The following is a 57,671-nucleotide window of genomic DNA, read 5'->3' on the forward strand; positions in this document are numbered from 1 at the left end:
AGAAATGCGTTTACGTAAAGAGCCAATAGGTCGCCCAAGACAATTATATACAGGTGAAACATATAGACCTTTTAAATCAATTGAAAAAAGGTAATTGTAACCGTATAAACATTATTAAAAAGCTTCATAAATTTTATGAGGCTTTTTTGTATTTTCGAAGCTCATGAAACTAAATATACAAAACGAAACATCTCGACTAAGGGCAGTAGTTTTAGGAACTGCAGAAAGCAATGGACCTATACCTACAATTGATGAAGCCTATGATCCAAAATCTATTGAGCATATAAAGGCTGGTACTTATCCAAAGGATAGTGATATGGTTAAAGAAATGGAGGCTGTTGCAGAAGTTTTTAAAAAGTACGATGTTACTGTTTATAGACCAAAATCTATTAAAGATTATAATCAGATATTCTCACGAGATATTGCTTTTGTTATTGAAGACAAACTCATTAAAGCCAATATCTTACCAGATAGAGAAGGGGAGTATCAAGCCATTCAACATGTTATAGATCAAATAGATAAAAATAAAGTAATTATTCTCCCAGAAGAATGTCATGTAGAAGGTGGTGATGTAATGCCGTGGAATGATTATATTTTTATTGGCACATATTCTGGTGAAGATTATCCAGATTATATTACGGCGCGTACCAATATGGATGCGGTTATTGCTATACAAGAGTTGTTTCCTCATAAAACTGTTAAAGCTTTTGAATTACGAAAGTCTAATACAGATCCTAAAGAAAATGCTTTACACTTAGACTGCTGTTTTCAGCCCATTGGAAAAGATAAAGCTATAATTCACAAAAACGGATTTTTAGTTGAAAGTGAATACCAATGGCTTGTTGATTTCTTTGATAAAGAGAACATTTTTGAAATTACAAAAGAAGAAATGTATAATATGAATAGTAATGTATTTTCTATCTCGGAAGACGTTATAATTTCTGAACAAAACTTCACAAGATTAAACACTTGGTTACGAGAAAATGGCTTCACAGTAGAAGAAGTACCTTATGCAGAAATAGCAAAACAAGAAGGGCTGTTGCGCTGTTCAACAATGCCTTTGATTAGGGATTAAATCCTTTACTTCCGATACAAAAAGTAATTATTAACAAGATTTATATACTCTTGTTTGGCCTCGTCTTCGCTAATATTTTGTATTTGGAATAGCGCATTAGTTTTAAAGGCATTAATAATTGGTTTTCGACTACTTGGACGATCATAATTATTGGTTGCTTTTTTATAATATGCGTATAAACGAAGCAAGAAATCGGCAGGAAACGGCTCTGTATGGTCATTTACACGATCTACAGCAGCTTTAAATTCTATATCTAATTCTTCATTCATTTCATCTCTGCAATGATGCTTTCACCACCACGAACTTTCTGATTAAGTTCTACTTTTATATCTGCATCTAAAGGTAAAAATAAATCAACTCTAGAGCCAAATTTTATAAATCCTGAATCTGTACCTTGTTGAGCGGTTGTATTGGGTTTTGCATAATTAACTATACGTTTTGCAAGTGCTCCTGCAATTTGTCTATATAACACTTTTCCAAAGCTTTCATTTTCAACCACGACAGTGGTGCGTTCATTCTCTTCACTGGCTTTTGGATGCCAAGCTACCAAATATTTTCCAGGATGATATTTACTATAGGTTATGTTTCCACTAATTGGGTAACGTGTAACATGCACATTTATTGGTGACATAAATACCGAAATCTGAATACGCTTATCTTTAAAAACTTCGTTTTCAAAAACCTCTTCAATAACAACTACTTTTCCATCTACAGGTGATAAAGCTTGTTTTTGGTTGGCATGTGTGTGACGTTTTGGATTTCTAAAAAATTGTAGGATTAAGATAAAGAATATCAAAACTGCAATCATTAGACCTTTTCTTAGCCATTCGTTAGTAACAAATTCATCAATTAAAAAAAATGAACCAACCACTATAACTAGAGTAATAAATATAATTTTATGACCTTCTTTATGAAACATAACTGATAATTCTTAGAAATAAATAAATAAATGGTGATGCAAAGATAATACTATCTAACCTATCTAAAAGGCCTCCATGTCCTGGCATTATAACACCACTATCTTTTACACCAGCTTGGCGTTTAAATTTTGACTCAATTAAATCTCCTAGAGTTCCTAATACACTGATAATTATCGCTAAAATTAGCCAATTAGTAAATTCTAATGTTTCGGTATATGTCGCTATAAAATAACTCGATAGGCACGCAAAAAACAATCCACCAAGAAAGCCTTCTACTGTTTTTTTAGGAGATACACTTGGAAATAATTTCTGTCTCCCAAAATTTTTACCAACTAAGTACGCTGCACTATCATTAACCCAAACTAAAATAAAGCTACCTAAAAGTAATAAGGGAGTAAAATTGTTTTTATAGTTAGCAATAAGAAGCATAAATATAAAACCACTAGTTAAGTAGAAGGTAGTAGTAATAAAACGTTTTGATTGAAAGAGCGGAATCTTATTTTCGGCAAATAAATCTTTAATAAGGATAAGGTTCACAAAGATCGAAATAACTAATAAAATTTGAATGGCTTCGTCATGACCTGCTATATTATTTCTATGAATGCAGAAATACCAAAAAGTACCATAAAGTAGTGCAAATATAATATACTGAAAAATAGATTTAAGCTTTATTAAATTGCTAAACTCTATTAGACTCAATATGCCGAAGATAGCGAACAATAAGATTGATGTCTCTTGTAGATATAATGAACCAACGAGTAACAAAACATAAATAACGCCAGAAATGGCTCTTATGGATAACTCTTTCATTATAAGTCTTCTAATAAAAGTAGATATAGGTTTTTAGAACTGCTTCCATAGGTTAAAAAATCCTTATCGTCATCAGTTTTAAAATGTTTTATGGTAGTAATATTTGTTGGTATTGAAGCTTTACTTTTTTCTTTAATTCCTTTGAGACCTTCACCAATAGTTTCTACAAATTGGCTTGTTGTAGCATAAATGATAAAATGATCTGGTAATTCAATCAATTTTTTTTCTGCAATCTGATTAGATGAAATTAATAAAGAACCATCATCAGAAATTAAATATTCGCAAGTAGATAAAAAATAAGCGCTTTCGGTAACTTTTTTAGTGCTTTTGAGATTAAAATCTTTAAATAATTCCGTTAAACGATCATCAATAAGAAAAACCTTATCGTCATGCCACTTATTTTCGTCAAGTATAGAATTTAAGCTGTCTTTTACCTCCTCCATATTTTCGCAATAGAGAAATTTTCCTCCATTAGCCTTAAAATTTATGGTAAAACGTTCATCAGCAGGCAACTTAACTTCTGGCATATATTTGCCACGCTCTTGATTTGGTATGTGTTCTTCAGTCTGATCAGATTTTTTTCCGAAGAATTTACGAAATAAGCTCATTCAATAGTTACTATTAATCCTAACTTTGCGATTTTCTCAAATATAAAAAAACTTAAATTAACATTTAGTTAATTTAAGTTTTTTATATGATTGCACTTGGTGTTACTCCTCTTCTTCTGTTTTAACTTCAGAAACAGCCTCCTTGTTATCATAAGGACGTTTACCAAATATTTTTTCGAGGTTATCTTTAAAAATAACTTCCTTATCTAACAATACTTCTGCTAACTCTGTAAGCTTATCCTTATGCTGCTCTAAGAGTTTTACAGCGCGTTCGTATTGCTCTTCTATGATGTCAGATATCTCTTTGTCAATAAGTTCTGCAGTTTGTTCACTATAAGGTTTTGTGAATCCATATTCTGATTGTCCTGAAGAATCGTAATAAGTTAAGTTACCAACTTTATCACTAAGACCATAAATAGTTACCATGGCTCTAGCTTGTTTTGTTACTTTCTCTAAGTCGCTTAATGCACCTGTAGAAATTTTATCAAAAATTACTTTTTCTGCAGCTCTACCACCTAATGCAGCACACATTTCGTCTAGCATTTGTTCTGGTCTAACAATTAATCTTTCTTCTGGTAAATACCAAGCAGCACCAAGAGAACGTCCTCTAGGAACAATAGTTACTTTTACAAGTGGAGCAGCATGCTCTAACATCCAACTTACGGTTGCATGACCAGCTTCATGGAAAGCAACAGCTCGCTTTTCTTCTGGTGTTATAATCTTATTTTTCTTTTCTAAACCACCGATAATTCTATCTACAGCATCAAGGAAATCTTGCTTATTAACTGCTTTTTTACCTTTTCTTGCAGCAATTAAAGCAGCTTCGTTACAAACGTTAGCTATATCTGCACCAGAAAAACCAGGTGTTTGTTTAGCTAAGAAGTCTATATCTAGAGTTTCTTCTTTTTTAAGTGGACGTAGGTGTACTTCAAAAATTTCTTTACGTTCTCTAACGTCTGGAAGATCTACATAAATCTGTCTATCAAAACGACCAGCTCGCATTAGTGCGCTATCTAAAACATCAGCTCTGTTAGTTGCTGCTAATACAATAACGTTTGTATTAGTACCAAAACCATCCATTTCTGTTAATAATTGGTTTAAGGTGTTTTCACGCTCGTCATTAGAACCAGAGAAATTATTTTTACCTCTTGCTCTACCTATAGCATCAATTTCATCAATAAATATAATTGAAGGAGATTTTTCTTTAGCTTGTTTAAAAAGATCTCTTACACGAGATGCACCTACACCAACAAACATTTCAACAAAATCCGAACCAGATAATGAGAAAAACGGCACTTTAGCTTCACCTGCAACAGCTTTTGCTAATAATGTTTTACCTGTACCTGGAGGTCCTACAAGTAATGCTCCTTTTGGAATTTTACCACCTAAGGCAGTATATTTTTCTGGGAATTTTAAGAAATCAACAATCTCTTGTACTTCTTCTTTAGCACCTTCTAAGCCAGCAACATCTTTAAAAGAAGTCTTAGTATCAGATTTTTCATCGAAGAGTTTCGCTTTAGATTTTCCGATATTAAAAATCTGTCCACCAGCTCCACCACCTCCACCAGAAGACATACGTCGCATTATAAATATCCAAATACCAATAATTAATACAAAAGGTAGAAGTGTAATTAACAAATCGCCCCAAACATTCTGTTCAGTATCAAAACCAACTTCTGTTGTTAAGTTGTTTTCAGCTTTTATTCTATTTATTTCTTCCTGAAATAGTTTTAGGTCACCAAACTCAAATTTATAATTTGGTATAGGTGAAACCGAAGGTAGAATAGTTTTTGGTTTTGAATTTTTATGAACCTCTAGTTTTTGCGCTGCATCAGTTAAATAAACACGTGCAATACGGTTGTTTATAATCTCTACTTTATCAACCTCCCCATTTCTTAAATAGTTAAAAAACTCTGTTGGTGTTGTCTTGCTACCCGAAGAATCTCCAAAACCACCAGAAAATAGCTGAATAGCCAAAAATACAGCGATAATAATTCCGTAAATCCAATACGGACTTACCTTAGGTTTCTTGTTTAAATTTTTATTGTCTTTTGCCATCTTGCTGCCGCAAACGCGGTAATCTTTTTTTTAGTAACTCGTTTCTATTTGGGTGGTTTTAGCGTCTCCCCAAAGACTTTCAATATCGTAGTATTCTCTAATTTGTTTTTGAAAAACATGAACTACCACATTAACATAATCCATTAATACCCATTCTGCATTATCAGTTCCCTCAATATGCCATGGTTTATCTTTTAAGGTTTTGCTAACTTGTTTTTGTATGGAATTGACGATTGCGTTAACTTGTGTATTAGAAGTACCTTCACAAACAATAAAATAATCACAAACCGTATTTTCTATTTCTCTTAAATCTAAAATTGTAATCTCTTTTCCTTTAACCTCTTCTATACCTCCAATAATAGTTGTAATGAGTTGGTCTGCATTGGTTTTTTCTTTCGTCATTAAATTGAATTAAATTTATGCAAAGTTATTATTTTTTTAGTTCTTGTAACTCCTAATTGTCATAAGAAAACTATAAAATAAAATTGTTTACTAAATGTATATAATCAAACTTAATGCCATTGACTCTACAAATACCTACTTAAAAAGTTTGGCATTGGTTGCTTTACCTAAAGATTATACGGTTGTTATGGCAGAATCACAGACTGAAGGTAGAGGCCAAATGGGTAGTTTATGGCGAGCTGAAGCAGGTAAAAACCTCACAGTAAGTGTATTTAAGAAGGTGTCTTATCTTAAGATTGAACAACAATTTTATATTAGTATGGCGGTTTCTTTGGCAATTTGTAAAGCTTTAAAAACATTAAAAATACCGAAATTACACATTAAATGGCCTAACGACATTTTGTCAGCAGACAAGAAATTATGTGGGATTTTAATTGAAAATGTCATAAAAAACAACAAAATGCAAGGCACCATTATTGGTTTTGGACTCAATGTAAATCAGAAAAATTATAATGAATTGCCACAAGCATCTTCTCTAAGTTTACTAACAGGTGTTCTATATAATAAGGATGAAATATTATCTGATATTTTGAATCAATTTCAGTATTATTTTAAAATGTTAGAAGCTAAAAAATTCAACGAAATTAAATTTGAATACGAAACCCTTCTTTTTAGAAAAGAAAAACCATCAACATTTAAAACAAAAGATAATACTACTTTTTCTGGTATCATTAAAGGTGTTACAGAAAACGGAATGTTAAACGTTTGGACTGAAGATGAAATTATAAAAACTTTCGATCTAAAAGAAGTTAGCTTACTATATTAAATAGCTGTTGTCATATTTGTAGCTAAAGTTTCGATAAATTTGCTGATAGGCCCTTTTATCATCATTGCCATCATTGCATTAAATTCGCCATTAAAACTTAACTTTACTTCACTTTTATCAGCTTCTATTTCATTAATATCTGCAGTTAAAGAAAAGTCTAATTTTCCACCAGCTGCGCCTAAAACTATTTTACTGTTTGGAGTTGCTTCTTTTTTCTTTAAAACAATTTCTGGCATGCCTTTTAGCGCAAAAAGAAATTTATCGTTTTCTAAAACTTCAAACTTGCTAATGTTTTCTGGCATTAAGCTTTCAAAATTTTTAACATCAGATAAAAAGTTGAATGTATCTTCTGCTGATTTATCTATAGTAACTTGTGGTGATTGTAAATTCATGTTTAATAATGTTAAGTTGTTTATTTGTTTATGCGTTAAGTTGATGTCGTTTATATTTTAATGGATTTAAACGAATCAACAACTAAACGACTCAACGATAATATATCAATTAGCGTTCCATTCGCTTGGATTGGCATTCCATTGTGCTAAAATGTCTTGCTGTTGTTCAGTTATATAATTAGTGTCTAAGGCTTGTTCTAATAAGTTTTCGTAATTGCCAAGCGTATATAATTCAATATTAGCTTCTTCAAAATTCTTCTTAGCTACATCAAAACCATAAGAGAAAATTGCAACCATACCTTTTACATTAACTTCAGCTTCTTTTAAGGCCTTAACAGCGTTAAGACTACTTTTTCCGGTACTTATTAAGTCTTCTACAACAATTACATTTTGGCCTTTTTCTATATAACCTTCTACTTGGTTTTGGCGACCATGTTTTTTAGCCTCTGGTCTTACGTATACAAATGGCAGATTTAAATAGTCTGCAACTAATGCACCAACACCAATAGCACCTGTAGCAACACCTGCTATAACATCTGGTTTTCCATAAAGCTTTTCTATATGGTTAGCCATCGTTTCTCTAATATAATTTCTAATTAGAGGGTATGACAATACAATTCTGTTATCACAGTATATTGGTGATTTCCAGCCAGAAGCCCAAGTAAATGGGTTTTCGGGTTCTAATTTAATTGCATTTATTTGCAATAAAACTTCGGCTGTTTTTTTTGCGGTTTCTTTATTAAAAATCATGATGCAAAAATAATGAATTTTGAAGGTTACAAAATTTTAAATGAAATTAATTTTCATTTCAAATACTTTCTCATAAAAAATAATATTTTTACAAAAGTAATGTTGTAACAGACCCTATCCATGCACACTATTTATGTAGGTGATAAACCTATAATATTAACAACTAAAACAGATAAAGAAGGGGATTTTAAATCCTACCTTTTAAAGTCTGCTAATATTGGTAAGATAATTAAGGCTTTAAATACAACAGATTTAAAATCTGTACATTTAATTCACAAAAATCCTGATAAGCTTTTACCAAAATTTCTAAAATTATTACCTAATGTTATTGCAGGTGGTGGTAAGGCTTACAATGCTAAAAATGAAATTCTTTTTATTTATCGTAATGATAAATGGGATCTGCCAAAAGGTAAAGCAGAACGTAAAGAAAGTATTGAGCAAACTGCCATACGAGAAGTGGAAGAGGAGACAGGTGTTACAGGTCTTAAAATTGTTAAGCCATTACCAATAACCTACCATATTTTTAAGCGTAATGGAAAGCACAAAATTAAAGTAACCTATTGGTTTGAAATGAAAACCGATTTTGAAGGTAAACTTTACCCTCAAGAAAACGAAGGTATCACTAAAGTAGAATGGTTAGACGCTAAGGCTTCTCAAAAAGCTTTAGAGAATAGTTATGCTAATATTAGGGTTTTGGTTTAGATTCGTTAACGTTGTTGTGTACGGTTATTAATTTCTTTTTCGTTACTGTGTCGTTCAAAATGTCCTTCGTGATTATCAATTCCGTATTTTCATATTTACTATTTTCATAAATAGATTCCGATGCTTTTTTTATCGTATCATTTATTTTTAAGTATAGTATTTCAGATTTTATTTTTTCGTTACTATCATAAGTAGAAATTGTAATTCTAAATGGCTCTTTGAATTCATAAGTTGATTCAATCATTTTTCCATTTAGGTATTTCATTTTTCGTTTTTGCAAAGTGTCATTGTCAAATATCAAATATCCGAGTACAGGTTTCCCTTTTTTATTATATTCTGTATAGTCCAGAGAATTAATAGAATCTGTTTTAGATGTTATGAATAAACTTTCTTTTTTTCCATCACTATCATATTTGTAATCATAATTCATAGAGATTGTGTCATTTGGACTTTCAGAAGCTATACTTATCATTTGAGCGTTGACAATTTCATTGTCTTTATTAACAAAGGTTTGAAAGATTGATTTATATTCTTCATTTATTTTAGTTTCTCGATAAAATAAATCTTCATCATTCCGGAAATAACTTTGTTGTATTGGCTGTCCATCTACTTTAGGTAAATATTCTATTAATGTGTAAAGGATTTTTTCATTTTTATCTGTTTTAGTTTTGACAATTGAAATTGTATCAATAATGTTTTCGTTATCATCGATTGAAACTTCAAATGTGGTTTTGCTAAATTTCAATTTGTCTATTTTCTTAATAAGAGCTTTGTTATCAATCAAAAGGTCAGATTGACAAGTTTGAATTGTGATTATTAGTACTAATAATAGTAGACTTTTTCTCAAAGTTTGTTGGTTTGGATTAATTGTACACAACTTTAGTGATATAAGTCCGTTTTAATGACTTATATCAGCTGGTAACGCACTTAGTTCAAAGTTTTAGCAAAATCAAACCTAGTTAATACGATACACAGGATACTGCAAATGCGCCTTCTCATAATTACCGCTTTGTTTATGTAACCAATCTAATTGTGCGTACCAATTATTAGCAAAGTCCTCGTCGTAACTAATTTTTACATTGTACTCTATTTGTAATTTAGGATTTGCTTTTAACAATTGTTGTGCTTTGTCTTCCCACACATATGGTGAAAATCCTTCTTTTTGTTGTAAAATAGTATCGAAAAAATTCCAGTTAAAGAAAGAGTCTGGTGCAGTTGGTTCCAGTGTTTCTAATAAGTAGCGTATAGCATTTTGGTCTGTATTTACAATATAATCGCCCGCTCTAAATGTTACTTTTTCTATAGAGGATTTTACTTTGGTTTTGTAATGTGCGTAATGACCTTCGTAAGCACTTCGTGTGGTTTGGTAATCAGCAATTTTGTAAGATTCAACACTTAGTACAGTGTCTTTTTTAATTTGAGTGAATTCTACATGGTTTAACTTTAATAATTCTATCACATTATGCCATCCTTGTGGAATAACATATGATTTCGGCACTGTTACGGAATCTGTAGGTTTAAAGTAATTTTGGTAAGTAACGTCTTTTGTAAATGGTTTTGTGGTGTCGTATTTTAAACGTTGCGCACCAGTTAAATCGCTCGGAATCATTACGCCTTCATAACCTTTAAATTTTAAAGTAGAGGATTGCGTTGTGTCAATAGCCCAAGTTAAAGGGTATGTCTTTCCGATAGTCCATGTTTTAGCTTGTTCTTGTCTTAACTGAGAGATTTTATCACCTTGCTCTTCAGTGATTTCAATCATACTTTTCATTAATTCATAAGTGCCTTCTACGCGTTGTTTGTATGGCTTCAGCATATGCGTTTCTACCATCATACCAAGTGTATTAAACAACGTGGTATAACCTGTAGAATATCTAGGAGAGTCCATAAACTGAGAAAAACCAGATTCTGGTGTGCGATTAAAAACGTTAACATAAGGTGTAATATCCCAAGATTTAGCTTCTAGTTTTTGCTCTAACATTGGCATCATTTCGGTATGAATAAAGTTACCAAGTTTACCACCAAGTTTGTTGTGTTGTGTAAACAAGTGCGTTAATGTATATTGGTAATCTGCACCATTACTAACATGGTTATCTATAAAAACATCAGGTTGTACTAAATGAAATAGTTTTGCAAAAGTTCTTGCGTTTTTAGTATCTGCTTTTATAAAGTCTCGGTTTAAGTCATAATTTCGAGCATTACCTCTAAAACCATATTCTTTTGGGCCATTTTGGTTGGTGCGTGTTCCAGAATTTCTATTTAAACTTCCTCCTACATTGTAAATAGGAATGGTGACTAAAACCGTTTGCTTAGGTGCGTCAATTTTTCCTTGTACTATATCTCTATAGAGCATCATAGTAGCATCTATACCATCAGATTCGCCAGGATGAATACCATTGTTTATTAATAATATTCTGTTATCTTTTCTTAGCTCTTCAAAATCATTTCCAGAAGCAGCCATGTTTAAAGTAACAAGATGCAGAGGTTTTCCAGAATCCGTTTCGCCTATTTCTTGTATAGTGATTTCAGAATATGTATCTGCTAAGTCTCTATAGTATTGAATGGTTTCTTTATAAGTAGCTGTTTCTAAACCTTCGCTTTTTTCAAATGTAGTCGTAAAATCTATATTTACTTTATCTTTACTTGTATTTGAATTAGAGTTGGATTTATCTGAACAACTCATTATTGTAAAAATAAGAAGCAAAAGTAACTGGTGGTTTTTCATAATTTATAATTTTAGTTAAAATTACTTATATTTATTAATATGAAAATACTAAAACTTCGTTTTGGGGAAATTTTAGTTCTAAATAAGAACCTAGCCGAAGTTATTATTAATGAGGGTATCGTTATGGATATGGGTATGGTTAACGAGTACCACAGTTTTCTTCTCGAAAATTTTGAAGCACCTTTTTCATTATTAGTCAATAAAAAATATGCTTACACCTACACATTTGAAGCCCAACGCGAAATCGCTAATTTACCCGAAATTAAATCCATGGCAGTTGTAACTCACAGGTATTTAACACATATGGCTACTGACTTTTTGATAAATATAAACAGTGATAATAACTGGAAAATAAAATTGTTTAGGCTAAGAGAAGAAGCACTAGATTGGTTAGAAAAAGAGATGTAAATACATAGTAGTTTTCAGTTGAAAAAATAATAACTTTACACCCAATTAAGTCACTTTATTTTATTTAAATGCAACAAACTACAGATACTATATTGATGATTCGTCCTGTAAATTTCAGAATGAATGAACAAACTGCGGTTAATAACTATTTTCAAGAAGATTTAGATATTAAAAATGCTGAAATCAATGCCAAAGCACAAGAAGAGTTTGATGCTTTTGTAGATAAGTTAAGGGCTGTTGGTATTAATGTAATCGTTGAACAGGATGATAAATTAATGGATACGCCAGATTCTATTTTTCCTAATAATTGGGTGAGTTTTCATAGCAATGGTGATGTGGCGAAATATCCAATGTTTGCAGAAAATAGAAGACGCGAACGTAGAGACGAAGTTTTTATTCGATTAGAAGATGAAGGTTTTAGAATAGAGAACATCATAGATTATACGTCTGCGGAACACGAAGGTATTTTCTTAGAAGGAACCGGAAGTATTTTAATGGATCGTGTTAACGGAAAAGCCTACTGTGCTTTGTCACCAAGAGCAGATGAAGATTTGTTTATTGAGTTTTGCGAGGATTTTGAATATACTCCAGTGATTTTTACAGCCAACCAAACCGTTAACGGCAAACGAATGCCAATTTACCACACTAATGTAATGATGTGTTTAGCCGAAAACTTTGCTGTAATTTGTTTAGATTCTATCGACGATAAAAAAGAGCGTAAAAACGTTGTTAAACATTTAAAGCAAGATGGTAAAGAAATTATTTCTATAACTGAAGCACAGATGCATCAATTTGCTGGTAATATGTTACAATTAAGAGGAGATAATAATCAGCGTTATCTAGTGATGAGTGAGGCGGCTCATAAAAGTTTAACGCCTTCGCAGATTGCCAATATAGAGAAACATTGTCCTATTCTTTCTAGTTCTTTAGATACCATAGAAACTTGTGGTGGAGGTAGTGCTCGTTGTATGATGGCTGAAGTATTTCTTCCTAGAATATAGGTGTTTATAGATTCATTCTCAATTCTTTTTAATCTAACTTATTAAATATATAGGCGCCTTTTTCTGCTCCCCAAACATAGTTGCCATCTGCATCAAATCCACGATCCCAAGACATAATTTTATCTTCTAAAATTTCAACTTCACTTCGTGCAAAAGATGCGCCTCGCATGGTACTTACGCAAGTGTCATCTCCTGTTTTACCTATAAAGTGATTTGGAGCTATGCGTTTTAAAATAACTTCGCAACCTTCTTTAAGTGCAATATCATTTATACTAATGGAGTCAAAAGCTTTTGGTGTTTTCCACATGCCAATCCAAAGTGAATCTACATTTAGGTTATAAACTGCAGAACTAAATGTACTGTCAGTCGCCCTTTTAATCTCATAAATTCGTTGGCGATAAGGTTTATTTTGCATACTAGTTAATGCTTGTTCTACATATAAGAAATTGCCTTTGTCTTCCCAAATTGGGTACATATGTAGTGAAATATTGTAGTAAGACGAATCGACTTGCGATTGTATGTCGGAATTAAAAGAACCTTGCATTAAGCCAAATAATTCTTTGAGCTCGGTATCTTCTTCTAGTTCTTGTTTCGTTTCGTTTTTACAACTAGTAATAGAAATAATTAAAATTAAAAAGGGAAGAAAACGTTTCATTTATCTATATTTTTAAAAGCTAAATATAGATAAAATAAACTAGGATTGTGTTGCAGCTTTTGGAAGTTCTATAAAGAATTTACTACCAACGTTTTGAGTACTTTCTACCCAAATTCTACCTTCATTTAATTCAACTAAATCTTTAGCGATAGTTAATCCTAAACCAGTGCCTTTTTCATTTTTAGTACCAACTGTTGTAAAGTTTTTATTGGCATTAAAGAGTTTGTCTATGTTTTCTCTAGAAATTCCTACACCAGTATCTTCTACACAGATTAAGGCTTTACCGTTAACATCTTGGTTAGATACTGTAATAACATCTCCCGTTCTACTAAATTTAACAGCATTTGTTATTAAATTCTGAATCACAATTTCTACCATACTCTTATCTGCATACACAAAATCACGTTGAGATTCATCTATAAGTACAATGCGTTTATCTTCTACTTTTTGTTCTACTAATGCTATTTTATTATGAAATACATCTTGTATGTTAAACAACTCTGGTTTTGGCTCTAAATTTTGCATTTGAGATTTAGACCAATTTAGTAAATTGAATAAAAGTGAAGATGCGTTATTGGCATTTTCACTTAATTCAGGGATTAACTCATAAAACTCATCTTTAGAAATACTATCTTCTTTTAATAAATCTAAAAATGCTTTTATAGAAGAAATAGAATCTTTTAAATCGTGAGAAACAATAGAAAACAATTTATCTTTTACTTGATTAACTTCTTCTAGATGATGTGTTTGTTCTAAGATTGCCTCATTTCTAATTTGCTCTTGTGCCAGTTTTTCTTTTGCCTTAACTAACTCATCTTTGTGCGACTTTGTTTTAACAAGATTATAAATTAACAACGATAACAAAATAGCTAAAGCGGCTATACATCCATATAATATGTAAGGGTTAGTGAGCCAAGTGCTATTTTGTGTTGCATTATTATCAGTGTTATTTATTTCCTTTTCAATAGCATCATTATTGTCTATAGTAATTGGATCAACATCTGTTGGAAATACAGGTTGATCTATTATAGAAAGTGAGTCTTTTAAACTATGGTATTTATTTTTCCAAAAAAATGCATTTTCAAAATAACCACGAGTAGAGTCTAAAGCAACATGGAGTTTATAATTTTCTAAAAGCTCAGTCTTATTGTCAATTTTTTGAGCAATTTTATAAGCTTCATCTAACTGAATTGAAGCTAATTTTACCTTTTTCTTCTGCAAGTTTAAATTTCCTATAGCGTTTAAAGCTCTAAGAAGTCCTTCATTATTGCCTTGCTTTCTGTTGTATTTTAAACCTTCAACTAAATACTCTGAAGCTTTATCGTACTCTTTAAAACGTAAATATTCACTACCAAGTTTTGGTAATATTTCACCTCGTAGGTCTTTATCATTTTCTGGGTTAAGGAGCTGTAATACATTCTCGTAATATTCAATACTTTTTCGATGTTCCTTAGATATAGAATAGAGTTCTGCAATGTTTTTTGTTGAAGCAATTATACCAAGTCTGTCATTTACTTGCTTACGTACTTCTAGTGCTTTATAATTAAATTCAATAGCCTTGTCAATTTGATTTGTCTTTCTATAGGCTTCTGCTAGATTATTATAAGCAGTGCTCAACTCTTCTCTTAAACCCTGTTTTTCAAAAATGGCAATGGCAGATAAGGAATTTTGTAAACCAACAGCATAATTTCCACGCTTAATTTCTATTAGGCCAATGCTGTTACTTACTTTAGCAACACCAAGTGTATCACTATTTTGTAGGTAATATTGTTTAGACTTGTTATAGTTGTCTATGGCGTTAAAATAATCATTACGGTGTGTGTATATTAAAGCTCTATAGTAACTGCTTTCTGCAAGTCCTTTAGTATAATTTAATTCTCTAGATAGCTTAGAAGTTTCATTAACGTAGAGTAAGGCCTTATCATATTCTTTTATAGAGTAGAGTTCGTTAATAAGCATTAACGATGTATCCACCTTTGTAGAATCTGGGTCTTGATAAGCTATTTGTACCGTTAGCTCATCTATTTTTTCATTTTGCGAAAAAATAAAAAGCGATACAAGACAAGCAGCTAATGTAAGCAACTGCTTCATCTTCTTATAGCGTTAAGACTAATTGCGATGTTTTGGTGCGTAAAACTTTTATAGAGGGATATCAAAAGTAAGTCAACACTAAACAATAACAACTGGGTTAATGTTTGATAATTAAGCCTCATTAATGTTTGGGACATTGATTAATAGCCTTCCAAAAATGCCATTAAGTGTACAAATATGCTAATAATTGGGTTTTAATGCTAATATATTAGATGAAGTGACAGATGAAATTCAAAAAAAAAATGCTGTATCGACTAACGGCACAAATCATAGGAAAACTACACAATCATCGATGAAATGCACTAATTGATTAACTGCCTGAAAAACAGCTTAATGTGATTATAATAATATTAACAATTTAAAAAAAGATGAAATTATCAATGTTAAATTAAGATAATTCAAAAGCTTAATAAAGTAATAAAACTGCTATCTTTGCAAGCGTTTTAAAATCAAAAAAACAGAAGCAAGGAATGAATCTTCAAGATACTTTAGAATTACATGTAAAAGCAGCTATTAAAACGTTGTTTCAAACGGAATTAGAATCAGTAGAATTTCAAGCAACTCGCAAAGAGTTTGCTGGAGATATTACTGTGGTTGTTTTTCCTATGCTTAGAGTAGTTAAAGGAAATCCTGCTGTAATAGGTGAACAAATAGGTCAATATTTACAGGATAATGTGGATTTGGTAAAAGGTTTTAATGTGGTTAAAGGCTTTTTGAATGTAGAAATTAGTGAAAGTTATTATCTAAATTTCTTTAAATCTATAAAAGATAAAACGAATTATGGTTTTTCAGAATTAAAAGATGATAAAGCTATAATGGTAGAATATTCTTCACCAAACACTAATAAACCTTTGCATTTAGGACATGTTAGAAATGTACTTTTAGGTTATAGTGTATCTGAAATATTAAAAGCATCTGGAAAGAAAGTTTATAAAACCCAGATTATTAACGACAGAGGAATTCATATTTGTAAGAGTATGCTGGCTTGGCAACGTTTTGGAAATAGTGAAACTCCAGAATCTACTGATTTAAAAGGAGACAAGCTAGTCGGGAATTATTATGTAAAATTTGATAAGGCTTATAAAGCTGAAATTTCAGAATTAGTTTCGAAAGGGCAATCTGAAGAAGAGGCAAAAAAAAATGCACCAATTTTATTAGAAGCTCAAGAAATGCTCAGAAAATGGGAGGCAGGTGATGAAGAAGTTGTTGCACTCTGGAAAAAAATGAATGGTTGGGTTTATGAAGGTTTTGAAGAAACTTATAAAAATATTGGTGTTGATTTTGATAAATATTATTACGAAAGTGAGACCTATTTATTAGGGAAAGAATTTATTGCAGAAGGATTAAAGACTGGAGTTTTTGAACAAGATCCTGATGGTTCAGTATGGTGCGACTTAACCGAAGATGGCTTAGATAGAAAAATTGTTTTGCGTAGTGATGGTACTGCGGTTTATATGACGCAAGATATTGGTACGGCTATACAGCGTATAAAAGATTACCCAGATGTTGGAGGTATGGTTTACACTGTGGGTAATGAGCAAGATTATCATTTTAAAGTGTTATTCTTAATTTTAAAGAAACTAGGATTCGATTGGGCGAAAAATTTATTTCATTTAAGTTACGGAATGGTAGATTTACCAAGCGGAAAAATGAAGAGTAGAGAAGGAACTGTTGTAGATGCAGATGATTTAATCCAAGAAATGGCTGATACAGCAGAAGAAATTTCTAAAGAATTAGGTAAACTAGAAGATTACTCTGAGGATGAAAAGAAAGCACTTTATAAAATGATAGGTTTGGGTGCTTTAAAGTATTATATCTTAAAGGTTGATCCTAAAAAACGAATTTTGTTCGACCCAAAAGAGTCTATCGATTTTCAGGGTAACACAGGACCTTTCATTCAATATACTTATGCCAGAATTCAATCTATTTTAAGAAAGGCTACTTCAACTTCGCTTAGTGACCAATTTCATAATGATATTAAGCTTCATGAAAAAGAAAAACAACTCATTAAGCAGTTAGAGTTATTTCCAGAAGTAATACAAAATGCTGCATCACAGCATAGTCCAGCATTAATCGCAAACTTCACTTACGATTTAGTAAAGGATTTTAATTCTTTCTATCAAAATGTATCTATTCTTGGTGCAGATATTGATGAAGAAAAAAGCTTTAGAGTTACATTATCTCAATCTGTTAGCCAAACCATAAAAAATGCATTTGGTGTCTTAGGGATTGAAGTGCCGGAGCGTATGTAGTTTTCTTGCTAAGCCAAAAAAATAATATTACATTGTGTCAACTCAAAAAAAAGCACTTTGGATATTATTCGCTATATATTATTTACTCAAGTATTTGTTGCTTTTTTTGTAGCTGGCGGTGTGTTTTTTAAAATACGGAACCTAAGGAGTACTACTTTGTCATTACTAATAGCGCTAGTAGGGTTTCATATTTTGTTATTTCTTTACGGTTCTGGTTCACTTTCTCTATTATATCCTAAGTTTAGAAGCTGGTTTTATTATGAGGTTGCCATGCTTTTTGGCCCGTTATTATTTGTACATCTGCAATGTCTAGTTTTTAATAAAAAGCGTTTAAAGTTAATAGATACATTACATCTACTGCCAATCATTATTTTTTGGTTTGGTTATGGAGATGTCCTTTTAATGGAAGGTAAAGTCCGTAATGAGTATATCTATGAAAACTTCATAAATAGAACAATGCCTTGGAATTATTTTTTGGCTTTTCAAATGGTAATATATGCTATTGGATGTTCTGTATTTCTTTATCTAAAAAGATTTGAATTTCGAAATAAGCACCGACAATATGCTTTGTTGTTGGTAGTAGCTTATATGTTTTCTGCAATTTTAATTTCGTATTTAACCCACTATGCGGACGGTTGGCGGGACTTTGCCTCGTATTACTTAATTCTAACACTTTTAATTTTTGGTGTAGCTTATTTGTTATTTAAATACCCAGATTTTTTTAAACAAATACGTAAAAAGTATTTCAGTTCTAATTTAGATAAAACGGATATGCTGCGCATTCGTACAAAAATAGAAACAGCTTTTGCAAAAGATGCTTTGTTTTTAGATAGAAGTTTAAGTATTTCGAGTTTAGGCAAGATTTTAGATGAAAAGCCGCATCATGTGTCACAAACATTTTCAGAATTTATAGCCGAAAGTTTTAACGATTATGTAAATAAACATAGAATACAAAAAGCAAAAAAGTACTTACATGATACTAAGTATAGTAATTATAAAATTGAAGCCATTGCACTAGAAAGTGGATTTAATAATAAGGTAACATTTTATAAAGCCTTTACAAAGTTTACTGGTTTAACACCTTCAGCATTCAGAAAACAAAAGCAGTGAATTATAATTATTCTTAACGTTTTAACATTCTTAAAAGCAGGCGCTTGGTTGCTTTTTCGTATCTTAGTAAGGGTTAGGTTGTATAATTAAATTCACTGTTATGAAAAAAACACATTTTTTAAAACTTTATGCTAGCACATTTATTATGATGTTGTTAGCCGTATTTTCATTACATGCTCAGGTAGATTTTATGGAGTATAATGGAAAAGTAATTGACGGTAAGTCTAAAAAAACATTAGAGGCAGTAAGTCTTAATGTTAATGAGACTAATATAAGCACTATAACAAATTCTGAAGGAGAGTTTACACTTAAAGTGCCAAAAAAATATTTAGATTCTAAGGTGGTAATCTCCATTTTAGGTTACAATACACGTGTACTACCTTTGTCAGAACTTTCTAAAAAAGACAACAAAATAATGCTATACGAAGCTATTACAGAGTTGTCCGCTGTTAGCGTTTCTGCCTATAAAAATGCTGAGAGTTTGGTGAAAAAGGTATTTAATGATAAGAACAAAAATATACAAGACGAATCTGTGTATATGACGGCCTTTTATCGTGAAACTATTAAGCGACGTAATAGAAATGTTTCGTTAACTGAGGCGGTTGTGAATATATTAAAACAGCCTAATGCTTCTTTTCAACGCGATGCAATTCAATTAGGTAAAGCTAGAAAAAGTACAGATTACAGACGTTTAGATACGGTTTCTGTAAAACTTCAAGGAGGTCCATTCTCAGCTATTTATTTAGATGTTATGAAATACCCTGAATATATTTTTACGGATGAAACTATTTCAAGTTATAATTTCTCTTTTGATGAGCCTACAACTATAAATAATAGAAGCGTATTTGTGGTAAGTTTTACTCCAAAGAACAATAGCTTAAGTATTAATTATAATGGAAAACTTTATATTGATGTTAATACTTTGGCATTAGTAAGTGCTAATTATGCTCTAGATGTAAGTGATATAAACAAATCCAAAAATCTCTTAGTAAGAAAAAAACCAAGTGATGTCATTGTTTATCCTTTAGAAGCAAATTATAAAGTAGACTATAAGGCAAAAGGGAATAAATGGTATTATAGCTATTCTAATTTAAGCCTAAAGTTTAAAGTGAATAAAAAACGGGAAATCTTTAATAAAGTCTATACTTTATCTAGTGAAATGGCTGTGACTGATTGGGAGGTAAATACTGCAGATGTAAGAATTAAAAATAAAGATAGATTAAGACCAACAGTTATTATTACTGATGCTATCTCAGGATTTTCTGACCCTAACTTTTGGGGTGAATATAATTTAATTGAACCAGATAAATCTATACAAACAGCCATAGATAAGATTAGAAAAAATATTGAGAAACAAAAAGGAAAAGCAAAAACGGTAAATGGAATTCCGTAGTTAACTAACAAATTTATTTTATGTAAACCCTGAAACTTTTTTCAGGGTTTTCTAATTAAATCGCCCTTTACAATTTAAAGCTTGTTTAATGTGAGCTAGATGATGGTTACTGTGCCAAGCGTATACTCCAATCGTTTCTTCTAAAGAGAAACGTTTACCATGTTCTGGGTGAATAAACTCACGCTTTAATTCGTCTTCATTAAGGTGATTAAGTAGTAAACTGAGTTTTTTGTGTACTCCTGTTAGAATAGATAATGCTGCATCTATAGGTTCGTTATAATCAATTAATTGAGCAAAACGGTCTTCAAAATAAGGTTTTATTGTTGGAGTTTCTTCTGTTAGAGCTAACTTAAATCTAATAATACTGTTTATATGGCTATCAGCACAATGATGAACCACTTGTTTAATAGTCCAACCATCTGGTCTGTATTTATAATTAAGTGCCTCTTCACTAAGATTTTTTGTAATAGAAATTATAGATTGTGGTAATGCCTCTATGGATGCTATCCACTCATTAATATGTTCTTTACTTATAACTTTTGGTTTTTCAAACTCACCAATAGGAAACTTCAATTTATATAAGTCTTGCTCTGTCATGCTTTAATTAATTTGTAAACCTTAAAATTAAACAATATAAATATCATTAGAAGTTTAATCTAAAGCTAAAATTAGGCGTGAATTTTAAAGAACGGTTATTAATTTCTATTACTGAATCATCAGAATCTAATGTGTAAAAACGATTTATAATGTTGGTTTGATTAAAGATATTCCAGATAGAAGCACCAACCTCTGCTTTTATACCTTTTGAAAGATTAAAATTATAAATAGCAGAAATATCTGTTCTAAAATAATCAGGTAGTCGAGAGCTATTTGGGGATTGATATTCAATATTAGAATTGCTATTATTTTGAAGCTCAATAGGCTTTGTATATGGTCTGCCAGAATGCCAATTAATACCAAAGCCAATTTTTAAATTGTTTAGACTATACGTTAATGAAGTATTAATAACATGTCTTAAATCTAAGGTGTTAGCAAATGATTTTCCGTTGTTTAAATCTTCAAATTGGTAATCGTTTTTACTGTAAGAGTAGCTTAACCATGTGCTAAAATCATTATATCGTTTATTAATAAGAAAGTCTATTCCTTTTACGGTATAAAAACCAATATCGTTAGTAAATTGAAATTGATTTTGAAATCCTTGACTACGAGCTGTAATATTATTAACTCCTTTGTAATATCCTTCAAAAGATACTAGCAAGTCGTTTTCATTGTAGCTTAAGCCAACTGAGATTTGTTCGCTTGTTATTAAGGGGACATCATTGTTATTGGCAAGCTGCCACCTTCGTTTTTCAATACCAAAAAAATCTTGCTGTAAATCTATAATTTGAGTAATGGATTGACTTTTTAATTCTCCTAAAACCTCTAATCTAAAATAATCGAGAAACCTATAATTAATATTAAATCGAGGTTCAATAATAACTTCTGCTAACTTTCCAAAATAACTAATTCTAGATCCTGCCCGAATATAGGTGTCTCGAGATGGTGAATGCCATTCAATCTCACCAAACAAGGCATGAGTTCTAATAATCTCTTTTTTTAAACTTGTAAAGTTAGGGTTGGTAACATCTTCAAGATTAGTTACTCCAACTTCATTAAATTGATAACCACCATTATATTTAAGATACTTGCTAATCGTTTTAGAAATATCTATTCGCAAACCATAATCTTCAACCTTATTTTCTTGGGTTAAACGTTGCGCGTTTGTAATATCATTATTCTCTGCATCTAAATCGTAGTTAGAATAATATGCTTCTATTGAAGTGCTAATATTATCTTTCCATAACTTTGAGTAATTGGTACTTGCACCATAACTTATTTGATTTAATGCACTTTTCGTTTTCTGAAAATTATTTTCAGAAGTTGTAAATTCTTGGTTATAGTCTAAGTTATTATATATGTTTAGCACATTAACTCTAAGTTTTGAGCTCTCATTGATATTATATAAGAATTTGGCGTTAAAATCGTAAAACAAAAAGCGTTCGTCTAATGCTAAAAGTGTATTGATATCATTGGTAATGTTTAATTCAGAATCTCTAAAAATTCGATCAAAATAAGCATCATAGGTTACAGATGCAGCGATATCAGTAAATGAACGCCTCGCAGATAATTGTAATTCTGTTTTGTCTGCTAATGGTATTTTTGCAAACCCATCAATACTTAATAAATTTCCGCCAATACCAGCATTAAATTGATGATTAATATCATCGGTGTTTTTAATAGAAATAGTGCTAGAAACTCCATTACCTAATTTAGCACTTGTACCATTCTTTGAGACAATAATTTCTTCAGTTAAATACGGATTAAAGGCCGAAATTAAACCAAAAAAATGACCAGATTGATACATTCTTATGCCTTCATATAAAATAAGGTTTTGGTCATTAGTACCACCTCTAACATTAATATTAGAAATACGCTCATCTACACTGAGAATACCAGGTAGATTTTGTACAATTTGTAGAACATCTGGTTCAATTAAACCAGGTAAAATATTAAATGATTTGGCGTCTACCTCTATGGTACCGTTACTGGTTTTAGCAATACCTTTAGTAAGATAATTGGTGACGATCACCTCGTCTAAACGCTGTATATTCTCATTAAACTCCTTATCTTTTTTTGGAGTAATAGCGATAAATCGTTTGCTTAAAATTTCAAAATTTAGTTGGGTTACTAGTGTTAATTGTTTAAGAGCTTGTTCTAAGGAAAGTTCTGGGTATAATGGACTAATTTTAATGTCCTTAAGGGTATTAGGTTCAAATGAAAACTTTACGTTATAACGTTTTTCTAGCTGTAAAAGAATTTTAGCAATTGGCTGTTTTTCTTCTTGATTCTGGCTGTAAGCAAGAGTACAAAAAGAAATAATTAAAAAATAGAAAACTACACGTTGTAATAGTTTATTCACGTTTTAGTACGATAGATTTACCTGTTTTGCTGTAGCTTAAATTTAAAGGTATTGTTATAGACTGCAATGCTAAATCTAAATTTTTGTGAGTAAAACTTCCAGTGAATAAACGTGAGGTATCAATAGTACTAGCATTAATCTTAAAATTGTAATGATTTTCAAACTCTGAAATAACGTATTTTAAAGGTATACTCTTAAAGCTACTTTCACCACGCAACCAATTAGGTTGCGCAGTGTTTTCTTTTTCATTTGCAAGTAGTTTCCCATCTATAATTTGAAAGGTGTATCCAGGTTTTAAATTCACAGTTTTGTTATTGTATGTTACACCAACCAACCCTTCATAACATGTAACCTTAAAATAAGATCCACGTTGTTTTACATTAAATTGTGTACCTAAAACACTTACAACACCATCTGTGGTAATAACATCAAACTTTTGTCCTTTTGCGACTTTAAAAAAAGCTTCACCATTTAGTTGAACTTCTCGGTTTTTGTTCCAATGACTTTCATTAAAAGTTAATGTAGAATTAGCATTTAAATCTACCGTTGAAGCATCTGGTAATTCTATAGTAGTCCGTTGCGCTATGCTTGTACCAACTTCAGTATTTAACGTTGTAGTGAAATAATAAACACTTAAACCAATGGCAAATATTGCCGCAATTTTAAGCAACGGTTTTAACCACTGTTTTGGTTTTAAAGTGTTAGATTTTAATTTTGGTTTTAAAGTTTTGTAAGTGTTATCAATAGAAAAATCGGGAGCTTTAAAATCTTTTAAAGCCTTATCCATCTGGATTAATTCATTATAATCCTCGAGCTGCTCAAAAGTCTTTTGCTCTTCTGCGCTTAGGTCATTATCTAACCATTTTTTTATGAGTTCTTCTTTTTTCATGATGTTATTCATATATATAACAGCGTCACTTTAAAATCTCCTACCTATGCTATAATTCCAAATTTCTAGTTTTAGTTTTTGTCATTTGAAATTGAAAATAGAAACTATGCTTTTTAAGCTTTTCAAAGTTCATCAATATCTTTTCTTAATTTTTTTAAAGCTCCATAAATACGTTTTTCAACCGCTTTTGTCGAAATGCCTAAAAGATCTGCAATTTCTTTAAAGCGTTTACCTTCAACTCTATTGAGTAGAAAAGCAGTTCTCTGAGCTTCGGTTAAATTACTCAGTGCTTTTTGTAATTTTTGGTGATATTCTTTTTCTTGTAAAACAAACTCTGGTGTTTCATTTGTAGAATACTTTTGAGGGCGTTTACTATATTTTAATACTACTTTTTGGTGTGCAATGGCATTTAGCATTAAATTATTTGCTGTGGTAAACAAATAGCTTTTAGCTTTAGACGGTTCTATTTTACCACAATTTTGCCATAACTTAATAAAGGCTTCTTGCACTTTGTCTTGCGGATTTAAATGCTCACCAAATTTGTAATACAAAAAATCATGAAGATTCTTTGAATGTTTTTTATATAAACGCTCAAATAATAATTCTTCGCAAATATTATTTTTTAAAGGTTGGCTCATAATGGTATTGCGTGCACAAATTATAAATAATTTTTTAAAGGATACGGTAGGTGTTTTTTAATGTTAACTGTTTTATAATAAATTAACAAAAGTGCTAGTGCTATGAAGTTCAACATCAATCATCTGTTTCTTTTTATCCTTTTTGCCCTTTTTAGTTTTACTGCTTGCCAAGATGAGGCAACAGAAGTAGATAATCCTTCGGAACAAGAAGTTATCGTAGCAAATTCTGATTTAACATCTCTAATGAGCAGAACTGTGGCCAATTTTGGAGCAGCTGACAATATTTTAGATGGTTCTAGTTGTTTTTCGGTAGAATTACCTGTTACTATTATAGTTAGTGATATTACTATTATTATTGAGACTGAAGAAGATTTAGATCTATTAGAAGATTTATATGATGATTTTGAAGGTGATGATAATTTTTTAGATTTTATATTTCCAATTACAATAATATTCAATGATTATTCAGAATTAGTTATTCAAAATGAAGATGAACTCGGAAATTTTATCAATGATTGTGAGAATGACGATGACATTATAGAATGTGTGGATTTTGTTTATCCTGTTTCATTTTCGGTGTTTAATTCAGAATTTAATTTAATAGATTCTGTGATAATTGAAAATGATGAAGCATTATATAGTTTTTTAGATGATTTAGAAGACGACGACAATGCACTTATTGTTAGTCTTAATTTTCCAGTTACTTTAGAATATGCCAATGGAGATACTATTGAAGTTAATACTAACCAAGAATTAGCCGACGCTATTGAAGTTGCAGGTGAGGATTGCGATGATGAAGATGATGATTGTATAGGCGAAGAGTTGGCAATAAATTTAGTTGAATGTCCTTGGGAAGTATATTTATATACAAATGATGATTTAGAGAATTTAGATGGACCATTTACGTTTACTTTTAATGAAAATGGTAATGTGCTTATTGAAGGTGTTCTACAAGACTCTTATTCAACTACATGGCAACTTACAGAAACAGATAATGGTTTAGAGCTTAATATAGCTTCCTTCTATTATTACGAGCAGCAATTTGGCAATTGGTTAGTTGTTGAATGTGATGATGACGATTTAAAATTTGAACATCTTACAGTTGATGGAACAGGTTTATTTTTCGATCGAGATTGCGAAGATGATTTAGATTGTTCTTTAACTGATATTAGTTCAATTTTACAAGAATGCCCTTGGGATTTTACTAATGGAACTGGCAATTTTAGTAACAATCAAATGATTTTTCATGAAGACGGTATTCTTCAAATTACAGAAGGAATTACAGGCGTTGCTATTGGTGGATATTATAATTTATCTGCCACAGATAATGGAGTTGTAATTAATTTTTCAGAATTAACGGCCTTTCAAGATACGCTTCATGGAGATTGGTTAATTATAGAATGTGATGATGATAGATTAGAACTTGTAAAAGGCAATCAGAATTTGGTTTTAGAACAAGATTGTATAGGTGATGATGATGTTTTTAATTGCTTTGGCGATTTCGAAATTGTAGAATGCAATCAGCCAAATAATGTTCCTGTTTTTAATCTAAGTGCCAATACGATTGGTTTAATAGATTGTGAATATGCGTTTACACCGTCATTTCATACAACTATTGCGGATGCTGAGAGTCATACAAATGCTATTGCAGATACAGAAGCCTATGCAAGTTTAGTTACGGAAGTGTATTTAAGAATAGAAGCAGAGAGTGGCAATTTTGAAATCTTTACAATTTTCTTAAATTCAATAGAATGTAATTATTTTGAGTGTTTTGAAAATAGAGTAATAGAAGTATGTGACGATGATGGTTTTAATGATGGTGTTATAACTTTTAATTTAAATGCTATATATGATTGCCCAGAAGATAATATAGTTTATACCTTTCATGATACCATAGTAGATGCTGAGGTTTCAAATAATGCTTTACCATCAACTTATACAAATCTTAGTAATCCGCAAACCATATATGTAAGAGTTGAGTTGGCTGGAGATCCTAATATATATGAGATTTTTGAAGTAGTACTTATAGTTGAAGATTGTTCTAACGAAACCTGTACAGAAGAAGATGTTGATGCATTTTTAACCAACTGTATATGGAATGCTGTAAACTACAACGGAAGTGATAATTTAATGAATTGGAATTTTAGTTTTAATTCTAACAATCAAATAGTAATTATTTACACAGATACTGATACTATAGACGCAGGTTGGACAACATCTCAATCTAACGATGGTGTCATTGTTACCTTCTCTAATGTTGCTGGTCCAAATATCCAAGCCATAACAGGCGAATGGCTAGTCTTAGAGTGTGAAGAACATCGATTAGAACTACACAGAGGAGACGATATTTTAGTTTTAGAAAGAAATTGTGATTAAAAATAAACCCGCTATAAGTTAGTAATTTTAGTAAGTTTAAGTTGATGAAAAGAGTTGTCTTCCGCGAGGCAACTCTTTCCTTTTGTAAAATTCTTAAATTTAAGAGTATAGAATTATATATATCCCATTCGTTTATCTCTTGTAAATTCTTAAATTTGCAACTTCTAAAAGAGATAAAGATTATGTTCAATAATTTAAGTGATAAGTTAGATAAAGCGTTACACGTATTAAAAGGTCATGGTAGTATTACAGAAGTAAATGTTGCCGAAACTTTAAAAGAAGTAAGACGAGCGCTTTTAGATGCCGATGTTAACTTTAAAATCGCTAAAGAGTTTACCAATAGAGTTAAGGAAAAAGCCTTAGGGCAAAATGTATTAACGACCCTTCAACCAGGACAGTTAATGGTTAAAATCGTTAAAGACGAATTAACCGAACTAATGGGTGGAGATGCAGAAGGGATTAACCTCTCTGGCACACCAAGTGTTATTTTAATGTCTGGTTTACAAGGTTCTGGTAAGACAACATTTTCTGGTAAACTTGCTAATTATCTAAAAAGTAAAAAGACTAAAAAGCCATTATTAGTTGCCTGTGATGTGTATCGTCCTGCTGCGATAGATCAGTTACATGTTGTAGGAGATCAAATTGGTGTTGAGGTTTTTAGTGATAGAGGAAATAATGATCCTGTAGCCATTTCTCAAGCAGGTATTGCTCATGCAAAAGCGAATGGACATAATGTGGTGATTATAGATACTGCTGGTCGTTTAGCTGTGGATGAAGAAATGATGAATGAAATTTCTAATATTCACAAAGCTATTCAACCACAAGAAACATTGTTTGTTGTAGATTCTATGACAGGTCAGGATGCTGTAAATACAGCAAAGGCCTTTAATGATATTTTAAATTTTGATGGTGTTATCCTTACCAAATTAGATGGTGATACAAGAGGTGGTGCAGCCATTTCTATTAAGTCTGTAGTCAATAAACCGATTAAGTTTATTGGTACAGGTGAGAAGATGGAAGCTATTGATGTTTTCTATCCTTCTCGTATGGCAGATCGTATTCTTGGAATGGGTGATGTTGTTTCTTTAGTGGAACGTGCTCAAGAGCAGTTTGATGAAGAGGAAGCTAGAAAACTTCAGAAAAAGATTGCCAAAAACCAGTTTGGGTTTGATGATTTCTTAAAACAGATTCAGCAAATCAAAAAAATGGGTAATATGAAAGATCTTATCGGAATGATACCAGGAGCTGGTAAAATGATGAAAGGTATTGATATCGATGATGATGCTTTTAAAGGTATTGAAGCTATAATCCATTCTATGACTCCAGAAGAACGTGCTAATCCTTCTGTTATAAACTCTAGTCGTAAAAAGCGAATTGGTAAAGGTTCTGGTACTTCGGTACAAGAAGTCAATCAATTATTAAAGCAATTTACGCAGATGAGTAAAATGATGAAGATGATGCAAGGTGGAGGCGGTAAACGGATGATGCAAGCCATGAAGAATATGCCAAGATAGTAGGCAATAAAAAGTATTCAGTAAGTAGTCACTTCGAGCGTAGTCGAGAAGTTTTAATAAATATATTTTCAATCAGCTTTCGCTTTTGCGTTATAGCGAGAAAACAAAACAAAATGACCATACTAGACGGAAAAAAAACCAGTAACGACATTAAACAAGAGATTAAAGCTGAAGTTGATAAAATGAAAGCTAACGGTGAAAAGGTACCACACCTTGCGGCTGTTATTGTTGGTAATGATGGAGCTAGTTTAACATATGTTGGTAGTAAAGTTAGAGCTTGTGAGCGTGTTGGTTTTGAATCTACAATGGTGCGTTTACCTAACACCACAAGTGAGATAGAATTGTTAGATGCTATTGAAGATTTAAATAACAATGACGATATTGATGGTTTCATCATTCAGTTGCCATTACCACCTCAGATTAATACGCAGAAAGTATTAATGGCTGTAGATCCAGATAAAGATGTGGATGGATTTCATCCTATGAATTTTGGAAAAATGGCATTAGATATGTCAACTTTTATTCCTGCAACACCATTTGGTATTTTAGAACTTTTAGATCGTTATGGAGTAGAAACAAAAGGAAAACACACGGTTGTAATTGGTCGTTCTCATATTGTTGGTCGTCCAATGAGTATTTTAATGGGTCGTAAAGGTTTCCCAGGAAATTCTACGGTAACATTAACACATAGTCATACAAAAAATATTAATCAAATAACATCGCAAGCTGATATCATTATTTCAGCACTTGGTATTCCAGAGTTCTTAAAAGCAGAAATGGTGAAAGATGATGTTATTATAATTGATGTAGGTATTACGCGTGTACCAGATGAATCTGAAAAAGGGTACTATATCACTGGCGATGTGGATTTTAAAAACGTAAGTAAAAAAGCCAGTTTTATTACACCAGTTCCTGGTGGAGTAGGACCAATGACTATTGCAATGTTATTAAAAAATACGTTGTTAGCTAGAGAGCAACATAGAAAGTATAATAGATAATTCTCAAGAATGAGTTATTCTTTGCAACTTACTATCTTACAGAACTCAGTAACGATAGGAAGTTTGCAACATATCTTACCAATTATTTTTGCATTTGGTTTTGCAGTAGTTTTTATTAAATATGCTAATGGAAACTTGTTAGAAATTCAAAAACAAAAAGCAATTCATTATTTCGCATGGTTTGTATCACTTACTGTAATTGGTTTTCATGGATACAGAATGGCTTTTGATAATTATAATTTTAAAACCGATTTGCCATTTTATCTCTGTAGTTTAATGGCGCTTCTTATTCCTGTTTTTACTCACTTTCGAAAATATTTAATGTTTGAGATTTTAGTGTTTTGGATTGTAGGTGGCACATTACAAGCAGTTATAACACCAGATATTACAGATGGTTTTCCAAGCTTTGACTATTTTAGATATTGGATTGCACATTTAGGTTTACTTGTTATAATATTTTACTTTGTTTTTGTGTTTAAAATGAAACCAAAATTTAAAAGTGTTTTTAAAGCTTTTTTGGCACTTCAGGTATATGTGTTGCTCATGATGGCGCTAAACTACTTTTTAGATGCCAATTATTTTTACCTAAACCAAAAGCCTAAATCGGCTTCACTATTAGATTATTTTGGGGATTGGCCTTATTATATTTTGGTAGGGCAATTAATTATAATACCACTCTTTTTATTGATTTATTTACCGTTTCATCTTTCAAATAGGGGAAAGGAATCACTTAGCAAATAATTGACTTATATCTTTAAAGGCTTTAAACTCTAAAGCATTATCAGAAGGGTCTTTAAAAAACATAGTCGCTTGTTCTCCAACTTGTCCTTCAAAACGTATATAAGGTTCTATAATAAATGCAATACCTTTTGTTTTTAATAGTTTGGCAAATTCTTGAAAAGTATCCCAAGGTAAAACCACTCCAAAATGTGGAACAGGTACCGCTTTACCATCAACCGCATTTGTATGTGTGTCTGTTTCTGTTTTTTCCTTGTAATGGATAACTAATTGATGACCGAAAAAGTTGTAGTCCACCCAATGATCACTACTTCTGCCTTCTTCTAAATTTAAAATGTTGGTGTAAAAATCACGACATTCTGCTAAATTATTTACAGGAATTGCTAAATGAAATGGTGAGAGTTTAGTCATGTTTTAAAAGAAATAAATTATGAATAAAAATAAGAATTACCCACTAACATTATTCCATATATCTAAATATATTTTCCATTCTCCCTTTATTTTTTTCCAGATGATAATGTATTTGCCTTGCCAAGAGACTTCCTTTTTATCATTTGTTAAGGTTGTACCTTCATAATAGCCAAAATCGTAGGCGATATCATTTTCTATTTTTATTTCAGTAGGTGTTACTTTATGATGCAATATTTTCACTCCTTCAGGAATTGCCCAGTAAGACAATAATTCTGTTTTACCAGCCATTATTTTTCTGTTATTCGGAAATATTTTACCATCATCAGTGTACATTTCAACCAAGGCCTCTATATTTTCATCCATATACGCCTTTGAAAATTTAGATATATTTTTATGAATTTCTTCTAAATCTGAAAAGTTCTTAGTTTCTCGTTTACAATCTATTTTCCACGTGGCAAAAGTTGTAGTTTCAGATTTATCTGTCCATTCACCAACCCATTTATAACCTAAATCGCTAATATCATAAAACGTTAATCTAAAATAACCTTCAGTTCCGTTAGGTGCCTTTTGATTGCGATATAAAACAATCTTACCATCTTCTGTTTTGCTACCTTCCCATGTTGGTAATTTAGTTGAAGGAGCTCCAGAAGCATAATAATGTACATACCATTTGCTACTATCTGCTATAAATTGTCTAATGCTTCCAGAATGTTTTCCGTCTGCTTTTATGGTTTCGTCTTGTACAGCCATACCATTCATTATATATTTCCATTCCCACGTCATATCCACAGGATCTGCCCAAGTTTGATCAGCTTTTCTAGAGACAGATTTACAGTTACATTTTCCTATTAAAGCTTCGTAATCTTTAATTTGTTCAGAAGCTTCAGGATTTGGCAAACCATAAGGATTTGTATCTGATGCTACATATTGATTTTGCGAAAAACTAGAAATAGTGAATAGTAATAGGAGAGCTAATAGAGGTTTCATGTTGAGTTGATTTTACCTAAAAATAAAAAGGAATAACTCTACATAGTTGTTAATTAGGATTTTATTAACGTCTGTTTTTTCTCGATGTTGGCTGTTTTGCTTCATAGGTTTTTTTCGACTCACTTATTAATTCACTTAAGGTTTTAAATTCTTCTTTTGTGAGTTCTCTATATTTTCCTAATGGCATATCTAGCTTTATATTCATAATACGAACACGTTTTAGAGTTTGTACCTCGTACGTTAGATATTCGCACATACGACGAATTTGCCGATTTAAGCCTTGGGTCAAAATGATACTAAACGTAAATTTGTCAATTTTTTTAACTTCACATTTTTTAGTGCGCTTTCCTAATTCTTCGATATAAATACCACCAGCCATACGCTCAATAAATGTTTGAGAAATGGGTTTATCTACAGTGACAATATATTCTTTTTCGTGATTATTACTAGCTCTAAGAATTTTGTTTACGATATCTCCATCATCAGTTAAAAGAATCAAACCTTCACTTGGTTTGTCTAATCGACCAATAGGAAATATTCGTTTTGGGTAATTAATAAAGTCAATAATATTATCTTTCTCTACGCGCGTATCTGTGGTACAAACTATGCCTACAGGTTTATTAAAAGCTAAGTAAACAAAATCTTCTTTACGACCTCCAATAACTTCACCATCAACTTTTACCACATCATCTGGCGCAACTTTAGTTCCCATTTCTGGGACGACGTTGTTTATAGTTACTCTACCAGCATCGATAAGGCGATCGGCTTCGCGACGCGAGCAATAACCAGCTTCACTGAGGTATTTGTTAAGACGAGTTAGATTTTCTGACATGGTGTAAAAGTACAATAAAGATTAAAGAATTGTAAAATTAAAAATGATTGAACTAAAAGAATAACTGAAAGAATTCTGTAAATTCATAGGCAGCTATAATCGATAATATAGAAATCTGACTTTTATACTTTTTAAAATTAATAAGAGAAATGATAAAGAGTACTAATGGTATGAGCATTACTGCTCTAATTTCTGAAGCGAAAGGCCAATATTGGATTTTAAAAATAAATGAAGCCAAAGCAAAAAAACTTATAGAAGCTGGTACTAATTTTTTTAAATAAAGAGAATAAATAAAATAGGTTAAGACGAAAATACCAAAGGAAATAAATGAAAAGTCAAAAAATAAATCTCTATCAAAAAATGAAGAAATAAAGCTCAAAACAATGCCCAAAAATAGAACTTTTAATAATTTTGATTCTAATTTTTGAAATGAGAATATCCCAAAAAATATTGCAAGAATTATTATGATTTTAATTATGATCGAATCAATCATTTATAAAATCAATAATCTTTGGTGTTAAAGATTCGTCTTTTAACCCATGTCCAAAACCAGTAGTGGTTATCAATTCAGAATTACTATAACGATTAGCAATAAGCTGTGCATCTTCATAAGGAATAATTCTATCTTTTTTATCATGAATGATTAAGCCTTTTGCTTTAATTGATTCTGTAAAATTAGCCGCAGAAAAATATGCAACAGGTTTTCCAAAACGTTCATAAACGATTTTGTCTAACCCATTTGAAATTCGTTTGTTATAACCCATCATGGTTTTGTATCTAGAAAATACACCAGTAAAGTGAGCAGGCGCACCAAGTAAAATCATTTGTTTAACAGAAGTTAATTGATGATTGTGCATACAAAAAACGCTTGCCATACCACCAACCGAATGACCGATTAAAACCTGAGGTTTAAATTTTTTAGCAACAAGATTTATACATTCGGAATATAAAACGGCATTGAATTGTTTTCCACTAGAGCGACCATGAGCAGGCGCGTCTAAAGCGATAATATTATAATCTTGTGCTTTTAAATCTTCTAAAATATAATCCCATCGAGATGTATTGCTTTCCCAACCATGTGCTAGTAAAATAGTTTTGCCTTTGCCAGTCCAACGATAAGTAGCAATATTTACAGTATCGAACTTTAGTTCTTCAAACAAGGCAGAACTAATAACTTTTTTTTGATGTTCAGAATAACGTCCTTTTCTAGGTGAAGCAAATAAATTCACTGCTTTTTTTGAGGCATATTTAGATGAAATATAACTTGTAGCATTAAGTGCATTTCCTATAGATTTAATCACAAAACTACTCATATTATTTGTCTTCTCTATTTACGGCATCAATAGAAAAAGCTGGCAAGCAGATTGCTAAATATTCACAAGGTTCCGTAAAAGGATTAGAATATTGAAGCCTTGTATTTTTTTCTACTTTAATAGATTGGCCAGCATTTAAAACTACTGTTTCACCATCTATTATAAATTGTTTTTTTCCTTTAATAATAAATGTATATTCATCAAATTCTGGAGTTTGAAATGGTTCAGACCAACCAGCAGGTGCAACCATATGAGCAATACTAATTTCAGAATTACCATCTGTGGCGTTACCAAAGTGTTCTTTTATAATTTTACCATCATCCGTAGGAACTACAAATGGTGAATTTTGAATTTTAAATTTTTTTTTGTCTGACATTTTTATTTATTGTCTAATTAGTAATCTGAAACTTTTCTGCCTTCGCAGTTATACTTCCGAGAAGTAAGAAAGTAAATACTTGTAATCCGAAGCTTTAGCGAAGGATTACCAATGAATCATAAAGAATTTAATCTTAGCTTTTTCTGGAATTTGAATAGGGTCAATGGTCATATTCATATCAAAACGTAAACTTGCCGGTAATTCTTTTTTATCAATTGTAAAAGAAGCATTTATTTCGTTTACAGAAATCACAATTGCATTTATAAGATTGTCGATTTTCGAAATTTTATACGTTTCATTAATATCTTTAAATGTGCTTAATGTGGAGATGTTTTTTTTAGTTTTATAACGCTGGTCAATAATGCGAACACTAGAGATTATTGATGTAGAATCTAAAGCCTCTTTAGGTGATAAATCTAATAATTTCTTGCCGTTCTTTTCATACACTTCGATAGTATTAACTGAACCTGCAAATTCATCTCCTGCAATATATCTTACAACAGAATCATTGCTAAATATAGCATCTAAGTCTTTAACTTGAGTAGAATCTGTAAGTAAGCCAATATTATTTTTTTCTATTAAAAAAGGATCTGGAGCTGCATCTTTAGCACAGCTTGCTAATAATAGTGCACATATTAGAATTGCACAAAATGATTGTTTCATATTTTAGATTTAGGGTTTAAATTATTTAAGCATTTTAGTTAAAATTCCCAAGACACTCCTTATAACCGTTGGGCTAGAAAGTACCTTGACAATAGGATTTTGTCTTGTGCTTCGTCTTCTGCTAGTGCTAGATTTTCTTTTGGTCTCAGCTTTTTTTAACGCTTCTTGTTCTTCTTTAGCTTTTTGTTTAGCTTCTTCAGCTTCAGCTTGTTTTATTTTTGTATTAAGCATTTCATAAGCACTTTCCCTGTCAACTTCTTCATTATATTTTTTTGCAAGTTTTGATTGTGCTAATAAACTTCCTAATTCTGCTTCTGTTAAAATATCCATTCTACTCATTGGAGCTCGCATCATAGTGGCAGCCAACGGAGTCGGTTTTCCTTTTTCGTCTAAGGCAGAAACTAATGCCTCGCCAATTCCTAATGAGGTTAAAACTTCAGCTGTATCATAATATTCTGTGTCAGGATAGTTTTGCGCGGTTAATTTAATTGCTTTTCTGTCTTTAGCAGTAAACGCACGCAATGCGTGTTGTACTTTTAAACCTAACTGACCTAAAACTGCTTCTGGTACATCAGTTGGGTTTTGAGTTACAAAATATAAGCCAACACCTTTACTACGAATTAACTTAACAATACTTTCAATCTGATTTAAAAGCGCATCTGAAGCTTCATTAAAAATTAAATGTGCTTCATCAATAAACATAATTAACTCTGGTCTTCCACTATCTCCTTGTTCTGGAAAAGTAGAGTAAATTTCAGCCAATAAACTCAACATAAATGTTGAAAATAACTTTGGCTTATCTTGTATATCTGTTAATCTAATGATGTTAATGTAACCTTTACCGTTTTCATCAATACGCAATAAATCTTGAGTATCAAAAGAGGTTTCACCAAAGAATAAATCTCCACCTTGTTGTTCAATTTCAATTAGTTTTCTTAGGATTGCACCTGTTGAAGCTGTTGAGATTCTGCCATAAGATTCTTCAAACTCCTTTTTGCCTTCACCAGTAGCATATTGAAGAATTTTTTTGAAATCTTTAAGGTCTAAAAGCGGTAATTTATTGTCATCACAATATTTGAATATTACAGAAATTATTCCTGCTTGAGTTTCTGTTACATCTAATATTCTAGAGATTAATACAGGTCCAAATTCACTAATAGTTGCTCTTAGTCTTACTCCATCTTGCTCAGAAAGCGTCATTACTTCTACAGGAAAGGATTTAGCATCAAAAGGTAAACCTATTTTTTCGTGGCGTTCGTCAATTTTAGGATGTCCAGGACTTGGCTTTGCTAATCCACTTAAATCTCCTTTAATATCCATTAATAATACTGGAACTCCTTTTTCAGAAAGGTTTTCAGCTAAAACTTGAAGTGTTTTAGTTTTTCCGGTACCAGTAGCACCAGCAATTAAGCCATGCCTATTCATGGTTTTTAATGGTACATTTACGAAAGCATTTTTTATGGTTTCACCATTTAACATCGCTGAGCCCAAAGTGATATAATCACCTTTAAAAGTGTTGCCTTCAGTGATGTCTTTAAAGAAAGTGTCAGAATTCATAATCAATTAGAAAATTTGCATAAAAATAATGTAATTTTAATCAAGTTTAAAACGCATTCCTATGAAGTATTCACTTTTAGTTATTTGGCTTTTTGTTTTAGTGAGTTTACAATCTTGTAAAGAGTCTAATTCTGAAATCATTTTTCATAAATCCCACGAGCCAAGTCGTGCCAATACACCTTTTAGTGACGCTGTAGAAACAGAGGATTTACTGTTCTTAACAGGTCAAATTGGAAAAAATCATAGTACAGGAAAGTTGGCAGAAGGAGGAATTAAAACCGAAACCAAACAAGTTATAGAAAATATCAAAGCAGTATTAGAGCACCACAAACTATCTTTAGACAATGTTGTGAAGTGTACCGTAATCTTAAAAGATATAAACGATTTTAAAGATTTCAATTCTGTTTATACTACTTATTTTAAAAAGAAACCTGCACGCACTACATTTGCCGCATCTGGTTTGGCAGGAGGTGCAAGTATAGAGATCGATGTCATTGCAGCTAAGTAGTTTTGTTCAATAAACCTAATTAATCGAAATTACTGAGTACTGAATACTGCTTACTGACTACTAATTAATATCTTTGCCAGCTATGACAAGAAGAGAAAAACAAGCACTTATAGATAAAGGCCATTTATTACCTTTAATGGAAGAGTTTTACACCATTCAAGGAGAAGGTTTTCATAAAGGAACTGCAGCATATTTTGTTAGAATTGGTGGTTGTGATGTTGGTTGTCATTGGTGCGATGTAAAAGAAAGTTGGTTACCAGAGTTACACCCAGCAACAGAAACTACTAAAATTGTTGAAAATGCTGTAAAGTACAGTGATATTATTGTAGTTACAGGTGGTGAGCCATTAACTTGGGATATGGGACCTTTAACCGAACAATTGAAAGCAAAAGGTGTGCAAACACATATTGAAACTTCTGGTGCGTATAAACTAACTGGTGAATGGGATTGGATATGTTTATCTCCAAAAAAAATGAAATTACCAACACAAGAAGTTTATGAAAAAGCCCATGAGCTTAAATGTATCATTTACAATAAGGATGATTTTAAATTTGCTGAAGAGCAAGCTTCAAAGGTGAATAAAGATTGTATTCTTTATTTACAACCAGAGTGGAGTAAGCGTGATAAAATGATGCCACAAATTGTAGATTTTGTGATGGCAAATCCAAAATGGAAAGTATCCTTACAGACACATAAATACTTGAATATTCCTTAAATACAATATTTTGTAAAAATTAATAATAAAAAAATTCCGAGAACAATATTTGTAATCGGAATTTTTCAATTTTCTAGCTTCTAGCTTCTAGCTTCTAGCTTCTAGCTTCTAGCTTCTAGCTTCTAGCTTCTAGCTTCTAGCTTCTAGCTTCTATTCTTATTTTGTAAATGGTACAGCAACTCTAACAGTTCCCCATCCTAAGTGCATATGTACACCATTATCAGATTTTTCAAAGGCAATAGAAAAAGCTTCTAAAGACTCTTTACCTTCAGTTACTGGTACATCTAATCTTGCAACATCATTTTTTTCGTTGTAGAAATAACTTCCCCAAACATTTAAGTCTGAACTAATAATTGCTGTCCATTCTCCTTCTCCAGGAATTAAATAGAATGTATACGTTCCAGCTTTTACTTTAGTGCCACCAAGCATCATATCTGTATATAATGTTATTTCAGCAGCTTCATTAGCTCCTGTTCTCCATACTTTTCCTGCTGGTGCTAGCTCATCTACAGAACGTCCTTTTAGTTGTGGGCGGCTATATGTTATTTTTACGAGCTTGTTAGCGTCTTTATAATCATCTGGGTAAGAGGCTGCGTCCATAGGACTTTTATCCAAACCTTTAAATTTTTGAGCGTTTGCATCAAACGATAAAAGCATTAAAAATGCAAATGCAATGGTTGTAATTAGTCGTGTAGTTTTCATAATAAATAAAATGATTTTGTTTGTTTTAAAATTAGATGTTAATAACCGATTAGGTCGTAAAAAAACCTTAAAGTTTACAGATTAAAAGTTAAATTGAATAAATATCAGTTTCTAATTTCAAATATATATTAATTAGAGTAAATAAGTTTTAATATGAAACTACTTATTCTGTTTATGTTTGTTATATGAAACTTTAACTTCATATTTGTCCCATAATTAATAATAAAATAAAAAGTTATGTGCGGAATAGTATGTGCGTTTGATATAAAACAGAAATCAGAAGACTTAAGACCTCAAGTCTTAGAGATGGCAAAAGCAATTCGTCATCGTGGACCAGATTGGAGCGGAATATATAGTGATGATAAAGCAATTATGGCGCACGAGCGTTTGGCAATTGTAGATCCGGCTTCTGGTAAGCAACCATTGTTTAGTCCAGATCAAAAATTAGTTTTGGCAGCAAATGGTGAAATATATAACCATAGAGAATTACGTAAACAATTTCCAGATTATAACTTTCAGACAGAAAGTGATTGTGAAGTGATTTTAGCATTGTACCAAGAAAAAGGTGTTGATTTTGTAGATGAAATGAATGGTATTTTTGGGTTTGCAATTTACGATACAGAAAAGGATGAATACTTTATTGCAAGAGATCATATGGGTATTATTCCATTATATATTGGTTGGGATAAAAACGGAACATTCTATGTCGCTTCAGAACTAAAAGCTTTGGAAGGCACATGTACAAAAATTGAATTGTTTCCTCCAGGACACTACATGTCTAGTAAAGATGGTGAATTTGTAAAGTGGTATAAACGCGATTGGACAGAATATGATGCTGTAAAAGAAAACGAAACAAGTATCGCAGAAGTTAAACAAGCTTTAGAAGATGCTGTACATAGACAATTAATGAGTGATGTGCCTTATGGTGTATTATTGTCTGGTGGATTAGATTCTTCAGTTACTTCTGCCATAGCAAAAAAATACTCTGAAAGAAGAGTAGAAGCAGACGACAAAGAAAAAGCTTGGTGGCCACAATTACACTCGTTCTCAGTAGGATTAGAAGGTTCACCAGATTTAGCAGCAGCTAAAAAGGTAGCAGACTATATTGGTACAGTGCATCACGAAATTAAGTTTACCATCCAAGAAGGTTTAGATGCAATAAAGGATGTAATTTATAATATTGAAACTTACGATATTACAACGATTCGTTCGTCTACACCAATGTATTTAATGGCAAGAGTTATTAAATCTATGGGAATTAAAATGGTGTTGTCTGGAGAAGGCGCTGATGAAATTTTTGGTGGTTATTTATACTTTCATAAAGCACCAAATGCCCAAGAATTTCATGAAGAAACGGTTCGTAAATTAGATAAATTACATATGTACGATTGCTTAAGAGCTAACAAAAGTTTAGCAGCTTGGGGAATTGAAGGTCGTGTGCCATTTTTAGATAAGGAATTTATGGATGTTGCTATGCGTATTAACCCAAAGGATAAAATGATTAACGGAGAGCGTATGGAAAAATGGGTAGTGCGTAAAGCATTTGAAGATTACATACCAGAAAGTGTAGCTTGGAGGCAAAAAGAACAGTTTAGTGATGGTGTTGGTTACAGCTGGATTGATACATTAAAAGAATTAGTAGAAGCAGAAGTATCTGATGAGCAAATGGAAAATGCAAAGTTCCGTTTTCCAATTAATACACCTCTAAATAAAGAAGAGTATTATTACAGAACTATTTTTGAAGGTCATTTTCCAAGTGATGCAGCAGCATTAAGTGTTCCGCAAGAAGCAAGTGTAGCTTGTAGTACAGCAACTGCCTTAGAATGGGATGAAGCGTTTAAAAATATGAATGATCCATCTGGTAGAGCCATTGCTAATGTGCATGATGAGGCATATTAAAATATTTATTTTTTCTTTGATTATTAGCAATAAAGACCAATCGTACGATTGGTCTTTGTTTTTTTAGTAACTTGACTGGTAATACTATTTTTTAGCTTATAACACATATAAATACTGAAGATGTCAGTTAGGTGACATTTAAATGGCGTGTAAAAAACAATCATAACATCATAGATTTGTATCAACTAAAATTGCAAATTAATGAAGCAGTCACTAAAAGAAAATTTGTTATATCACAGAAAGCTAAAAGGCTATACGCAAGATGAGCTTTCTGAATTAACTTCGGTTGGAGTAAGAACTATTCAGCGTATTGAAAAAGGTGAAGTACAACCACATTTACAAACTGTAAAATTATTAGCTGTAGGTTTAGGTGTTGAGGTTAATGATTTAATTGTACTCGATAATCCTAAAGAAGAAACAATAAAGCGCAAATGGATGCTTTTGTTACATGCATCACCTTTCTTTGGTTTAGTTATTCCTTTTGCAAATGTGCTTTTTCCGTTGTTTACATGGATCAGTAAAGCTGAAGATAATAAGATATATGATAATCATGGACGTAAGGTTATTAATTTTCATTCTACGCTAAACTTAATGTTATTAATATCATTACTGTTGTATTTTCCCTTTCCAGGATTCAACTTTTTTATCACAGGTGCTGTTTTTCTATTCGGAATTGTTTTTAGTCTAAAAAACACTATTTCTGCTCTAGATTCTGGTGCTTGCTATTATCCACTTACAATTCCTTTTTTAAAGATTAAGTAGCTCAATCAATTTTAAATATTAATTATAATGATAGGATTATTCGTAATAATAATAATCTCGTGGGTGCTCTTGCGCTTCATTGAGAAAAAAAATATTGAAGTTTTAGGGATTATTCCATACCCAAAAAGGATACTTCAATTTTTTATCGGTCTGGTATTTATGCTGCTGTTAAACTTGGTTTTAATTTATTTTGAAAGCCTAATTCTAAATGTTGAATGGCAAGAACAAAATAGTATTAATTGTAATTTGATTTTTAATTCGTTTGTATATCACTTTAAGTCAGCTCTAACGGAAGACTTAGTTTTTAGAGGCGCATTATTGTATATTCTTATTAGTACAATTGGATCAAAAAAAGCGATTTTGATTTCGGCAGTTTTTTTTGGTATCTACCATGTGTTCTCTTATGGTATAACTGGAGATAGGATTATTCCGATTTTATACGTTACGCTAATAACAGGTTTTACAGGATATGTTTGGGCATATACGTTTTATAAAACAAAATCAATAATGCTCGCTTTAGGTTTTCATTTAGGATACAACTTTTTGATGACTTTATTTTATGAATCAAATCCTTATGGCCAATTAATTTTTATGGAATTGAATAAAGAAAGTCTAATGGATTGGAATTGGCTTTTTTATAGTCTTATTAAAGGGTTGTTACCATCCATTTTAACCTTAATATTTGTAAAAAATATTGTAAAATCAAATAGTACAATTTTTAAGAACGAATAACAAAGTGTTTTAAAAAAAGAGGTGATTTTATTTAATACTAAAAGCTTGTTCAAACACAAAATTTTAGTTCTAAGCCATTTTATTCATATTTGGTTTTTACGAGGATAAAAGAAACACCAAAAATCTAATTTAAGCCACTTTTTAGCTGTTTTAAGCCATTTTCAAGTAATTAACAAATGTTGATAATTATTGACTATAGTCTAAGAAAAGCTTTTAAAAAGCCTCTTTAATTCGTATATTTGTTAGTATTCAAAAATGATACAAATGTGTCATTTTTTTATGCCATAAATCGAACTAAATATATTCAAAATAATGAGCGAAAAAAAAGAAAGCTTTAACGAACATGGTTATTCGGCTGATAGTATTCAGGCTTTAGAAGGTATGGAGCATGTACGTATGCGTCCTTCAATGTATATTGGTGATGTTGGTGTGAGAGGTTTACATCATTTAGTATATGAGGTAGTAGATAACTCTATCGATGAAGCACTAGCTGGACATTGCGACAACATAACCGTAACAATTAATGAAGATAACTCTATAACAACCGAAGATGATGGTCGTGGTATCCCAGTTGGACTTCATAAAAAAGAAGGTGTTTCTGCATTACAAGTTGTAATGACAAAAATTGGTGCTGGTGGTAAATTTGATAAAGACTCGTATAAAGTTTCTGGTGGACTTCACGGAGTAGGTGTAAGTTGTGTTAATGCACTTTCAGAACATCTAAAAGCTACAGTTTTTAGAGAAGGAAAAATATGGGAACAAGAATATGAACGCGGAAAAGCATTGTATCCTGTTAAAACTATTGGAGATACTGATAAACGAGGTACAACAGTAACTTTTAAGCCAGACCCAACGATTTTTACGCAAACATTAGAATATAGCTATGATACCTTAGCAAGTCGTTTACGTGAATTAGCTTATTTAAATAAAGGAATTACGGTTCATTTAATTGATAGACGTCATAAAAAAGAAGATGGTTCTTTTGAAGGTGAAACATTTCATTCGGAAGAAGGTCTAAAAGAATTTATTAAGTTTTTAGACGGCAATAGAGAGCCTTTAATGAAAGATGTTATTGCCTTTGAAGGAGAAAAGAATGGCGTGCCTGTTGAGGTGGCTATGGTATATAATACGTCTTATGCTGAAAACTTACACTCTTATGTAAATAACATTAATACGCACGAAGGTGGAACGCATTTATCTGGATTTAGACGTGGACTAACGCATACCTTAAAAAAGTATGCGGACGAATCTGGTATGTTAGATAAATTGAAATTTGATATCGCTGGTGATGATTTCCGAGAAGGTTTAACTGCTATTGTTTCGGTAAAAGTTCAAGAACCACAATTTGAAGGACAGACTAAAACAAAATTAGGTAACCGTGAAGTTTCTGCATCTGTATCGCAAGCGGTTTCAGAAATGCTAACAGATTATTTGGAAGAACATCCAGATGATGCTAAGACTATTGTACAAAAAGTAATCTTGGCTGCACAAGCACGTCATGCAGCTCAGAAAGCTCGTGAAATGGTGCAACGTAAAACGGTAATGAGTATTGGTGGTTTACCTGGTAAATTATCGGATTGTTCTGAACAAGATCCTGCAAAATGTGAAGTATTCCTTGTTGAGGGTGATTCTGCAGGTGGAACTGCAAAGCAAGGTCGAGACAGAGCGTTTCAAGCTATTTTGCCATTAAGAGGTAAAATTCTTAATGTTGAAAAAGCGATGACGCACAAGGTTTTTGAAAACGAAGAAATCAAAAACATATTTACTGCACTTGGTGTAACTATTGGAACAGAAGAGGATAGTAAAGCGCTAAACCTTTCTAAATTAAGATATCATAAGGTAGTGATTATGTGTGATGCCGATATTGATGGTAGCCACATTGCAACTCTAATATTAACCTTCTTCTTTAGATATATGAAAGAGTTGGTTGAAAATGGACATATATACATTGCAACTCCACCATTATATTTAGTGAAGAAAGGTGCTAAAAAACAATATGCATGGTCAGATAAGGAACGTGACGAAATTATTGAAGAGTTTGGTGAAAGTGCTAAAATTCAGCGTTATAAAGGTCTAGGTGAGATGAATGCAGAGCAACTTTGGGATACTACAATGAATCCTGAATTTAGAACAATGCGTTTAGTGCAAATAGATAATGGAGTGGAAGCGGATAGAGTTTTCTCAATGTTAATGGGAGACGAAGTACCACCACGTAGAGAGTTTATCGAGAAAAATGCAATTTATGCTAATATCGATGCTTAAGCGTTAATAGTAAAATTAAAAAAGCCGCATAAATATTATGCGGCTTTTTTGTTTTTGACTTTTTCAGAATTTAAAAATCAAATCCTAAAGAAAATTGCCATACTCTATTCTTTGGACTTCCTTCATCATATATGTCTCCTAAGCCTAAATGGTATCTTACACCTAAACTTATGCCAGAGTTAGTTTTAAAACCACCTCCAAAATTAACTCCGTAGTCAAAACTATTAGGATCAAATTCTTGCTCAATATCAAAGAGATCAAAACCACTATCAAATTCTTCCTTATGTGAAATTGCTAACCCAACTTGCGGGCCAACTTCTAAGAAAAAATTATCATCTGGATACATTTTAAACATCAAGGGTAAATTAATATAATCGAGTTTCTGGGTAAAAGTTCCACCATTACCTTTTATCTCATAGCCTTGCTGAGAATATAAAACTTCTAATTGTAAGGAGATACTTTCAGTTAAAAAAGATTCACCATAAAAGCCTACATGAAATCCATGTCGTTGACCAGTTTCACCGTCTCCATCAAAACTAACAGCAGCTAAATTATAGCCAGCTTTAATTCCTGCATTAGAGGTTTTAGTAGTATCATCTTGTGCTTGTAAATTAAATAGAACACAAACAGATGTAAAAAGTGTTAAAATTTTAGTTTTCATTGTAAAAGAATTAGGGTTATTTTTTATTAAAAATTGAATTGGTGATATATACGATTTAAAATTGAATATGGTTTTTTTTCATGTATTTAAAAGTTCTATTCGTAAACGCAAAAATATATAAAACATCGATTAAAAACATAAAAACACGATAAAATGTTTATTTTATACTTATTTTAATATATTTGCGTTAACATTTAAAAACTAAATCTCATGAAAAGAGTAATTTTTGTTGTTGCTATATGTCTATCAGTATCAAGTCTAAAAGCACAAAATGATATCGATGTATTGCTTGCTGCTGGTGTAGATGATGCTCAGCGCTTTGCTAACGATTATTTAGCGCCAGGAACAAATGGTTTAATGCATAGTATGAATGCCAATTGGTTTAATTCGGCAAAGGTAAAGCCACTTGGTGGATTTGAAATCTCAGTTATCGTTAATGCATCACAAATAAAGGACGAACACAAAATGTTCAATCTAAATACTGCAGATTACAACAACGTACAATTTGTAAGCGGTCCAAGCGCTCAAGACGTGGCTTCTGTTTTAGGAGAAAATGATCCTACTATATTTGTAGAAATAGAATACGATGATCCAATATTTGGGTCTCAAACTACGCAAATAGAACTGCCCCAAGGTATTGGAGAAGAAAGTGCAAACTTATTACCAACTGCCTCTATACAAGGTGCAATTGGTATTAGTAGTGGTTTGGAATTAAAGGCACGGTTTGTACCAAAAATTGAAAATGATGATGTAAGCTTAAATATGTATGGTGCAGGTTTACAAATGGAATTTACAGATTGGTTACCTGCTAGTAAGCTCTGGCCAGTAGCCATTTCGGGTTTAGTTGCATATAATCATGTAGATGGTTCGTACGATATTACGGATTCATCTGGTATTGAAGGAGAAAATCAACGATTAGAGACGGACACAAATACCTGGCTGTTTCAATTAATAGCTTCTACTAAATTACCTGTTATTAATTTTTATGGAGGTTTAGGATATATTAAAGGAAAATCAGATACAGATTTATTAGGAACTTATAGAGTGACCAACGGCCCTTTAACAAGTGAAAATATAGTTGATCCATTTTCGGTTTCTAGTGAAGTGGCAGATGTGAGAGGTACTCTAGGAACAAGATTAAAATTAGGGTTTTTTAGACTCAATGCAGAATATCACGTATCTAAGTACGATACTTTTTCTGTAGGAATAAACTTTGGGTTTAGATAAATTAACCAATTGATTTTAAAATATTAAAAGCACAAGTTTTACTCTTGTGCTTTTTTCGTTTGCAGCAATTTTATTCGTAAATTTACAATCGTTTTTAACAATTAGTTTCACATTAAAAAAAATAAAAAACAAATGAAAGTAACAGTAGTTGGTGCAGGTGCAGTAGGAGCAAGTTGTGCAGAGTATATCGCCATTAAAAATTTTGCTTCAGAAGTCGTTATCTTAGATATTAAAGAAGGCTATGCAGAAGGTAAAGCAATGGACTTAATGCAATGTGCATCTTTAAATGGATTTGATACAAAAATAACAGGAAGCACAAGTGATTATTCTAAAACTGCAAATAGTGATATTTGCGTAATTACTTCTGGTATTCCTCGTAAGCCAGGAATGACTCGCGAAGAGTTAATTGGTATCAACGCTGGTATTGTAAAGTCTGTTTCTACAAGTTTAGTAGAACATTCACCAAATACAATAATCATTGTAGTAAGTAATCCTATGGATACAATGACTTACTTAGTTCATAAAACGATAGATCTTCCTAAAAATAGAATTATAGGAATGGGTGGAGCGTTAGATTCTGCACGTTTCAAATATAGATTAGCTGAAGCTTTAGAAGCACCAATTAGTGATGTTGACGGAATGGTGATTGGTGGACATAGTGATAAAGGTATGGTGCCTTTAACATCGCATGCTACAAGAAATAGTATAAAGGTATCTGAGTTTTTATCAGAAGACCGTCTAAATCAGGTTGCAGCAGATACTAAAGTTGGTGGTGCAACATTAACTAAACTATTAGGAACTTCTGCTTGGTATGCACCAGGTGCTGCAGTAAGCGGATTGGTGCAAGCCATTGCTTGCGACCAAAAGAAAATATTCCCTTGTTCTACATTATTAGATGGAGAATATGGTTTAAGCGATTTATGTATTGGTGTACCTGTAATCTTAGGTAGAAATGGTATTGAACAGATTGTAGATGTGCCATTAAGCGATGCAGAAAAAGCACATATGGCAGAAAGTGCAGAAGGTGTTAAGAAAACTAATGGCCTTTTAGAACTTTAAGATTCTATAAAAATTGCATATAACATAACCTTACTGGCATGTTTGTTAGTAAGGTTTTTTTATAAACTATAATTATTTAAAAAATGAAAAAAATACTACTACTTAGTCTTACTTTTTTACTTGGATTTACAGCATTAGCACAAGAAAAATTTACTGAAGGTATAATTATTTCTAAGCAATCTATGGCTGTAGATACTGATGATTTACAGGTAAAAATGCAAATGGCAAGTATGAGCGATGTAGAAACTATAACCTACATAAAAGGTTCTAAGTCGCACTCAAAAATGGATAATGAAACGACAGGCTCTGTTGTTACGATTTCTGATATGGATGCTCAAAAAGTTCTTGTCTTAATGGATAACCCACAGATGGGAAAGATTTACATGCTTCAAGATGTTAAGATTACAGAAGAAATGATAAAAAATGTTGAAGTAACAGAGGGAGAAGAAACAAAAGAAATTTTAGGCTATAAATGTGAGCAATACATAGTTGAAACCGTGCAAAACGGTGCTAAAACAAGAATCGAAATGTTTGTTACAGATAAAATAGAAGCAGCACAACCACAGCAAACAGCTTTATATGGTGAAAAAATAAAAGGCTTTCCACTTTATATGAAGATGAGTATGGAAATGAATGGTGAGAAAATGGATATTATTACTGAAGTTAAAGAAATAAAACAAGAATCGGTATCTGATGATATGTTTAGTCTTACACCTCCAGAAGGTTATAAAAGTATGTATTAAACGTTTGTTTTAATGGAAACATAACTATTATAAAGACTGCAACTTTGCAGTCTTTGTTTTTTTAATTAATTTGAAAGAATGAAAAAAATTTTAGCACTATTCATATTGTTTTTCGTGACCTATTGTGAAGACTTCATTAATACTGAAGTCAATGAAATCACTTATGCCTTTGTAAATGGGCAAAATGTCTCAGATTTAGATAAGAAGAAAACGATTCAGGTATTAAATAATAGATTAAGTAAATATACAAGCCAAGTTGATGTTTTTCTTAATTCAAATAATGAAGTTGTCGTTAAACTTCCTTCCAACATTGATATGAAGAGAGTTAATACAATCGTTGAAAACGAGGGTAAGTTAGACTTTTGGTTGTGCTTTAGAAGAGATGAGTTGTTTTCCTTGTTTGCTCAGAAAGTTGATTCTGAAGAAGAAATAGATTTTTCTAGTTATTTTAAAAATTACCAACCTTATGGTGGTTTATTTAATTTATTTGTAAACGATACTACGAAACTGAATACTTTTTTAACAAAGGTTAAGCAAAAGGATTTGCTGACTGATGAGTTAAAAAATGTTGAATTTTTATATAGTCTACCAGAGAATAATGAGGTGGTTGTTTATGCTGTTGATTATAATATAACTGGAAAGTCTAAAGTAAATGAAAGCCATATAATAGAAGCAAGACAAGACTTTGATGCTATTAATAGACCAACAGTATCCTTAAAAATGAACGAAGAAGGAGCCGTAAAATGGGCCGAAATCACAGGAACTGCTTTTGATGGACAGCGACAAATTGCTATCACATTAAATGACAATGTATATTCTGCACCTGGAGTGTCATCTGGTTCAATTACTGGAGGGATTTCTCAAATTTCTGGAGATTTCAACCTTGAAGAAACGAAAAAATTAGTGGCAATTCTTGGTGGTCAAGCCCGAATTCCTAAATTAAAGTTTGTTAAGATCAAGAAGATAGAGCACTAATAGCTAGAACAACGTCTTAAATTTTCTATATTTGCCCAATGAAATCCAAGTTACATTTTGGTGTTTTAATAATTCTCATGGCCTTTTTTGGAAGGTACATGGAGCATTCAAATGTTCCTAATCAGCAGATTGTTATACAGTTTTCGGATGAAAATATTTCCGAACAATATACAGAAGGAGCTATTGATGCTATTGAAAAAAGACTTCAAAGTATTGGTGTTACAGGTATTCAAATAAGTCAGAATGAAAATGGCCAACTTAAAATTACTTATTACAGTAATACTGATGTAACCCAAATACAAGATATACTTTCTATAGAACAAGGTTTTAAATTAACCTATGGTTTAGAAAGTGATGATTCAACAGATTTTCCTTTAGAAAAAACGATTAAAGATTACGAGCTTAACATTTCTGAAATTCAGGATCATACAGATATTAACTGGGATTTTGATGGTGTTGAAATAGTAGAGTTACATCAAAAAACGGATAGGCCTTATAATTTTAATCCTAATTCGTTAAGCAAAGATTTAAATATTGAGTATTTAAATAGAATGGTTCAAGTTGCCATAATAGTTAATAAACAAGCTGCAACTGAAATAGATAATTTATCCTATAAAATTCCTGAAGTTAGAGCAGGACCTTCAAAAAGGGGATTTTTAATCTAAAATAATTCCCACTACATTTCGTAAGCTTTTATCAATCAAAAAGCTAAAAAAATCTATTATATAAAACATTGTCGGATTATTGCGTAAACTTTATATTTGCGCCCAGAAATTCGGAATATAAATTCGACATTAAATAACTAATAACAATGCAAAACAAAGGAATAATTAAGCTTTTTGCTATTTTATTTGGCTTGGTAAGTATTTACCAATTATCATTTACGTTTAAAGCCAATCAGATAGAAGAAGAAGCCAAAAATGCTGCAATAGCTAAGTTTGCTGATACAGAAGATGATTATCAGACAAAGAGAAATCTAAGCGAAGTTCGTTACATAGATTCTTTAAAAACGGAGAAAATTAAGGTTGGTGAAGAGTTTGAGCCTATAGAGGTATATAACTTAGGTGTTTCGCAATATACATATTCTGAAGTTGAAAAGAATGCCATGAAATTAGGGTTAGACCTTAAAGGTGGTATTAATGCTATTATTCAGATTTCAGTAAAAGATATTTTAAAAGGTTTAACAAATAATAGTAAAGATCCTGTATTTAATAAAGCTTTAGAAGATGCGGAAGAATTACAAAAGGATGCTCAAGAGTCTTATTTAGAATCCTTTTTTAGAGCGTTTGATGCTATTAAAGGAGATACAAAATTAGCATCTCCAGATATTTTTGCTAATAGAGATTTAAGCGATGTCATTAAATTCGATATGTCTGATGACGAGGTAAAAGGGATCATTGAAACTAAAATTGATGAATCTATTGAATCTGCTTTTGAGGTATTGCGTAATCGTATTGATGGTTTTGGTGTATCGTCTCCAAACATTCAGCGTTTAGGTAATTCTGGTCGTATTTTAATAGAATTACCAGGTGCTAAAGACAAAAAACGTGTCATAGAGTTGATGACAACAACAGCGCAGTTACAGTTCTGGGAAACCTATAAAAATCAAGATGTAGTTCCTTATATTTTACAAGTTAATCAAGCCTTAGTTGAAGCAAATAAAGCAAAGGAAACTCCTGAAAATGACGAAGTAGCAGAAGCTGGTGTTGAACAAGATAGTACATCTAATGCTATTGATGAATTAACAGGACAGATTGCAACAGATTCAACTGATGTTGCAGAAACTAATCCATTAGGTATCCAAGGTTATGGTGGTGGTTCTGTAGTTGGTGTATTTTTAGCCAAGGATAAAGAAAAGGTATTGTCTCATTTAAATGATCCAAAAAATAGAGCGACGTTACCTGCTGAAATGCGCTATATAAAATTTGTTTGGGGAATACAGGAAAAAGATTCTGAGTACTCTGAATTATATGCAATTAAGACGAATAGAGATGTTGAGCCACCTTTAAGTGGATCTGTAATTACTGATGCAAGACAAGATTATGATCAGTTGAGTAGACCAGCAGTAAGTATGCAAATGAATGCTAAAGGAGCTAAGATTTGGGAAGAAATGACCAAAAAGGCTTATGAAACTCAAGGTTATATTGCTATCGTTTTGGATAATATTGTGTATTCTGCTCCAAGTGTATCTACTGGTCCTATTGCTGGAGGTAATTCTCAAATTTCTGGAGCATTTTCTTTAACAGAAGCTGTGGATTTAGCTAACGTTTTAAGAGCAGGTAAATTACCAGCGTCTGCAGAAATCGTACAAGCAGAAGAAATTGGTCCTTCTTTAGGACAAGAGGCTATAGATAGTGGAATGAAATCATTTCTAATCGCTTTAGCATTTGTTTTATTATGGATGATTTTTTACTATGGTAAAGCAGGTATTTTTGCCGATGTTGCTTTATTATTCAACATTCTTTTAATCTTCGGTGTACTGGCAAGTTTAGGCGCTGTATTAACTTTACCAGGTATTGCAGGTATTGTACTTACAATTGGTATTTCGGTCGATGCTAACGTACTTATCTTTGAACGTATTAGAGAAGAGCTAGCAAAAGGAAAATCGCAGAAAGAGTCGATTAAAGATGGTTTTTCTAACGCTTTATCTTCAATTTTAGATGCAAATATTACTACAGGCTTAACAGCTTTAATTTTATTTGTATTTGGTACAGGACCGATTAAAGGATTTGCAACAACCTTAATCATTGGTATTTTAACTTCTCTATTTACAGCAATATTTATTACACGTTTATTAATTGATTGGTGGATAGGTAGAGGTGGAAAATTAGATTTCTCTACAGCAATGACTAAAGGGTTATTTAATAATGTAAATATTAACTTCTTAAAGAAACGTAAGATAGCTTATGTAATTTCTGGAGTATTTATTATAGTTAGTATTGGGTCGTTGTTTACTAATAAATTAGATCAAGGAATTGATTTTGTTGGAGGAAGAACATACCAAGTTCGTTTTGAACAACCTGTTAGTATAGAAGAAGTAAAAGGCGATCTTAATGCTGTATTTAATAGTTCTGAGGTTAAAACCATAGGTGGTGATAATCAATTAAAAATTTCTACTAAGTATAAGGTTGAAGAAAATTCTACAGAAGTAGACGAGGAAGTACAATCTAAACTCTTTGGTGCTTTACAAAAATACCTACCGGATGGAATGACTTATCAAGAATTCCTTGATGGTTCTGGAGAAGGTAAAATTGGTAAAATGTCATCGAGTAAAGTGAGTCCAACAATTGCAGATGATATTAAGAAATCTTCATTTTGGGCAGTATTAGGATCTTTAGTTGTAGTTTTCTTATACATCTTATTTAGATTTAAGAAATGGCAATTCTCACTTGGTGCAGTAGCAGCGGTATTCCATGATGTTTTAATTGTATTGGGAATCTTCTCATTAACATGGAAGTTTATGCCATTTAGCATGGAAATTGACCAAGCATTTATTGCGGCAATTTTAACGGTAATTGGTTACTCATTAAATGATACGGTAGTTGTGTTTGATAGGATTAGAGAATTCTTAAACGAGCACACGTCTTGGAAACTAGATAAAACGATCAACGCTTCATTAAATAGTACATTGAGTAGAACATTAAATACATCTGTAACGACCTTAGTAGTATTATTAGCAATGTTTGCTTTTGGTGCAGACTCCTTAAGAGGTTTATTATTTGCTTTAATTGTGGGTGTAGTTGTTGGTACATATTCATCGATGTTTATTGCTACACCTTTAATGTACGATACTGCTAAAAAAGGTGATGCTGCAGAATCTTTAAAGAAGAAAGTTAAAGAGGAAGACGAAGCATAAATTTTAAATATTGTTATTCTGAAAGTGTTTCAGAATCTAAAAAGCCTTTCTGAAAAGAGAGGCTTTTTTTTGTATGTATTAAGTTTATGCTTATGCGTTAATGAGTTTCAATCCAATCATGAGTCATTTTCCAAAGTGAGTCTTTAAACTTACTTCTAAAGAATCCAAAATGACCAGCATTTTCAATATCCATATCTTTAGGGGTAATATGTCGTCTATCAATAGTAGCATTTGTAAACTGTTTTGTTAACCAGTCTACTGAAACTTTTGTAGCATATTCATCCCTTGGAAAGCTTAATGAGAGTAAATTTTTATTAAAGTTATTGAATTGAAGGTCTTCAAAATTATATTCACTCAAAAAATAATCTTTATGTTTACCCCAACGCATCCATTGGTAAGCCATTTGTTTTGGTAAATTTTCAAAGAGTCCGATTTTTTTAGCAGGAAAATAACCAAATACCGGAGTTAATGCCGGAATCATTAAATACCAAAAGGTAAACATTTTAAATCGTTCAAAACCTTTCCAGTGTTTCCAATAACCGCTTTGAGAAGCAATGGTAATTATTGTATCTATATGAGAAATAGCCGTGTTGAATCCTAAAATTTGACCGCCAATACTGTGGGTTACAATTATGAGTTTGTGCTCAGGATGTTGTGATTTAGCATATGCCGTCACAGTTGCCTGATCATTTTCTCCCCAAGCTCTTAGGTTAATGGTGTTTCGTTTTAAGTTGGAGATGTTTGAGTCCGATTTACCAATGCCATAATAATCGAAGGTATAAACCGTATAGCCTAATTCTGAAAAGTAGTTTGCAAACTTATAATAATAATGCTGTAGAACTCCAGTAGCAGAGGATATAACAATGCTTTTGTTATTAGAGTTTTTGGGAGTAAAAATTGTAAGACTTAAATCGTGACTTAGTGGTGTATTGATACGTATATCTAACGGTTTACTCATTAGTTGACGTATAGCTTATCTTATCACCTATAGCAAGTTGCCACTCATCAAAAAGCCCTCCATTAATCTCTAAAACATATTTGGCTGGTGCTTCTGAAGGGAGGGAAGTTTCATCAAAAGGTTTAGCATTTTTCTGAACACTAACGATAGTTTTGTTCTCAGCTATGTAAATGATATCAAGAGGAATTTTAGTATTTTTCATATAGAAGCTTCTAAAATCTGTATCAGAAAATATAAATAACATACCATGGTTGGCTTCTAATTTATTACGATACATTAAACCAGTTTGCGTTTCGTAATCGTTATCGGCAATTTCTATATCAATTGTTTTTATTACAGTATCAGAATCTGCTTTTTTAATTGCTAAAATGCCTTCTTTCTTAAACTTAACCACAACTTGATCTTCGGATTTTGTGGCCTTTTCTTCTTTACAGTTAAGAACTTATAAAAATACTAAGAAGATTAGTGGGTATTTTAGTATGGTCTTAAAATGCATTATGCCAATTTGTTTTTTGGTTTATAAACAAACATAAAGTAGAGACCTATAAGTATAAATGGAATACTTAGAAGTTGACCATTATTTAGGACATCACCGAAAAAAGCTGCTAAATTCTCATCTCCTTGGGGCTCTTTTAAATATTCAACAAAGAATCGTACAGTCATAAGAAGTACTAAAAACAGTCCAAATAAGAAGCCTTGTTGTTCTGATTTTTTGGTTTTCCAATAGAAATAAAATAGAATTAAAAATACAAAGACATAAAAGAATGCTTCGTATAATTGTGCAGGATGACGTGCAAAAGTTTCACCATTTTGTTTAAATATAACTCCTAAAGCACTATCTGTTTTAATACCTACAATTTCAGAATTAATAAAATTACCTATTCTTACAAATACAGCTCCTAAAGCCACAGCAACAACGACTCTATCTAAAATCCAAATAACAGTTTTTTTCAATACTTTTTTGTTATAGAGATACATAGAGATAATCATACCAATTGCAGCACCATGACTCGCTAAACCTTGAAAGCCCGTAAATTCAAATCCACCTTTAAATTTAAAGGGTAGAAAGATGCTAAAAAAATCTTCGGTAATTAGTTCTGACTGGTAGAATATTACATGTCCTAATCTAGCGCCAAGCATTATTCCTAATACAGAATAAATAAAAAGCGAATCTAAAGATTCATCTGATTGTCCTTCATTTCTATAAATACGTTTAGTAATGTAGAAGCCTAAAATAAAAGCGATTATCCACATCATGCTATAAAAATGAAGTGTAAAAAAGCCTAAATCTATTCCTTTAGTAGGATTCCAATCTATTTGTAATAAATGCATAGGTATATAATTGAGTTGTAAATATAATATTTTGAAAGTGATTGAAAATGAGATTAACTTAATATTATATCTATACTCGGTTAAAATTATTGCAATAATTTTTAATAAGAAATAGTATTACTTTTCTTTTGGTGGAACAGGATCAAAACCTTTGCCTCCCCATGGATGACAACTAAAAATCCGTTTCAAAGCTAATTTACCTCCTTTAAAAAAACCATGGACCTCTAATGCTTCCTTAGTATAATGAGAACAAGTAGGCTGATATCTGCAAGTTGCTGGAGTTATTGGTGAAATAAAGGTTTGATAAATTTTAATTATAAATAGAAAAGGTGCAATTAGAATTTTTTTCATAATCGTGGTATAGTCCTTTCCTTTGGAAAGGATTTAAGATAGACCTCTAATTAGTCGTAAAAGTGGTTCCATCCCTACTATCGTTAAGTTGTATGCCAGCTTCTGCTAGTTCATCTCTAATTTTATCAGATAAGGCAAAGTCTTTATTTATTCTTGCCTCTTTTCTAAGATTAATTAAAATCTCAACAGCTCCAGTAAGCTTGTCTGTACCAGTGTTATCTTTAGAAACATTAGTTAATCCTAAAATATCGAAGGTAAAAGTATTGATACTTGCCTTTAACAACTCAAGATCTTCTGCAGTTACTGTAGCACTACCATCCTTTATTTGATTGATATACTTTGCAGCATCAAATAAATGCGCTATTAATATCGGAGTATTAAAATCATCATTCATAGCGTCGTAACATTTCTGTTTCCACGAAGGGACATCGAAAGAAGATGAGTCGCTAGTTTTTAAATTATCAATAAGTTTAATGGCTTCCATTAATCTATTAAAACCTTTATCTGCAGCTTTAAGACCAGCATCAGTTAAATCTAAAACACTTTTGTAAGAGGCTTGCATCATAAAAAAGCGGACAACCATAGGGTTATATCCTTGAGACATTTTATCATTATCGCCAGAAAGTAATTCTGCAGGATTGATATAATTGCCTGTAGATTTACTCATACGAGCACCATTTAATTCAAGCATATTAGCATGCATCCAGTATTTTACAGGATTTTTACCTTTAGCGGCTTTGTTTTGGGCAATTTCACATTCGTGATGCGGAAATTTTAAATCCATTCCACCTCCATGAATATCAAAATACTCGCCAAGATATTTAGTACTCATAGCTGTACACTCTAAGTGCCAACCAGGAAACCCATCGCTCCAAGGGGAAGGCCAACGCATAATGTGAGAGGGTTCTGCTTTTTTCCAAAGAGCAAAATCCTGAGGATTCTTTTTATCACTTTGTCCATCTAGTGTACGTGTGTTGTGTATTAAATCTTCAAGCTTACGTTTGCTTAAAATTCCGTACTCATTAGATTCATTGTATTTATGAACATCAAAGTAAACCGAACCATTAACAACATAAGCAAATCCATTATCTATTATAGTTTCAATTAATTCTATTTGTTCAATAATATGACCAGTTGCAGTAGGTTCTATACTTGGAGGTAAAAAATTAAAAGTGTTAAGTACATTATGAAAATCTACAGTATAACGCTGTACAATTTCCATAGGTTCAATAGCTTCTAATCTTGCTTTTTTTGTAATCTTATCTTCACCAACATCGTCATCATTTTCTAAATGTCCAGCATCAGTAATATTACGAACATAACGTACTTTATAGCCTAAGTGTTTAAAGTAACGAAAAATCATGTCGAAAGACATAAATGTTCTTACATTACCTAAATGAACATTACTATAAACTGTTGGGCCACAAACATACATACCAACATGACCAGGTGTAATAGGTGTAAAAAGTTCCTTTTCTCCAGAAAGCGTATTGTATATTTTTATGTGTTGACTATCGTATAATGGCATGTTGCAAATATGAAAATTGAATAACAAAGCTAAAGAACTAGCTTAGAGAAAACAAGTTAAAATTGAGTGTCTAATTGAATGTAGTCTAAAAATTCTCTGCGAGTTTCTTTCTCTTTAAATTTACCTCCAAATTCCGAGGTTACAGTACTACTTTCAATATCTCTAATTCCTCGAGAATTAACACATAAATGTTTGGCATCAATAACACAAGCTACATCTTCAGTTCCTAAAACATTTTGAAGTTCTTTTACAATTTGAATAGTTAAACGCTCTTGTACTTGTGGGCGTTTTGCAAAATAATCTACAATTCTATTCATTTTAGACAAACCAACTACAGTTCCATTAGAGATATAAGCGACATGAGCTCGTCCGACAATTGGTAATAAATGATGCTCGCAAGTAGAATAAACGGTTATGTTTTTTTCTACTAACATTTCTCCATACTTGTACTTATTATCAAATGTAGAAGCATTTGGTTTTTTATCAGGGTTTAAACCTCCAAAAATCTCATTCACAAACATTTTTGCAACACGGTTTGGGGTTCCACTAAGGCTGTCGTCATTTAAATCTAAACCTAAGGTTTCTAAAATATGTCTAACATCATCCTTAATAATATCTATTTTTTCGCTATTAGATAACTCAAAAGCATCAGCCCTCATTGGAGTATCGCTAGAAGAACCTATATGGTCGTCACCAAGAGCATCAATATCATTAAAATCACTTTCAATTTTCATTGTAAAAAAAATTAATCAACTATAAAACAAGAAGCAAAGATAAACAATAAAAACAGTATCGCTGAGGTAGGAGTTTTATTATTATAACTGTTATATTGTTAAAACCGTTAAAATGCCAATAACCTTGACGAACTAACGACGGTTTTCCTAAAATTTTCTTAATTTTCGAAATTCAATAATTTAGATTAATCCATGAAAAAATTATTAATTATTTTATCCATTGCACTAGTCCCTCTAT

The 57,671-nt window shown here is 31.7% G+C and carries 58 protein-coding genes (2 of these 58 cut by a window edge); 27 read left to right on the plus strand and 31 right to left on the minus strand.

Annotated elements, in window-relative coordinates:
* Nucleotides 1–94: the 3' end of a citrate synthase gene (locus tag H8K90_RS14785; protein WP_186846764.1), read on the plus strand. The gene continues 1,193 nt to the left of window position 1, outside the view; only the last 94 of its 1,287 coding nucleotides appear in the window; its start codon lies off the left edge, out of view; its stop codon occupies nt 92–94.
* 69 nt (nt 95–163) lie between these two features.
* Complete coding sequence (locus H8K90_RS14790) at nt 164–1,075, plus strand: dimethylarginine dimethylaminohydrolase family protein (RefSeq protein WP_186846765.1); 912 nt, start codon at nt 164–166, stop codon at nt 1,073–1,075.
* A gap of 5 nt (nt 1,076–1,080) precedes the next feature.
* Here the strand turns inward: H8K90_RS14790 and H8K90_RS14795 are convergent, their stop codons facing one another.
* The 6 genes from H8K90_RS14795 to rsfS all read right to left on the minus strand — a co-directional run bounded on the left by H8K90_RS14795 (nt 1,081) and on the right by rsfS (nt 5,873).
* The gene (locus tag H8K90_RS14795; RefSeq protein WP_186846766.1) at nt 1,081–1,344 is read right to left on the minus strand and encodes an acyl-CoA-binding protein; all 264 of its coding nucleotides are present in this window, start codon (nt 1,342–1,344) and stop codon (nt 1,081–1,083) included.
* Nucleotides 1,341–1,994 (minus strand): phosphatidylserine decarboxylase family protein, encoded by a 654-nt coding sequence (locus H8K90_RS14800; RefSeq protein WP_186846767.1) that lies wholly within the window; start codon nt 1,992–1,994, stop codon nt 1,341–1,343. The genes H8K90_RS14795 and H8K90_RS14800 overlap by 4 nt, the downstream gene beginning before the upstream one ends.
* The gene (locus tag H8K90_RS14805; RefSeq protein WP_186846768.1) at nt 1,984–2,805 is read right to left on the minus strand and encodes a phosphatidate cytidylyltransferase; all 822 of its coding nucleotides are present in this window, start codon (nt 2,803–2,805) and stop codon (nt 1,984–1,986) included. The genes H8K90_RS14800 and H8K90_RS14805 overlap by 11 nt, the downstream gene beginning before the upstream one ends.
* Nucleotides 2,805–3,413 carry an LUD domain-containing protein gene (locus H8K90_RS14810; RefSeq protein ID WP_186846769.1) on the minus strand — a complete coding sequence of 203 codons (609 nt, stop codon included), beginning with the start codon at nt 3,411–3,413 and terminating at the stop codon, nt 2,805–2,807. The genes H8K90_RS14805 and H8K90_RS14810 overlap by 1 nt, the downstream gene beginning before the upstream one ends.
* Before the next feature lie 102 nt (nt 3,414–3,515).
* Nucleotides 3,516–5,471, minus strand: a complete 1,956-nt coding sequence (ftsH, locus tag H8K90_RS14815) for an ATP-dependent zinc metalloprotease FtsH (protein WP_186846770.1) — start codon at nt 5,469–5,471, stop codon at nt 3,516–3,518.
* Nucleotides 5,472–5,501: 30 nt separating this feature from the next.
* A complete protein-coding gene (rsfS, locus tag H8K90_RS14820) occupies nt 5,502–5,873 on the minus strand; it encodes a ribosome silencing factor (protein ID WP_186846771.1) in 372 nt (123 codons plus the stop codon).
* 94 nt (nt 5,874–5,967) lie between these two features.
* Here rsfS and H8K90_RS14825 point away from each other — a divergent pair, with 94 nt between their 5' ends.
* The gene (locus H8K90_RS14825; RefSeq protein ID WP_186846772.1) at nt 5,968–6,699 is read left to right on the plus strand and encodes a biotin--[acetyl-CoA-carboxylase] ligase; all 732 of its coding nucleotides are present in this window, start codon (nt 5,968–5,970) and stop codon (nt 6,697–6,699) included.
* Here the strand turns inward: H8K90_RS14825 and H8K90_RS14830 are convergent.
* Both H8K90_RS14830 and pyrE read right to left on the minus strand, forming a co-directional pair.
* The gene (locus H8K90_RS14830; RefSeq protein ID WP_186846773.1) at nt 6,696–7,091 is read right to left on the minus strand and encodes an SRPBCC family protein; all 396 of its coding nucleotides are present in this window, start codon (nt 7,089–7,091) and stop codon (nt 6,696–6,698) included. The two genes, H8K90_RS14825 and H8K90_RS14830, sit on opposite strands and share 4 nt — an antisense overlap.
* A gap of 105 nt (nt 7,092–7,196) precedes the next feature.
* Nucleotides 7,197–7,841: an orotate phosphoribosyltransferase gene (gene pyrE / locus H8K90_RS14835; protein WP_186846774.1), complete on the minus strand. Its 645-nt coding sequence runs from the start codon at nt 7,839–7,841 to the stop codon at nt 7,197–7,199.
* Between the two features lie 120 nt (nt 7,842–7,961).
* On the opposite strand from pyrE, the gene H8K90_RS14840 reads away from it, so the two are divergent.
* On the plus strand, nt 7,962–8,543 hold the full coding sequence (locus H8K90_RS14840; RefSeq protein WP_186846775.1) for an NUDIX hydrolase: 582 nt from the start codon (nt 7,962–7,964) through the stop codon (nt 8,541–8,543).
* Here H8K90_RS14840 and H8K90_RS14845 read toward each other — a convergent pair.
* A complete protein-coding gene (locus tag H8K90_RS14845) occupies nt 8,527–9,288 on the minus strand; it encodes a hypothetical protein (protein ID WP_186846776.1) in 762 nt (253 codons plus the stop codon). The two genes, H8K90_RS14840 and H8K90_RS14845, sit on opposite strands and share 17 nt — an antisense overlap.
* Before the next feature lie 210 nt (nt 9,289–9,498).
* Nucleotides 9,499–11,268, minus strand: a complete 1,770-nt coding sequence (locus tag H8K90_RS14850) for a M14 family metallopeptidase (protein ID WP_186846777.1) — start codon at nt 11,266–11,268, stop codon at nt 9,499–9,501.
* Between the two features lie 39 nt (nt 11,269–11,307).
* Between H8K90_RS14850 and H8K90_RS14855 the strand changes: the two genes are divergently transcribed.
* Complete coding sequence (locus H8K90_RS14855; protein ID WP_186846778.1) at nt 11,308–11,676, plus strand: hypothetical protein; 369 nt, start codon at nt 11,308–11,310, stop codon at nt 11,674–11,676.
* Between the two features lie 68 nt (nt 11,677–11,744).
* A complete protein-coding gene (gene ctlX / locus H8K90_RS14860; RefSeq protein ID WP_186846779.1) occupies nt 11,745–12,677 on the plus strand; it encodes a citrulline utilization hydrolase CtlX in 933 nt (310 codons plus the stop codon).
* A 28-nt stretch (nt 12,678–12,705) separates the two neighbouring features.
* On the opposite strand, the gene H8K90_RS14865 is transcribed toward ctlX, so the two are convergent.
* A complete protein-coding gene (locus tag H8K90_RS14865; RefSeq protein ID WP_186846780.1) occupies nt 12,706–13,332 on the minus strand; it encodes a chromophore lyase CpcT/CpeT in 627 nt (208 codons plus the stop codon).
* 39 nt (nt 13,333–13,371) lie between these two features.
* On the minus strand, nt 13,372–15,423 hold the full coding sequence (locus tag H8K90_RS14870; protein WP_186846781.1) for a tetratricopeptide repeat-containing sensor histidine kinase: 2,052 nt from the start codon (nt 15,421–15,423) through the stop codon (nt 13,372–13,374).
* A 470-nt stretch (nt 15,424–15,893) separates the two neighbouring features.
* Here H8K90_RS14870 and argS point away from each other — a divergent pair, with 470 nt between their 5' ends.
* The 3 genes from argS (at nt 15,894) to H8K90_RS14885 (ending at nt 20,178) form a co-directional block, all read left to right on the plus strand.
* A complete protein-coding gene (argS, locus tag H8K90_RS14875) occupies nt 15,894–17,675 on the plus strand; it encodes an arginine--tRNA ligase (protein WP_186846782.1) in 1,782 nt (593 codons plus the stop codon).
* A 156-nt stretch (nt 17,676–17,831) separates the two neighbouring features.
* Complete coding sequence (locus H8K90_RS14880; RefSeq protein WP_186846783.1) at nt 17,832–18,785, plus strand: helix-turn-helix domain-containing protein; 954 nt, start codon at nt 17,832–17,834, stop codon at nt 18,783–18,785.
* Nucleotides 18,786–18,885: 100 nt separating this feature from the next.
* Nucleotides 18,886–20,178, plus strand: a complete 1,293-nt coding sequence (locus H8K90_RS14885) for a carboxypeptidase-like regulatory domain-containing protein (protein WP_186846784.1) — start codon at nt 18,886–18,888, stop codon at nt 20,176–20,178.
* Between the two features lie 51 nt (nt 20,179–20,229).
* Here H8K90_RS14885 and H8K90_RS14890 read toward each other — a convergent pair whose 3' ends face one another.
* The 4 genes from H8K90_RS14890 to H8K90_RS14905 form a co-directional block, all read right to left on the minus strand.
* Complete coding sequence (locus H8K90_RS14890; RefSeq protein ID WP_186846785.1) at nt 20,230–20,775, minus strand: YfiT family bacillithiol transferase; 546 nt, start codon at nt 20,773–20,775, stop codon at nt 20,230–20,232.
* A 46-nt stretch (nt 20,776–20,821) separates the two neighbouring features.
* A complete protein-coding gene (locus H8K90_RS14895; RefSeq protein ID WP_186846786.1) occupies nt 20,822–23,137 on the minus strand; it encodes a TonB-dependent receptor domain-containing protein in 2,316 nt (771 codons plus the stop codon).
* Nucleotides 23,130–24,026 (minus strand): FecR family protein, encoded by an 897-nt coding sequence (locus H8K90_RS14900; protein WP_222611368.1) that lies wholly within the window; start codon nt 24,024–24,026, stop codon nt 23,130–23,132. The genes H8K90_RS14895 and H8K90_RS14900 overlap by 8 nt, the downstream gene beginning before the upstream one ends.
* A 122-nt stretch (nt 24,027–24,148) precedes the next feature.
* Complete coding sequence (locus H8K90_RS14905) at nt 24,149–24,664, minus strand: RNA polymerase sigma factor (RefSeq protein WP_186846787.1); 516 nt, start codon at nt 24,662–24,664, stop codon at nt 24,149–24,151.
* 102 nt (nt 24,665–24,766) lie between these two features.
* On the opposite strand from H8K90_RS14905, the gene H8K90_RS14910 reads away from it, so the two are divergent.
* The 4 genes from H8K90_RS14910 (at nt 24,767) to H8K90_RS14925 (ending at nt 30,293) form a co-directional block, all read left to right on the plus strand.
* On the plus strand, nt 24,767–27,040 hold the full coding sequence (locus H8K90_RS14910; RefSeq protein WP_186846788.1) for a hypothetical protein: 2,274 nt from the start codon (nt 24,767–24,769) through the stop codon (nt 27,038–27,040).
* Between the two features lie 182 nt (nt 27,041–27,222).
* On the plus strand, nt 27,223–28,554 hold the full coding sequence (gene ffh / locus H8K90_RS14915) for a signal recognition particle protein (protein WP_186846789.1): 1,332 nt from the start codon (nt 27,223–27,225) through the stop codon (nt 28,552–28,554).
* 113 nt (nt 28,555–28,667) lie between these two features.
* A complete protein-coding gene (locus tag H8K90_RS14920; RefSeq protein ID WP_186846790.1) occupies nt 28,668–29,552 on the plus strand; it encodes a bifunctional 5,10-methylenetetrahydrofolate dehydrogenase/5,10-methenyltetrahydrofolate cyclohydrolase in 885 nt (294 codons plus the stop codon).
* A gap of 9 nt (nt 29,553–29,561) precedes the next feature.
* Nucleotides 29,562–30,293 carry a YwaF family protein gene (locus H8K90_RS14925; RefSeq protein WP_186846791.1) on the plus strand — a complete coding sequence of 244 codons (732 nt, stop codon included), beginning with the start codon at nt 29,562–29,564 and terminating at the stop codon, nt 30,291–30,293.
* Here H8K90_RS14925 and H8K90_RS14930 read toward each other — a convergent pair.
* From H8K90_RS14930 to rluF, 3 genes are all read right to left on the minus strand, one after another.
* Nucleotides 30,279–30,701 (minus strand): VOC family protein, encoded by a 423-nt coding sequence (locus H8K90_RS14930; protein ID WP_186846792.1) that lies wholly within the window; start codon nt 30,699–30,701, stop codon nt 30,279–30,281. The two genes, H8K90_RS14925 and H8K90_RS14930, sit on opposite strands and share 15 nt — an antisense overlap.
* A gap of 36 nt (nt 30,702–30,737) precedes the next feature.
* Nucleotides 30,738–31,688, minus strand: a complete 951-nt coding sequence (locus H8K90_RS14935; RefSeq protein WP_186846793.1) for a YybH family protein — start codon at nt 31,686–31,688, stop codon at nt 30,738–30,740.
* A 64-nt stretch (nt 31,689–31,752) separates the two neighbouring features.
* Entirely contained in the window at nt 31,753–32,520 is a 768-nt protein-coding gene (gene rluF / locus H8K90_RS14940; RefSeq protein ID WP_186846794.1) for a 23S rRNA pseudouridine(2604) synthase RluF, read from the minus strand.
* A gap of 149 nt (nt 32,521–32,669) precedes the next feature.
* Between rluF and H8K90_RS17030 the strand changes: the two genes are divergently transcribed.
* On the plus strand, nt 32,670–32,801 hold the full coding sequence (locus H8K90_RS17030; protein WP_261799356.1) for a hypothetical protein: 132 nt from the start codon (nt 32,670–32,672) through the stop codon (nt 32,799–32,801).
* A 204-nt stretch (nt 32,802–33,005) separates the two neighbouring features.
* Here the strand turns inward: H8K90_RS17030 and H8K90_RS14945 are convergent, their stop codons facing one another.
* The 4 genes from H8K90_RS14945 to H8K90_RS14960 form a co-directional block, all read right to left on the minus strand.
* Nucleotides 33,006–33,833, minus strand: a complete 828-nt coding sequence (locus tag H8K90_RS14945; protein ID WP_186846795.1) for an alpha/beta hydrolase — start codon at nt 33,831–33,833, stop codon at nt 33,006–33,008.
* Between the two features lies 1 nt (nt 33,834).
* On the minus strand, nt 33,835–34,209 hold the full coding sequence (locus H8K90_RS14950; protein ID WP_186846796.1) for a cupin domain-containing protein: 375 nt from the start codon (nt 34,207–34,209) through the stop codon (nt 33,835–33,837).
* Between the two features lie 105 nt (nt 34,210–34,314).
* Nucleotides 34,315–34,872 carry a hypothetical protein gene (locus tag H8K90_RS14955; protein ID WP_186846797.1) on the minus strand — a complete coding sequence of 186 codons (558 nt, stop codon included), beginning with the start codon at nt 34,870–34,872 and terminating at the stop codon, nt 34,315–34,317.
* Nucleotides 34,873–34,893: 21 nt separating this feature from the next.
* Nucleotides 34,894–36,429 carry a helicase HerA-like domain-containing protein gene (locus H8K90_RS14960; protein WP_186846798.1) on the minus strand — a complete coding sequence of 512 codons (1,536 nt, stop codon included), beginning with the start codon at nt 36,427–36,429 and terminating at the stop codon, nt 34,894–34,896.
* 61 nt (nt 36,430–36,490) lie between these two features.
* On the opposite strand from H8K90_RS14960, the gene H8K90_RS14965 reads away from it, so the two are divergent.
* Both H8K90_RS14965 and H8K90_RS14970 read left to right on the plus strand, forming a co-directional pair.
* On the plus strand, nt 36,491–36,937 hold the full coding sequence (locus tag H8K90_RS14965) for a RidA family protein (RefSeq protein ID WP_186846799.1): 447 nt from the start codon (nt 36,491–36,493) through the stop codon (nt 36,935–36,937).
* A gap of 82 nt (nt 36,938–37,019) precedes the next feature.
* Nucleotides 37,020–37,652, plus strand: coding sequence for a 7-carboxy-7-deazaguanine synthase QueE (locus H8K90_RS14970; protein WP_186846800.1), 633 nt, complete (start codon nt 37,020–37,022; stop codon nt 37,650–37,652).
* 156 nt (nt 37,653–37,808) lie between these two features.
* Here H8K90_RS14970 and H8K90_RS14975 read toward each other — a convergent pair whose 3' ends face one another.
* Nucleotides 37,809–38,354 carry a DUF2911 domain-containing protein gene (locus H8K90_RS14975; RefSeq protein WP_186846801.1) on the minus strand — a complete coding sequence of 182 codons (546 nt, stop codon included), beginning with the start codon at nt 38,352–38,354 and terminating at the stop codon, nt 37,809–37,811.
* Between the two features lie 237 nt (nt 38,355–38,591).
* Between H8K90_RS14975 and asnB the strand changes: the two genes are divergently transcribed.
* The 4 genes from asnB to gyrB all read left to right on the plus strand — a co-directional run bounded on the left by asnB (nt 38,592) and on the right by gyrB (nt 44,009).
* Nucleotides 38,592–40,253 (plus strand): asparagine synthase B, encoded by a 1,662-nt coding sequence (asnB, locus tag H8K90_RS14980; RefSeq protein ID WP_186846802.1) that lies wholly within the window; start codon nt 38,592–38,594, stop codon nt 40,251–40,253.
* 201 nt (nt 40,254–40,454) lie between these two features.
* Complete coding sequence (locus H8K90_RS14985; RefSeq protein WP_186846803.1) at nt 40,455–41,015, plus strand: helix-turn-helix domain-containing protein; 561 nt, start codon at nt 40,455–40,457, stop codon at nt 41,013–41,015.
* Between the two features lie 159 nt (nt 41,016–41,174).
* Nucleotides 41,175–41,747, plus strand: a complete 573-nt coding sequence (locus tag H8K90_RS14990; protein ID WP_246457810.1) for a CPBP family intramembrane glutamic endopeptidase — start codon at nt 41,175–41,177, stop codon at nt 41,745–41,747.
* A 312-nt stretch (nt 41,748–42,059) separates the two neighbouring features.
* Entirely contained in the window at nt 42,060–44,009 is a 1,950-nt protein-coding gene (gyrB, locus tag H8K90_RS14995) for a DNA topoisomerase (ATP-hydrolyzing) subunit B (RefSeq protein ID WP_186846805.1), read from the plus strand.
* A 70-nt stretch (nt 44,010–44,079) separates the two neighbouring features.
* On the opposite strand, the gene H8K90_RS15000 is transcribed toward gyrB, so the two are convergent.
* Nucleotides 44,080–44,670: a porin family protein gene (locus tag H8K90_RS15000; RefSeq protein ID WP_186846806.1), complete on the minus strand. Its 591-nt coding sequence runs from the start codon at nt 44,668–44,670 to the stop codon at nt 44,080–44,082.
* A gap of 210 nt (nt 44,671–44,880) precedes the next feature.
* Here H8K90_RS15000 and H8K90_RS15005 point away from each other — a divergent pair, with 210 nt between their 5' ends.
* The 6 genes from H8K90_RS15005 to secDF all read left to right on the plus strand — a co-directional run bounded on the left by H8K90_RS15005 (nt 44,881) and on the right by secDF (nt 52,530).
* Nucleotides 44,881–45,897 carry a DUF6588 family protein gene (locus tag H8K90_RS15005; protein WP_186846807.1) on the plus strand — a complete coding sequence of 339 codons (1,017 nt, stop codon included), beginning with the start codon at nt 44,881–44,883 and terminating at the stop codon, nt 45,895–45,897.
* A 132-nt stretch (nt 45,898–46,029) separates the two neighbouring features.
* Nucleotides 46,030–46,956: a malate dehydrogenase gene (locus H8K90_RS15010; protein ID WP_186846808.1), complete on the plus strand. Its 927-nt coding sequence runs from the start codon at nt 46,030–46,032 to the stop codon at nt 46,954–46,956.
* An 83-nt stretch (nt 46,957–47,039) separates the two neighbouring features.
* Nucleotides 47,040–47,699 (plus strand): hypothetical protein, encoded by a 660-nt coding sequence (locus H8K90_RS15015; RefSeq protein ID WP_186846809.1) that lies wholly within the window; start codon nt 47,040–47,042, stop codon nt 47,697–47,699.
* Nucleotides 47,700–47,777: 78 nt separating this feature from the next.
* Complete coding sequence (locus H8K90_RS15020) at nt 47,778–48,674, plus strand: SecDF P1 head subdomain-containing protein (protein ID WP_186846810.1); 897 nt, start codon at nt 47,778–47,780, stop codon at nt 48,672–48,674.
* Nucleotides 48,675–48,712: 38 nt separating this feature from the next.
* Complete coding sequence (locus tag H8K90_RS15025; RefSeq protein WP_186846811.1) at nt 48,713–49,339, plus strand: hypothetical protein; 627 nt, start codon at nt 48,713–48,715, stop codon at nt 49,337–49,339.
* Nucleotides 49,340–49,485: 146 nt separating this feature from the next.
* Nucleotides 49,486–52,530 (plus strand): protein translocase subunit SecDF, encoded by a 3,045-nt coding sequence (gene secDF, locus H8K90_RS15030; RefSeq protein WP_186846812.1) that lies wholly within the window; start codon nt 49,486–49,488, stop codon nt 52,528–52,530.
* 97 nt (nt 52,531–52,627) lie between these two features.
* Here the strand turns inward: secDF and H8K90_RS15035 are convergent, their stop codons facing one another.
* The 6 genes from H8K90_RS15035 to folE form a co-directional block, all read right to left on the minus strand.
* The gene (locus H8K90_RS15035) at nt 52,628–53,488 is read right to left on the minus strand and encodes an alpha/beta hydrolase family protein (RefSeq protein ID WP_186846813.1); all 861 of its coding nucleotides are present in this window, start codon (nt 53,486–53,488) and stop codon (nt 52,628–52,630) included.
* Nucleotides 53,481–53,882 (minus strand): DUF192 domain-containing protein, encoded by a 402-nt coding sequence (locus H8K90_RS15040; protein ID WP_315970286.1) that lies wholly within the window; start codon nt 53,880–53,882, stop codon nt 53,481–53,483. The genes H8K90_RS15035 and H8K90_RS15040 overlap by 8 nt, the downstream gene beginning before the upstream one ends.
* Nucleotides 53,883–53,983: 101 nt before the next feature.
* The gene (lgt, locus tag H8K90_RS15045; protein ID WP_186846814.1) at nt 53,984–54,820 is read right to left on the minus strand and encodes a prolipoprotein diacylglyceryl transferase; all 837 of its coding nucleotides are present in this window, start codon (nt 54,818–54,820) and stop codon (nt 53,984–53,986) included.
* A gap of 117 nt (nt 54,821–54,937) precedes the next feature.
* Nucleotides 54,938–55,171, minus strand: coding sequence for a membrane protein insertion efficiency factor YidD (gene yidD / locus H8K90_RS15050; protein ID WP_186846815.1), 234 nt, complete (start codon nt 55,169–55,171; stop codon nt 54,938–54,940).
* A 46-nt stretch (nt 55,172–55,217) separates the two neighbouring features.
* A complete protein-coding gene (cysS, locus tag H8K90_RS15055) occupies nt 55,218–56,699 on the minus strand; it encodes a cysteine--tRNA ligase (protein ID WP_186846816.1) in 1,482 nt (493 codons plus the stop codon).
* A 56-nt stretch (nt 56,700–56,755) separates the two neighbouring features.
* Entirely contained in the window at nt 56,756–57,433 is a 678-nt protein-coding gene (folE, locus tag H8K90_RS15060) for a GTP cyclohydrolase I FolE (RefSeq protein ID WP_186846817.1), read from the minus strand.
* A gap of 192 nt (nt 57,434–57,625) precedes the next feature.
* Between folE and H8K90_RS15065 the strand changes: the two genes are divergently transcribed.
* Nucleotides 57,626–57,671: the beginning of a hypothetical protein gene (locus H8K90_RS15065; protein WP_186846818.1), read on the plus strand. Its footprint extends 404 nt past the window's final position; 46 of the gene's 450 nt are visible here — the first part of the coding sequence; the start codon lies at nt 57,626–57,628; its stop codon lies off the right edge, out of view.

The organism is Winogradskyella echinorum, from assembly GCF_014297365.1.
Classification (GTDB): domain Bacteria; phylum Bacteroidota; class Bacteroidia; order Flavobacteriales; family Flavobacteriaceae; genus Winogradskyella; species Winogradskyella echinorum.

Bases quoted from the DNA above. Each gene is read 5' to 3' on its own strand.
- H8K90_RS14790 (WP_186846765.1), top strand. From the start codon at position 164: ATGAAACTAAATATACAAAACGAAACATCTCGACTAAGGGCAGTAGTT.
- H8K90_RS14795 (WP_186846766.1), bottom strand. From the start codon at position 1,344: ATGAATGAAGAATTAGATATAGAATTTAAAGCTGCTGTAGATCGTGTA.
- H8K90_RS14800 (WP_186846767.1), bottom strand. From the start codon at position 1,994: ATGTTTCATAAAGAAGGTCATAAAATTATATTTATTACTCTAGTTATA.
- H8K90_RS14805 (WP_186846768.1), bottom strand. From the start codon at position 2,805: ATGAAAGAGTTATCCATAAGAGCCATTTCTGGCGTTATTTATGTTTTG.
- H8K90_RS14810 (WP_186846769.1), bottom strand. From the start codon at position 3,413: ATGAGCTTATTTCGTAAATTCTTCGGAAAAAAATCTGATCAGACTGAA.
- ftsH (WP_186846770.1), bottom strand. From the start codon at position 5,471: ATGGCAAAAGACAATAAAAATTTAAACAAGAAACCTAAGGTAAGTCCG.
- rsfS (WP_186846771.1), bottom strand. From the start codon at position 5,873: ATGACGAAAGAAAAAACCAATGCAGACCAACTCATTACAACTATTATT.
- H8K90_RS14825 (WP_186846772.1), top strand. From the start codon at position 5,968: ATGTATATAATCAAACTTAATGCCATTGACTCTACAAATACCTACTTA.
- H8K90_RS14830 (WP_186846773.1), bottom strand. From the start codon at position 7,091: ATGAATTTACAATCACCACAAGTTACTATAGATAAATCAGCAGAAGAT.
- pyrE (WP_186846774.1), bottom strand. From the start codon at position 7,841: ATGATTTTTAATAAAGAAACCGCAAAAAAAACAGCCGAAGTTTTATTG.
- H8K90_RS14840 (WP_186846775.1), top strand. From the start codon at position 7,962: ATGCACACTATTTATGTAGGTGATAAACCTATAATATTAACAACTAAA.
- H8K90_RS14850 (WP_186846777.1), bottom strand. From the start codon at position 11,268: ATGAAAAACCACCAGTTACTTTTGCTTCTTATTTTTACAATAATGAGT.
- H8K90_RS14855 (WP_186846778.1), top strand. From the start codon at position 11,308: ATGAAAATACTAAAACTTCGTTTTGGGGAAATTTTAGTTCTAAATAAG.
- ctlX (WP_186846779.1), top strand. From the start codon at position 11,745: ATGCAACAAACTACAGATACTATATTGATGATTCGTCCTGTAAATTTC.
- H8K90_RS14865 (WP_186846780.1), bottom strand. From the start codon at position 13,332: ATGAAACGTTTTCTTCCCTTTTTAATTTTAATTATTTCTATTACTAGT.
- H8K90_RS14870 (WP_186846781.1), bottom strand. From the start codon at position 15,423: ATGAAGCAGTTGCTTACATTAGCTGCTTGTCTTGTATCGCTTTTTATT.
- argS (WP_186846782.1), top strand. From the start codon at position 15,894: ATGAATCTTCAAGATACTTTAGAATTACATGTAAAAGCAGCTATTAAA.
- H8K90_RS14885 (WP_186846784.1), top strand. From the start codon at position 18,886: ATGAAAAAAACACATTTTTTAAAACTTTATGCTAGCACATTTATTATG.
- H8K90_RS14890 (WP_186846785.1), bottom strand. From the start codon at position 20,775: ATGACAGAGCAAGACTTATATAAATTGAAGTTTCCTATTGGTGAGTTT.
- H8K90_RS14900 (WP_222611368.1), bottom strand. From the start codon at position 24,026: ATGAAAAAAGAAGAACTCATAAAAAAATGGTTAGATAATGACCTAAGC.
- H8K90_RS14905 (WP_186846787.1), bottom strand. From the start codon at position 24,664: ATGAGCCAACCTTTAAAAAATAATATTTGCGAAGAATTATTATTTGAG.
- H8K90_RS14910 (WP_186846788.1), top strand. From the start codon at position 24,767: ATGAAGTTCAACATCAATCATCTGTTTCTTTTTATCCTTTTTGCCCTT.
- ffh (WP_186846789.1), top strand. From the start codon at position 27,223: ATGTTCAATAATTTAAGTGATAAGTTAGATAAAGCGTTACACGTATTA.
- H8K90_RS14920 (WP_186846790.1), top strand. From the start codon at position 28,668: ATGACCATACTAGACGGAAAAAAAACCAGTAACGACATTAAACAAGAG.
- H8K90_RS14925 (WP_186846791.1), top strand. From the start codon at position 29,562: ATGAGTTATTCTTTGCAACTTACTATCTTACAGAACTCAGTAACGATA.
- H8K90_RS14930 (WP_186846792.1), bottom strand. From the start codon at position 30,701: ATGACTAAACTCTCACCATTTCATTTAGCAATTCCTGTAAATAATTTA.
- H8K90_RS14935 (WP_186846793.1), bottom strand. From the start codon at position 31,688: ATGAAACCTCTATTAGCTCTCCTATTACTATTCACTATTTCTAGTTTT.
- rluF (WP_186846794.1), bottom strand. From the start codon at position 32,520: ATGTCAGAAAATCTAACTCGTCTTAACAAATACCTCAGTGAAGCTGGT.
- H8K90_RS17030 (WP_261799356.1), top strand. From the start codon at position 32,670: ATGATAAAGAGTACTAATGGTATGAGCATTACTGCTCTAATTTCTGAA.
- H8K90_RS14945 (WP_186846795.1), bottom strand. From the start codon at position 33,833: ATGAGTAGTTTTGTGATTAAATCTATAGGAAATGCACTTAATGCTACA.
- H8K90_RS14950 (WP_186846796.1), bottom strand. From the start codon at position 34,209: ATGTCAGACAAAAAAAAATTTAAAATTCAAAATTCACCATTTGTAGTT.
- H8K90_RS14955 (WP_186846797.1), bottom strand. From the start codon at position 34,872: ATGAAACAATCATTTTGTGCAATTCTAATATGTGCACTATTATTAGCA.
- H8K90_RS14960 (WP_186846798.1), bottom strand. From the start codon at position 36,429: ATGAATTCTGACACTTTCTTTAAAGACATCACTGAAGGCAACACTTTT.
- H8K90_RS14965 (WP_186846799.1), top strand. From the start codon at position 36,491: ATGAAGTATTCACTTTTAGTTATTTGGCTTTTTGTTTTAGTGAGTTTA.
- H8K90_RS14970 (WP_186846800.1), top strand. From the start codon at position 37,020: ATGACAAGAAGAGAAAAACAAGCACTTATAGATAAAGGCCATTTATTA.
- H8K90_RS14975 (WP_186846801.1), bottom strand. From the start codon at position 38,354: ATGAAAACTACACGACTAATTACAACCATTGCATTTGCATTTTTAATG.
- asnB (WP_186846802.1), top strand. From the start codon at position 38,592: ATGTGCGGAATAGTATGTGCGTTTGATATAAAACAGAAATCAGAAGAC.
- H8K90_RS14985 (WP_186846803.1), top strand. From the start codon at position 40,455: ATGAAGCAGTCACTAAAAGAAAATTTGTTATATCACAGAAAGCTAAAA.
- H8K90_RS14990 (WP_246457810.1), top strand. From the start codon at position 41,175: ATGCTGCTGTTAAACTTGGTTTTAATTTATTTTGAAAGCCTAATTCTA.
- gyrB (WP_186846805.1), top strand. From the start codon at position 42,060: ATGAGCGAAAAAAAAGAAAGCTTTAACGAACATGGTTATTCGGCTGAT.
- H8K90_RS15000 (WP_186846806.1), bottom strand. From the start codon at position 44,670: ATGAAAACTAAAATTTTAACACTTTTTACATCTGTTTGTGTTCTATTT.
- H8K90_RS15005 (WP_186846807.1), top strand. From the start codon at position 44,881: ATGAAAAGAGTAATTTTTGTTGTTGCTATATGTCTATCAGTATCAAGT.
- H8K90_RS15010 (WP_186846808.1), top strand. From the start codon at position 46,030: ATGAAAGTAACAGTAGTTGGTGCAGGTGCAGTAGGAGCAAGTTGTGCA.
- H8K90_RS15015 (WP_186846809.1), top strand. From the start codon at position 47,040: ATGAAAAAAATACTACTACTTAGTCTTACTTTTTTACTTGGATTTACA.
- H8K90_RS15020 (WP_186846810.1), top strand. From the start codon at position 47,778: ATGAAAAAAATTTTAGCACTATTCATATTGTTTTTCGTGACCTATTGT.
- H8K90_RS15025 (WP_186846811.1), top strand. From the start codon at position 48,713: ATGAAATCCAAGTTACATTTTGGTGTTTTAATAATTCTCATGGCCTTT.
- secDF (WP_186846812.1), top strand. From the start codon at position 49,486: ATGCAAAACAAAGGAATAATTAAGCTTTTTGCTATTTTATTTGGCTTG.
- H8K90_RS15035 (WP_186846813.1), bottom strand. From the start codon at position 53,488: ATGAGTAAACCGTTAGATATACGTATCAATACACCACTAAGTCACGAT.
- lgt (WP_186846814.1), bottom strand. From the start codon at position 54,820: ATGCATTTATTACAAATAGATTGGAATCCTACTAAAGGAATAGATTTA.
- yidD (WP_186846815.1), bottom strand. From the start codon at position 55,171: ATGAAAAAAATTCTAATTGCACCTTTTCTATTTATAATTAAAATTTAT.
- cysS (WP_186846816.1), bottom strand. From the start codon at position 56,699: ATGCCATTATACGATAGTCAACACATAAAAATATACAATACGCTTTCT.
- folE (WP_186846817.1), bottom strand. From the start codon at position 57,433: ATGAAAATTGAAAGTGATTTTAATGATATTGATGCTCTTGGTGACGAC.